Consider the following 54585-nt stretch of genomic DNA (forward strand, 5'->3'; position numbering starts at 1 on the left):
TGGTGGGCGTGATCGACGCGGCCGCCTTCGACCATCAGGAAGTAGCCCTTGCGGCTGCTGTTTTCCAGCACGTCGATGGCTTTCGCGGTCATCTCGGCGAGGCTGGGTTCCTTGCCGGCGTCGGCGCCGCGGTCTTGTTCGTATTCCATGTGCGAGCGTTCGAACAGGCCGAGCAGGTGGCGGGTGCGGCGCGGGTCGATCGCATCGAACTGGGCCTTGTTCCACACGTACGACGAGCCCGGGCGCGCGGCCCATTCGGTCGGCAGGTTGCGGCCGTCCTTGCGGCGGCCGGCGGCGCCGGCGTCTTCCGGGTCGCTCACGGTGGCCGGCAGGAAGTAGCTGCGGCCGCCGCCGAGTGCGACTTCCAGGCCGTCGCCGTAGGGGAATTCGATCAACTGGCGGGCGATGTCCTTGCAACCGTTGGCCTTGGCTTCGGCGGTCAGTTCGGCGTCGCTTTCCCAGTCGCGGTTCGGCGTGTGCGAGTAGGTCGCGGCCGGGGTGGCGTGGGTGATGCGCGCGGTGCTGACGATGCCGGTGGCCAGGCCGAGCGCTTCGGACAGTTCCAGCATGCTGACCACGCCCTGGCCGCGCGCGGAGGCGCAATCGCCGTACTTGGCTTTCTGGGTGACGCTGAGCACGCCCTGGTTGGTCTTGATGCCGGTGACCATCGCGGTCATGGTCGGCGCCGAGTCCGGGGTCTGGCCGTCGACCGAGTAGGTCTTGGACAGGCTCACGTACGGCAGGCGTTCGAACGACAGCGAATTCTCTTCGCCGCTGCCGCCCTTGAGCTGGCCTTCGCGGATGCGCGCGGCGGCGACGGTGGAAATGCCCATGCCGTCGCCGACGAACAGGATGACGTTCTTGGCCTTGCCCGGGCTGGGGCGCAGGTTGGCGCCGTCGCGCGCGGTCTGCGCGCCTTCCTCGAACCAGCGCTGCGCGCTCTCGGCGCGCGGCGGGGCCTTGCGCGCGGCTTGTTTGGGCGCGGCGAAGGCGTCGGTGGACAGCAGGGGCAGGGCGACGAGCGCGGTGAGGACGGCCGCGCCTAGGACGGTGGCGGCGAAAGAATGCGGAATCTGGCGCATGCGGGGCTCGGGTAAATCAGGGGAGGCTGCACTGTGCCGAACCTGCATTGCATGCAAATGACGCGCTGGCCCGGAGCGGCCGGAAAGCGGGCCCGGGTCGCGTTTGCGGGTGTTCGCCGATGATCGGAGCGGCTGTTCAGCTAGCACGTCACCGGCGCTTTCGCCGGAATGGGTACGCTGTCGCTATTATCTGCAGGTTCCGGCAGGAACACTGGCGCATTGCCAGACACGGCTTGGAAGCCCCGCGCCGCTGACGGCACGACGGGACGACACAGCAGTCCATGGATTCGAATCGGGAGGTTGCGTGAAACTTGTTCACAGTCTGAGTGCGTTGGCGTTGTGCGCCGTCATGGCCGCATGCAATTCCGGTAATGCGGCGTCCGAAGCCGCCGCGGCCACGTCCGCGCCCGCGCCGGCCGAGGCCGCGCCTGCACCCGCGCCCGACGCGAATGCGCAAGCCGCCGCGATGCCTGCCGCCGCGCCGAGCGCCGCGCCTGCGGCCGCGGATTCGGCGACGATCGTCAAGAACACCGAAGCGGCCGTCAGCAAGGGCATGGCCTATGCCGATTTCCGCAAAGCGGTGTTGGCGCAGGGTTGGCAGCCGCTGGTCGATGCGCAGTGCCGCGCGAACGTGATCGGCGGCAATTACGAAAAGGTGTGCGCGAGGAATCCGGCGCGTTGCCAGATATGCGATGACGTGCCCGAGTTGAACGCCTGCAGCGGCGACGCTCACTGCCTGATGCAGTTCACTCATGCCGGTGTCGAGGGCGCGCTGAAGGTAACAGGCTACGGCGAGATCAAGGATTGGAACGTGTCGGGCAAGGATTCGGGCCTGCAGGTGTCGGGTTGGGAAGTCGGCAAGGTTGAGGCGGCCGACTGAACAGGCCGATAAGGCGTCGTTCTCGTTTGAGCGTCGTCGTGACCGCGGTTTGGACGAAATGAAACACGGCGACGATCGTTGCGGTCGTCGTACCACGGATGGGGCGGCTATCTGGCCCCGATGCACTACCGGCTGCGATCCTGGTGGAACGCAGCCGGCGGCGGCCGGGAGGCTCGGGAAGAATCCTCCGCGGCGCGTCGTTCACTCAATGACAGGAAAGGGAGATTCTCATGAGCCACAATCCGCTGCTTGAACTGATGTACCGCGGTGAATCCGGCGCGGCCGGTTACAACGCGTACAACCGCGGCACTTACATCGGCGCGGACGGCAAGGAGCACATCCGCGGCCCCAATGGTCCGATCGATTTTTCGCAGTTGACCGTCGGCCAGCTGATGGACCGCCAGGCATTGCCCAACGGCAACCCCGATCGCGTTTTCGCGGTCGGCAAGTACCAGATCATTCCCGACACCATGAGCGACTCGATCAGCGCACTGGGTATCGATCGCAATGCCCGCTTCACGCCGGAGTTGCAGGACAAGTTGTTCTCCGAATACCTGATCGTCGACAAGCGCCCCGAAGTCGCCGCCTACATCACCGGCAAGCCCGGCGCGACCCTGGCCGAGGCGCAGCACGGCCTGTCCAAGGAATGGGCGAGCTTCGGCGATCCCAACAAGAACGGCGCCAGCCATTACGGCGGCGCGAACCACGCCAGCATCACCCTGCAGCAGTCGGCCGACGCGCTCAACCAGATGCGCACCGAGTACAAGGCCAACATCGACAAGGGCATGAAGCCGGACGACGCGTGGAAGGCGACCATCAGCGACGATCCGAACCGCACCTTGCCCGCGTCGATCACCAGCCCGGGTTCGTCGCAGCGCGCGCCGCGCGATGCGATGGCCGACGGCGTGCTCAAGCTCGACGAGCGCGGCCCGGCGGTGACCTCGTTGCAGGAGCAGTTGAACAAGGCCGGTTTCCGCGATGCGCAGGGCAACGAGCTCAAGCCCGACGGCCACTACGGCAAGCACACCAAGGAAGCGGTCGAAGCGTTCCAGCGCGCCAATAATCTGGAAGTCGACGGCAAGGCCGGTCCCAAGACCCTGGAAGCGCTGAAGAACGCGCAGCCGGCCGGGCCGCAGACCGAGAAGCCGGCCGAGAAGCCCGGCGAGGTGCAACTGTCCAATCCGGCGCATCCCGACCACGCGATGTACAAGCAGGCCGTCGCCGGTCTGGAGAAGCTCGGACCGCAGGCCGGGTTCAAGGACCACGCCGCGCTCGAGCGCGCGGCCGGAACGATGACCTACGAAGCGCGGGTCAGCGGCATGACCAAGATCGACCACGTCGTGCCCAACGCCAGCGGCACCGGTCTGTTCGCGGTGCAGGGCGAACTGCGCGATCCGGCCAGCCAGCGCGTGGTGGTGGACAAGGCGCAGGCCAGCAGCCAGAGCATCGAGCAGTCGACCCAGCAGCTCAAGCAGGACGCGCCGACGCAGAACCAGACGCAGGAACCGGCGCCGGAACGTCAGCAGCCCAAGACGATGATGGCCTGAGCCCATCGCGATCGCGGTCCGCCCCATGCGTGGGGCGGACCGTTGTGGCTTCGTCCGCGCCGTACAGCGCGTCCTCTACAAGGACCGCCGCGCGAATTCACGACAAGTCGCGTAACCGTCCGTCGCCACGCGGTGCATCCGCGGGGGCTGTTTTCGTATCGCGTCTTCGCCGACTTCCATCTGATCGCGCGTTCGCTCGCCATGCAGCGCATCGAGGCGAAAATTCCGGCGCCGTTGCGAATGCGCGCGGTTAGCCGCGACCGTGGTCCCGCGGCTCGTAAGGCCCGGCATATCGCCGTTTTTCGAAAGGATCCGTTCATGCATGTGGCCATGCTCGAAGACATGCTCGCCGTGGTCAGCACCCGCATCGGCGTGGCGGTCTACGACTTCGATTTCGAGCTGTATTTCCGTTGCCGCCATCCGATCTTCTTCGACGACGGCACGCCGTGCGTGTTGCGGGTCGGCGCGGTCGAGGATTATCAAGCGCAGTACCTGGAACTGCGCGACTGGGGTTTGCGGCCGGTCAACACGCCCGAACAGCACGAACGCGCCAGCGAATTGGCGGTGTGGTATCCGCTGCTGATCGACATGACCCCGCGTACGCGGATATTCGAGTCGCTGCCCGACGCGGCGCGGATCGAACGCGAATTCGATTGGCCGATCTTCCTCAAGGGTTCGCGCCAGACCAGCAAGCACAACGCCAAGCTGTCGGTGATCGGCGATCGCGAACACTACGCATGGGCCAGCGAACAGTACCGTCGCGATCCGGTCCTGCATTGGCAGCAGCCGGTGGTGCGCGAGTTCGTTCCGTTGCAGTCGGTGGCCGGCGGCATCGCCGGCAAGGTGCCGGCGTCGATGGAGTTCCGCAGTTTCTGGTGGCAGGGTGCGTGCGTGGGCTGGGGCCGCTATTGGTATCAGGCGCAGCAGTACGCCTGCGACGATATCGACGACGGCTTGGCGCTGGCCGCCGAAGCGGCGCGCAGGCTGCAGGTACCGTTTCTGGTGATCGATATCGCCAAGACCGTTGACGGGCGCTGGATCGTAATCGAGTGCAACGACGCACAGGAATCCGGTTATGCCGCGGCCGCGCCGCGCGCGATCTGGTCGACGATCATCGAGTCCGTCCGTGCGGGAGCGGCGTGATCCATCGCCCGTGCATCGCGCTGGGATGCATCGCCGCGGCTTGCCTGAGCGGTTGCGGCGCATTCGATTCGCGGGTGGAGTGGGCGTACGGGCCTTACGAGGTGCTGTGGATCGACGAGCCGGCCGATGCGCATCTGGCCTATCGCATGACGACGACCGCCAGCACGCCGGTCGTGAGTGCTTGCGTGTCCGCCGTCGAGCGTTTCGTGATCTTGCCCAAGCGAAGCTACCAACCGATCGCCGATACGGCTTCGATTGTCATCGGGCCGTTGTCTGCCGCACAGTACGCGCAGGTGTCGTCGCGGCTGGCATTTCCGATGCCGACGCCGGTGAGGGTGCCGAATATCTGCAATGGTGCGTCGCGGTTATACGGCGGCCCCTGGCGAATCGATCCCGACCCGCACGGTTTTGAACAACCGATTTCCAACCAACTGAGTTCAAACGACGCGACCCGCGATCGCTTGAACTCATCCCATCCGACCCGAACCCGACCGAATTCGCCATGACCGACACCGCCCGCCCGCACCACATGAAAGCCAAATACATGCTGGCGAGCAGCGCGCTGCAGGACCCGGTCTGGTTCGTCAACACCTTCGCCGCCGACAGCGGCGAGGAAGCCTTGCGCAAGTATTGGCGTTTGCTCGGCGAGGACATGCCGGCCGAGGATCGGGTCGAGGGCGAAGGCCTGCAGGTCGATCGCGTCCGCCTGGGCGCCGAGGGCCCGAAGCTGCTCGTGCTGACCCTGCCGGCGCCGCGCAAGCGCAACGAGGCCTATTACCTGGCCGCTGCCTTGTTGCCGGGAAAGCTGCGGTTCTTCTGCCTGGAATCCTCGCTGTCGGCGGCCGATGGTTCGGCGACGACCGTGCTCGCCGAACTCGCGCCGGAGGGCCGCTACAACTGGGGGCCGGGCAGCGCCGCGGACGTCCGCGATTTCGTCGAGTCGCTGGGCGCGCTGCTGAGCGACGCCGATGCGCGGCCGTTGTCGTTCGTCGAGATGCAGTTGGCCTGAGCCGCGCCGCGTCAGCGGCTGGCGGTCTGAGCCAACGCGCGCGAGCCGGCCAGGATGATCCGGATCATCGTGCTCATTTCCTCGATCAGTTCCGGATCGCGCGCGCGCGGCATGTCCATCGCGCTGGCGCCCATCGCGAACACCAGGCGGGTGATGGAGCGCGCGACCACGGCCGGTTCGTACAGCGGCATCTGGTCCTGCGCGGCCAGCCGGATCAGGTCGACGCGCAGTTCTTCCTCGAAGAACGACAGTTCGCGGTCGACCGCGCGCTTGAACGCGTCCGAGCCAACCGTGCCTTCGCGCAACAACACGTGCAGCAGTTTGTCGTCGGCGCGTAACTGTTCCATGAAAGCCTCGAGCGAGCTGCGCACGATGCTGCGCCGGGTCGCGGCGCGATGGCGCGCCTCGCCGACGATCTTGCGCAGCGACTGCCCGGCCAGATCGATCAGCGCGACCGCGAGTTCGTCGGTGTCGCGGAACTGGCGGTAGAAGCTGTTGGGCGCGATGCCGGCTTCGCGCGCCACCTCGCGCAGGCTCAGGCTCGACACGCTGCGGTGCGGGCCGATCAGCTTGAGCGCGGCGGCGATCAGGTCTTCACGCGAGATCGTCGCCTTGCGGCCCGGGTGGATGTCGACGTCGATGTCGGTGATGCGTTGGCTCACGAGTGGCTGGCGCTAAGACGGGCAGCGCACATCATACTCCCGTCGCAGTATTAATATACGGTTGTGCACACATCTGTGCGGATACGTGTATAGTGCCCCCCATGAACGCTGCCCTTCATCCCGCCGGCCACCGTCCGCGCAGCCGCCTGCGACGCCTGATCGCGCCGCTGGTCGTTCCGCAAGTCTTTGATTTCTGGGCCTCGCGCCTGCATCCGACCTGGAGCTGGGAGCGTCCGCTCGCGCGCATCGTCGGCCGCAGCGAGGCTTCGGCCGATGCGGTGACCCTGTTGCTGGCGCCGAACCGCAACTGGGCCGGCCGCCGCCACGAGCCGGCCCGCGCCGGCCAGCACCTGATGATCGGCGCCCGTATCGACGGCGCGCTGGTGTCGCGCAGCTACAGCCTGTCCGACGCCGGGCGCGCCGACGGCCGCATCGCGATCACGGTCAAGGCGATCGAGGGCGGCAAGCTCAGCCGCCATCTGCACCGCGATGCGCGCGTCGGCGATGTGCTCGAACTCGGCCCGGCGTTCGGCGAGATGACCTTGCCCGCGCGCGTCGACGGCCGCTGGTTGTTCGTCGCCGCCGGCAGCGGCATCACCCCGTTGATGGCGATGACCCGGCAACTCGCCGCGCAGGGCATGCCGGCGCCGCTGACCTTGCTGTACTGGGCGCGTCGTTGCGAAGAACTGTGCTTCGTCGAGGAATTGCGCGCGCTCGCCGCGGCGCATCCGAATTTCCGCGTGTGTTTCCTGCTCACGCGGCAAGAGCCGCGCGCCGCCGACGAAGACGCCGGCCGCATCGACGCCTCGTTGCTGGATGCGCACGTCGACGATCTCGCCGCGCGTCAGGTCTATGCCTGCGGCCCCGGTGGTTTCGTCGCCAGTGCGCGCGGTCTGATCGAAGCACGCGCGCAGGCGTTCGCGGCCGAGGCGTTCACGCCGCCGCCGCGCGCGGTCGAAGACAGCGGCACGGTCGCGGTCACCCTCGCGCGCAGCGGCCGCACCCTGGAACTGGCGCGCGGCGAATCGCTGCTCACCGCGCTGGAAGCGCAGGGCCTGAAGTTGAATTCCGGCTGCCGCATGGGCCTGTGCAACACCTGCTCCTGCGGAAAATCCTCGGGCGCCACCCGTCATCTGCATACCGGCGACGTGCATGCCGAACCGGTGTCTTCGCTGCGTCTGTGCGTGAACAGCGCGACCAGCGACCTCGTCCTCGACCTGTGATCCGCTCATGACCGCATCCAAACGCAATCGCGCGCTGACCCCGACCGAACTCGACCGCTTCGGCGCCGAACTCGATGCGCTGCGCGCGCGCACCGTTGCCCAGATCGGCCGGGTCGATGCCGACTACATCCGCCGCGTGGTCGCGGTGGTGCGCTACACCGGTTTGCTCGGCCGCTTGCTGCTGATGGTCGGCGCGATCGGCGGCGCGTTCGTGTCGTGGCTGTTCTGGCCCGGCGTGATCCTCGGCACCGCGCTGCTGGCGCTGTCGAAGATCCTGGAGAACATGGAAGTCGGCCACAACGTCATGCACGGCCAGTACGACTGGATGCGCGATCCGCATCTGGACGGCAAGACCTACGAATGGGACATCGTCGCCACCGGCGACAACTGGCGCAAGACCCACAACTACATGCACCACACCTGGACCAACGTGCGCGGCATGGACGACGACATCGGCTACGGCCTGCTGCGTCTGTTCCCGGAACAGCGCTGGCGTCCGTTCTATCTGCTGCAGCCGTTCATCGCGGTGGTGTTCGCGCTGCTGTTCGAGTGGGGCGTGGCGATCCAGGAACTGCGCATCGGCCGCTGGCTCACCGGCAAGACCAAGCATCGCGCGATGTGGCGCAAGTTCGTGCCGGTCGGTCGCAAGATGGGCAAGCAGATGCTCAAGGACTACGTGCTGTTTCCCGCGTTGGCCGGCCCGTTCTTCCTGCCGGTGCTGCTCGGCAACGTCGTCGCCAACGTGATCCGCAACCTGTGGACCTACACGGTGATCTTCTGCGGCCACTTCACCGCCGACGCGGAAGTGTTCCCGAAGGAATCGGTGCGCAACGAATCGCGCGGGCATTGGTATCTGCGCCAGCTGCGCGGTTCGGCCAACCTCAGCGGCGGCAAGTGGATGGACCTGATGACCGGCAACCTCAGTCATCAGATCGAGCATCACTTTTATCCCGATCTGCCGGCGCGTCGTTATGCGGCGTTGGCGGTGGAGGTTCGCGAAATTTGCGGGCGTTATGGTCAGCATTACGACACCGGCTCGCTGCCGCGGCAGTTCGGCCAGGTGATGTGGCGGATCGTGCGTCATGCGTGGCCGAGCCGGCCGCGTGCGCGCCGGCCGCTGGTGCGGGCTGAGGCGGTTGAAGCGCAGGGTTGATGGGGTCTGGTTCCTGCGGCGAGAGCGGTAGCTTCAACAGCAACAGCAACAGCAACAGCTCAAATCCCCCGCGTCCGCTGCGCGGACGCCGCCCCCTTTTTCTAAAGGGGGCAACGGCAAAAGCTGCATCCCCTTGAGTGATCGCGTTTTTCGACGCGCACCGATCCACCCGTTGGATTCCCCCCTTTGAAAAAGGGGGGCTAGGGGGGATTTGCTCTTGCTCCGCCGCTCTAACATCGATCAAGGCGAATCCCAAGCGCCGCGCATCAAGCCGCCCGCTTGAACCCCAACGCCTCTTCCAACCCGATCTCACCCGCGAACCCACCCGCGCTGACCGCAGCCGTCTGCTGCTCGATCGCATGCGCGAAGATCACCGCCGGATCGGCTTCCAGCTTGTCGTACAGGCGTTGTAGATTCGGGTAGTCGCGGCGGTCGACCACGTCGTGGTACTTGGTCCAGCGCGCGATTCCGATGAAGTAGGCATCGGCCAGGGTGCGATGCTCGCCGAGCAGCCACGGCCGGTCGCCCAGCATGCGTTCGAGTTGCGCGTGCGCGCGCTCGACCTTGCCGCGGCCGTACGCGGTCAACGCGAGCTTCTCGTGCTCGTCGCTCTCGTGTTCGAGCAGATGCCACAGCGGCGCGAACGCATTGAAGAAGGTGGTGTTGAGGAAGGCGAGCATGCGGTTGAGTTCGTCGAACTCGTGCGTGCCCTGAGCGAAGGCGATGCCACTGGCGATGGCCTGCGCGCCGATGTGATTGAGGATCGCCAGGCTTTCGGCCAGCACGTCGCCGCGCGCGGTCAGCAGGGCCGGGGTTTCGCCGACCGGATTGATCGCGCGGTAGGCCGCGGTGTGGATCATCTGCGGCATGTCGACCCGCACCAGCCGGTAGGGCAGGCCGGACCATTCCAGCGCGACGATGGAGCCGAACGAGCAGCCGGACGGGACGCCGTAGTAGAGGATCGGGGACATCGGAATTCCTTGAGTGATGAGGGTTGGAAGCGGCGGGGCCGGGCGAGACGAAGCTCGCGTGCAGGTCCGCCGCCTGCGTGCCGATCACTGTAGGTATGTGGACTTGCTCCGGGTAGTCAGCAAAAAGTGGACGCAAAGTCTGCCTGTGTGTACTTTGCGGCGATGCTCAACCTCAACGATCTGGTCCTGTTCGCCGCCGCGGTCGAGCACGGCGGTTTCGCTGCGGCCTCGCGCCGGCTCGACGTGCCCAAGTCCACGCTGAGCAAACGCGTGGCCGCGCTCGAGGACGATCTGGGCGTGCGCCTGATCCATCGCACCTCGCGCAGCTTCACCCTCACCGACACCGGCCGCGATTTCTACGAACACGCGCGCGCCGCGCTGATCGAAACCGAAGCGGCCGAGAACAGCGTGCGCCGCCGTGTCGCCGAGCCCAGCGGCAAGGTCCGGATCAGCTGCGGCGTGCCGACCGCGCAGGACTATCTGGCCGAACATCTGCCGGTGCTGGCTCGTCGGTATCCGCGCATGCACGTGCAGGTCGATGTCAGCGATCGCCGGGTCGATCTGGTCCAGGAGGGCTACGACATCGCGGTGCGCAGCCATTTCGCGCCGTTGCCGGATTCGGGACTGATCCAGCGACAGGCCCTGGTCGAGGACATCGTGCTGGTGGCCGCGCCGGTGTACCTGGCCGAACACGGTCTGCCGAGCGGGCCGCTGGAACTGAGCGAGCACGATGCCTTGCTGACCGGTCAGGCCGGCGGCGAAGCCTGGCATCTGACCCGGACCGACGGCGCGCAGATCCAGATCGAGCCGCGCGCGCGCATGACCGCGAACGAAGGCCGGGTGTTGCGCGCAGGCGCCGTGGCCGGCCTGGGCATCACCGTGCTGCCCGAACGCATGTGCCGCGCCGAGCTGAGCAACGGCCAACTGCTGCGCGTGCTGCCCGATTGGACCGCCGGCCGCGTGACCACGACCTTGCTGGTGCCGCATCGGCGCGGCCAGTTGCCGAGCGTGCGCGTGACGGTGGAGTTTCTGCTCGACAGCCTCGCGCTTCCCTGAGCTACGTCGCGCGCGTTTCAACCGGCTTCGAATGTTTCAGCCGGCGTCGTCGATCGCGCCCTCGGTAACGATCAGCAGCACCGTGCTGGCCGAAACCAGTCCATGCAGTTCGCGCCGCGCGCTATCGTCGGCCGCATGCAGCAAACCGGCCACGCCGGCTGCGCCCGATGATGTGCTGCGCGGGCCGCTGCATTGCGACAGTTCGCGTGGCGCACGTCGCAAGGCCGGCTCATCGACACTCAGTGCCTGCGCGCGATGCCACAGCAACAAGGCCAGGGCCGAAGCGGAGGCGAGTCCGCACGACAGCATCCGCGCCGAGGTGTCCAGGTCGCCGTCGATCTGCACCGGCTTGCCTTGCGCCAACGCGCGCGCCACGCAGGGCGCGGCGTCGGGTTCGACCACGATCAACCGCTGCGGCGCCTGCGCCTGTGCATGCAGGCCATCGGCGAGCGCGGCGGCCAGCCCGCCGACCCCGGCCTGCACGAACAGATGGCTGACGCTGGTCGCCGCGCACGCGCGCAACTGCGGCGCGAGTTCGCGCGCGATCAGTCCGTAGCCGGCCATCACGTCGACCACCGCCGGATCGGTGGCGTCGTCGCTGGTGTCGGCGATCAACAAGCCATCGCCGCGCGCCGCTACCGCGCGCGCGGCGAGGACCGCGTCGTCGTAGCTGCCGTCCACCATCACCACCTCGCCGCCAAGCGCTTGGATGCGTGCCGCGCGCACCGCCCCGACCGCCGTGGGCAGGAACACCGTCGCGGCGACGCCTGCGTGTCGCGCCGCCGCGGCCACCGCCAAGCCGTGGTTGCCGTCGCTAGCGCAGACCAGACGCAGCGGCGAGGGCCATGCGCGGCAACGATGGCGAAGTTGATCGAGCGACTGCGCGCCGGTGATCCGCGTCAATCCGCGCAAGCCGGCGACCATGCCGCCGAGCGCCTTGAAATTGCCCAGCGGTCGTTCGTTCTCGGCCTTGGCCAGCACGCGCGCGACGCCTGCGCGACGCGCGAGCGCGGGCAGTTCGATCAATCGCGTCGGTCGGTAGTCCGGCCACAGCCGGGTCGGGTCGCTCAGCCAGTGTTCGCTCATGCCGCCAGTGTGGGCGGCGGCGCGCGCCGGTCGGCGGCGAAATCGGCGGCGTGGCGCGGGAATTCGGCGCGCTTGCGCTTGCAGTCGGCCCGCGTACTCGCGCGCGCTTGTGCGCGCGGTTCAGTCGTCCTCGTCGAGCGACACCGGAATGGTCAGTCCGCGCTTGACCAGACTCAGCGCGACATTGGTGGTGAAGCGGCGGATATTCGGATTCTCGCCGACCATGCGGATCATCAGCGCGTCGAAGTCCTCGGTGTCCGGCGCAGTCACCACCAGCACGAAATCGGCCTCGCCGGTGACGTAGAACACCTGCTGTACCTGGTCCTGCGCGCCCAGCCAGCGGCGCAGTTGCGCGAGCAGTTCCGGGCGTTCGCGCTCGACCTGCAGCGAGACGACGAAGAAGGTCGGTTTGCCGACCTGCCTGGGATCGACCACCGCGGTTTCGCGCACGATCACCCCGGCCTCGCGCATGCGTCGCAGCCGGCGCTGGATCGCCGAGGGCGACAACGCGACCTGTTCGGCGAGGCGGTCGGCGGTCTGGCCGGCGTCGTGCTGCACCAGGTTCAGCAGTTGACGGTCGAATCGGTCGAGTTTCATGGCCGCATCTTAGAGCGCGAACGCGCCGGAAAACCGCATGCGCGGGTGGCGGTTCGCGGCGAAAGCGCGGGCTCGCGCCATTAACATTTTCGCCTCACCGAGAGGTCAAAGCATGCATTTTCCCGCGCTTTCGATACATATCGATCACGCCTGGCAGGACCGCATCCTGCCGGCGCTGTGCGACTACATCGCCATCGCCTGCCAATCGCCCGCGTTCGATCCCGACTGGGCCGGCAACGGCCATATGGACCGCGCGGTCGAACTGATGACGCAGTGGGCGCGCGAACAACTCGCCGACCTGGCCGGTGCCACGGTCGAGGTGCTGCGCCTGCCCGGGCGCACGCCGTTGTTGTTCATCGACGTACCCGGCGAGTCCGGCGCGCCGAGCCTGATCTACGGCCACCTGGACAAGCAACCGCCGATGCCGGGCTGGGCGCCGGGCCGCGGGGCCTGGACGCCGGTGATCGAAGGCGACCGCCTGTACGGGCGCGGCGGCGCCGACGACGGCTACGCGCTGTTCGCCGCGATCGCCGCGCTGCGCGCCCTGCGCGATCACGCACTGGCGCATCCGCGTTGCATGATCGTGATCGAGGCCAGCGAGGAGTCGGGCAGCGTCGATCTGCCGGCGTACATCGAACTGCTGGCGCCGCGGCTCGGCGAGCCGCGCCTGATCGTCGCGCTCGACGCCGGCTGCGGCAATTACGATCAGTTGTGGACCACGACCTCTCTGCGCGGGCAGGTCGCCGGAACCCTGAGCGTGCGCGTGCTCGACGAAGGCGTGCATTCGGGCGACGCGTCGGGGATCGTGCCGTCGAGTTTCCGCATCGTCCGGCAGTTGCTGTCGCGCCTGGAAGATCCGTTCAGCGGCGAAGTGATCGCCGACTTCCAGGTCGAGATTCCCGCGGCGCGGCGCGAGCAGGCCCGGTTTGCCGCGGATGCCTTGGGCGATGGGCTGGTGCGTGGTTTTCCGCTTCATGCCGACACCCGCCCGGTCACTGAGGCCCTCGACGAACTCGCGCTCAACCGCGCCTGGCGCGCGCAACTGGCGGTCACCGGCATCGATGGACTGCCGGCGGTGGCCGATGCGGCCGCGGTGATGCAGCCGCATACCGCGCTCAAGCTGAGCCTGCGCTTGCCGCCGACGCTGGACCCGCATGTCGCGTCGCAACGGTTGAAGGAACGGCTCGAAACCGACCCGCCGTATCGCAGCCAGGTCGCATTTACCATCGATTCGGTCAGCGAAGGCTGGCACGCGCCGCCGGTCGCGCGGTGGTTGGCGGACAGCCTGCAACGCGCATCGCGCGATGCGTTCGGCCGCGATGGCGCCTTGATCGGCGGCGGTGGCGGCATTCCGTTTCTGGCCATGCTCGGCGAGCGCTTTCCGCGAGCGCAGTTCGTGGTCACCGGCGTGCTCGGGCCGCACTCCAATGCGCACGGGCCGAACGAATTCCTGCATCTGCCGACCGCGCGCCGGATCACCGCGGCGCTGGCGCGGCTGCTGCACGATGCCCGCGGCGATGCCGATCCGCGATGACTCCATGTTTTGATCCCACCGCGCGCTGAGGAACCCGACCCATGCAACTGCTTTATCAAACCCACTCGCCGTACGCGCGCAAGGCGCTGGTGTTCGCGCACGAGGCCGGGCTGGCCGATCGGATCGAGGTGGTGCACCACGAAACCAGCCCGACCCTGCGCAACGACGCGGTGTACGCGCAGAATCCGCTCGGCAAGGTGCCGGTGTTGATTCGCCCCGGACAGTCGGCCTTGTTCGATTCCGACATCATCTGCGCCTTCCTCGACACCTTGCACGAGCGCGCGCCGCTGATTCCGCGCGACGGCGAAGCGCGCTGGCAGGCCTTGCGCCTGCAGGCGATCGCGCAGGGCCTGGCCGATGCCGGGATCAAGGTGCGCTGGGAAACCGTGCGCCGTCCCGAGGCCTTGCGCTACGACGCCTTGCGCGAGGCGTACACGCTCAAGCTGATCGAGAGCTACGACTGGCTGGAACGCGAACTCGATACCGACACGCCGCTGCACGTCGGCCATATTTCCATCGCCACCGCGTTGAGCTGGCTGGCGTTCCGCGAATTGCCGGATTTCCGCGAGGGCCGGCCAAAACTCAGCGCCTGGTTCGATGCGTTCGAGCGTCGCGATTCGATGCGGGCCACGCCGTTGTCGGGCGAGACCCACGATTGAGCCGCAGGCTTGGTCGACGAAACGCGCGTACTTCGACCGGCGCCCGCCTCAATCGCGGCCGTCGGCCAGCACGGTCGACGACGCCGGCGTCGAAACCGTCGGAACAGCCACTGGGGCGGTATGCGCCAACGCGCGCTCGGGCGGTCCGAACAACTGCCCGACCATCCCGAGCAGGCCGCGTGCGCGCCAGGCGTCGCCGAACATCGCGATCCATTCGTGGAAGGTCAGCTTGATCGGGTTGTGGCTGTGGATCTGGCCGATGATGCCGTACTCGCACGGCACCGCTTCGTCTTCCTCGACATAGGTGCCGAACAACTTGTCCCAGACGATCAGCACGCCGGCGTAGTTGCGGTCGATGTACTTGGCGTTGCGCGCGTGATGGACGCGATGGTGCGACGGCGTGTTGAACACTTTTTCCAGCCAGCCGAGCTTGCCGACCGCCTGGGTGTGCACGAAGAACTGAAACGCCAGATTGATCGCGACCACCGCGACGATGTGCTTGGGTTCGAAGCCGATCCAGGCCAGCGGCAGCCAGAACAGCCACATGCCGGAAATCGGATAGGTCAGGCTCTGCCGGAACGCGGTCGACAGGTTGAGCCGCTCGGAGGAGTGGTGGGTGACGTGCGAGGCCCACATCCAGCGGATGCGGTGGCTGGCGCGGTGGAACCAGTAGTAGAAGAAATCCTGCGCCAGGAACAGGCCGGCGATGGTCCAGGCCGAGGCCGGCAGTTCGAACAATTGATGCGCGTAGACCGCGTAGTACACGCCGATCACGATCAGCCAGGCGACCGCGTCGCTGGCCTGGTGCATCAACGCCAGCGCCGCGTTCGATAGGGTGTCGCGCAGGCTGTACTGATCGGGCCGACGCTTACGCCAATACCAGGCTTCCAGCGCGATCAGCAGCAGGAACACCGGCGCCAGCGCCAGCAGGATCCACTCTTCCATCAGCGCCGCTCCTCGCGCCAGGCGGTTTCCAAGATTTGCGCCATGCGTTCCAGGCAGCGGCGCATGGCCGCGCGCATGCAGCCTTGCAGCAGCGGCGCGGCCACTGGCCAGGCCAGGAACGAGGTGAGTTCGAATCGGTAGGTCCACACCACCCGGGTGATGTTCGCCGCGCGCGGATCGCCGGTGTCGGGTTCGGCATGAAAACGCCAGTCGGCCTGACCCTCGCGCGCCAGCCACGACAGCGGCGCGCGGAAGCCGTCGAGCACGTAGGCGTGGTGATGCGGCGGCTGCAGCGCGGTGATGCGTTCGCGCAGCTTGGAACCGTCGCGGTTCTCCAACGCGCGCAGGCTGCCGGGCGCGGGCGGCGACAGCGGGGTGATGCGCTTGAGCCCGGGAATCGGGCCGTAGCCTTCGAACAGGGCGGGGAAGCGTTCGTGGTCCAGCGCCAGCGCGAACACCGCCTCGGGCGCGGCGGCGATGCTGCGTTCGGCGGTGAGGGTCAGGTGCATGAGCGGAGTCTAGGAGGGCGGTGCGGGGCTGTCCACACGCGGGCGTATGTTTTGCGCGGGGGCCTGGTCGTTATGGGCGATTTGGGCTGCGATGTTGGGGATGCCCGATGCCGCCATGTGGCGTGAAACGACCGTTCGTTCCGGACCTTTTGAATAAACGATCCTGCGACTTTCAATTCACTGATCAAGATAGAAAGCCAAGAGCTTCCGCCCGCAAGCGGGCGGGTTACTTTCTTTTGTCTAAAGCAACAAAAGTCCGCCTGGATTCCCTTCGGTCAAAAGCTAACCAAGAAAAATGCTTTGTTGTGAATCAACGGCCCGCGCGTGCGTTGCTGACGCGGGCATGCGCCACACGAGACATCCTGTCTCGGTGGCGCACGGCGCACATCCATGTGCGCCGCCCTTCGGGTGTCCCTTGGCTAACGCGAATTACAAGCCTCGCAGCGCTGGTAGTGATACCTGAGGCGAAAGCCAGATGGCCTTCCTGTAGGAGCGGCGCAAGCCGCGACCGCGGGACTACAAAAACGACGCCGACTTCGAAATCGTCGCAATGGCGTGGCTAAGGTCGTTGAAGAAAATCTTGTGAGCGTCACTTTCACTCAGCTACTTGTGCATCGACGCGCGGAATGCCGATGTTGACTCGCACGACTGCTGAGAAAACCAAGAGAATCGCCGCCGCCGACCTGAAATCACCGCCCGCAATACATCCCACACCAATACGAGGCGCCGGCCGGTACTTTGATCGGCGTTATCGCTGCCCCGTCCGCGAATACCGGTGTGCCGCCCATCGGCAACCCGCAGCCTCGCCCCGACACCCTCATCAATTCACCTGGCAATCGAAGCTGAGCGTCGTGCTCTGCCCCGCGCCGAGGGTGCCGAGCGCGATGCCGGCGCTCAGGTCGGCGACGGTGAAGCTGCCCGCGGGCACGCCATTGCCGCTGATGGCTACCGCGTTGCCCGGGGGGCAAGTCAGCCCGGTGACGGGCGTATCGCGCACGATCGCGCCGGTAATTTCGCCAGGTCCGCTATTGGTTGCGACCAGCGTATAGGAGGTCGTGGCACCGGATGCCACGGTGTCGTTGGCCTGATCGATCGGTCCCGCGCCGAAGGTGTTGGTCTTGGTGATCGACAGGTCCACCACCACCAGGGTGTTGGTGTAGGTGCAGACGGTCGCCGCGGTGCTGGCGGTGATCGTCAGCGTCCGCCCGGTCGCGCCGCTGGCCAGCGGGCTGCCGCCGGTGCAGGCGAGCGCGGTGGTGTAACTGGCGGCCGTCGCGCCGCCGCCGAAGGTTTCCGCCGGCAGGGTCAGCACATCGCCCGCGAACACGGTCACGGCCGGGCCGGCGCTGTTGGTCGGCGCGGTCGCGCTGAAGGTCGGGTTGGCGCTGCCGCCGGTCGTCGTCGCGCTGGCGGTATGGCCGGCGGTGCTGTTAGCGCCCCAGACCTTGGCCAGGTTGATCTGCTGCGCGATGCGGGTGTTGGTGTAGGTGCAGACCGCCGCGTTGCCGCTGGTGATGGTCAGCGTGTTGGCGGCCTGGCCGTTGGTTCCGGACAGGGTATGGCCGCCGGTGCAGGCCAGGGTGGTGGTGTAGTTGCCCAGGCCGGTTCCGGTTTCCGCGGGCAGAGTGACGATATCGCCCAGGCGCACGCTCACCGGCGCGCCGCTGTTGGCCGCGGTCGGCGCGGTGGCGTCGAACGCCACCGTGTTGCTGTTGCCGCCGGTGGTGGCGCCGATCGTCAGGGTGTCGCCGGTTCTGCTGTTGGCGGCCCAGGCCTTGGCCAGTTGCAGGGTGGCCAGGCGGGTATTGGTGTAGGTGCAGACGATGTTGGTATCGGTCGCGGCGATGGCGATGCCGTCGTTGGGATCGGTGTCGGCGGCGCCGGTGCAGGCCAGGGCCGGGGCGTAGTTGCCGGCGTTAGTGGCGGCCAGGGTCTCGGCCAGGACGATGGTCTCGCCCGCGAACACGTTGACCGGCGTCGGATCGGTTTCGAGTTCGCCCACGGCGTCGGCGTTGCTGTTGAGCGTGTCGATCACGCTGCCGGCGCGCGAGGCGGTGATGACGGCGTCGTCGCCGACGATCGCGCCGGTCCATTGCTTGCGCAGCGTCAGGGTCTGCGAGGTCAGGGTGACCGGGTGGTCCTCGACTTCGCCGCTGCTCGCCAGGCCGGTCGGATTGGCCACCTCGGCGGCGGCCGAGGCGATGCGGAAACGCGCGAAACTGGCGCCCGGGCTCAGCCCGGCGGCCGCCGGCATCGTCCAGCTCACCGTGGCGGTGGTGCCGTTGCAGGTCGCGGAGGCGGATGTTTCGCCGGCGTCGGTGAAATCGCCGTCGCGGTTGAAATCGATGAAGCCGCGCACGAAGGCGCCGTTGCCGGCGCAAGGCACCGACAGGGTATGGCTGGCGCCCGGCGACAGCGCGATGTTCGCCATCGCGCCGAAGGCGTCTTCGTCGTCGGTGGCGGTCGGGGTGGTGAAGTTGCCGTCGTCGCCGTTCGCCGCGGCGCCGGCCAGGCTGATGTTCTCGATGTCCACGCGCGCGCCCAGGCGCACCGCCGGCTGGTTCAGCGTGGCCAGGGTCATGGTGGTGTAGGTGGTGTTGCCAGTCGGCAGGTTGCCGCCGTTCCAGGTGAAGTTCGGCAAGTGTTGCGGCTCGCCGTAACTCAGCGGCGCATCGCTGCGGTCGGCGACGAATACCAGCACGCCCAAGGCCATCGCGGAGCGCCCGCCGCCGCGCAGGGTGAGGGTCGCGCTGGTGGCGCCTTCCATGAACGCGACCGCCATGGGACCGGCCGCGCACAGCGGGGCGCTGCCGTTGAGGGTCAGCGTGTTTCCGGTGATGTTGGCGGTGGCGTTGGTCGCGCAGCCGGCGGAGCGGAAGCGGTCGATGATGCGCCAACTGGTTGCGGTCGGTGCGTTGGCGGAAATCGATTCGTTCTGACCAGGCGGAATGTTGCCGGACTGTTCCCCATCGGCGACCACCAGGCCTTCCAGCGGGAAGTTGTTGCCGCCCAGCGTGGCCGCGCAGGCGAACGTGGCCGTCGCCGTCCCGCCCTGGTTGAAATTCAGCAGGCCGTTGTGCAAGCCATTGGCCGTGCCGACACCGCCGATGTTGTACAAGTCGTCGAGTCCGTCGCCCTGCCACAAACCGGAGCGGTAGGTGCGGAACTCGTTGTTGTCCACCCCGGACAGCGTGCAGGTCACCACCAGCGGCTGGCCCGCCACGTTATAGGTCTGCTGGCTGGTGATGGTCTGGTTGGCGGTGCCGTTGCCGATTTCCGCGCAGTTGTCCTGGGTGGCGCCGCAGGTGCCGGTTCCCCAGCGAAACCAGATGATGTTGTTGCGGTAGGCGCCCGTGCCGCCGGTCGCGAACTGCGCCTGCGCGGGTGGCGGCAGCGCCAGCCAGAACAGCGCCAGCGCCAGCGCCCACGGCCGAAATCCGGTCGGACGCGACGGCGGACGAAGCGCGTTTCGTCGCGGTTGAGGGGGCGCTACGGCGGTGGTGCTGGTCATCTGCTCTCCAAGACTGCGGCTTCGCCACGGACGATCGAGAAAAGTGAATGCTCCGGGGTGCGGGAGCGTCGGTTTGAAGCGCGCCGATATCGGCCATCCATTGCGTGTACCTGTCGCGGCGACGGGCGTCGTATCGATGCAATCAATGCGCGTAATGCTGCGCGATCGTGTCGCTCAATCGTCTTCGCTGTCGCGAGTCCGGTCACGGTGGCGCACGCGGTATCGCACTAACGCCGGGAACGCCGACACGCATCAGGACAACGGGCGCGACGCGGCGTGCATGCCCGGGATGTGGCACGAAAGGTCTTGTTTTCAAGCATTTGCGCAGCCCGGGTGCATGGGCCGCTCAACGTGAACATCGGTCCCCCCCGGGCGATGATTGAACACGCTCATGCTAGCGTTCTCGCCAGCGCACTGCATTCCCCAAAATAAGCGCTTGAAAAGTGCCGTAATGCACTTTCAGTGCGAGAGCCACCGTTGCACCAACGGCGGCACGGTTTTCACCGCGGTGCCGTGCAGAAAACGGTAATGACGCGGCACCTGTTGCAGCTCGGGCGAGACGAATACGCGCTCGGCGCCCAGCGGCGCGCAATCGACCAGGCCCGCGGCCGGATACACGGTCAACGAGGTGCCGATCGCGAGCACCTTCGCGGCGGTCGCGAAATGCGCTTCGGCCTCGTCCATATGACGCACGGCCTCGCCGAACCAGACCACGTCCGGGCGCAACTGGCTGCCGCGCTCGCACAGATCGCCGATCTCGATGGTCGCGCCCTTGAGCGTGTAGATGCGCGGCGGAGTCAGCCCGGTGCTGCGCGACTTGAGGATTTCGCCGTGCACATGCAGCACGTTCGAAGAACCGGCGCGCTCGTGCAGGTCGTCGATGTTCTGGGTGATCACCACGACCTCATAGCGCTCTTCCAAACGGGCGATGGCCTCGTGCGCGGCGTTGGGGCGCGCGGCCAGCACGCCGCGGCGGCGCTCGTTGTAGAAGCGCAGCACGGTGGCCGGATCGCGCTGCCAGCCCTGCGGCGAGGCCACGTCCTCCAGGCGATGCTCGTGCCATAACCCGCCCATGTCGCGGAAGGTCTTCAGGCCGCTTTCGGCGCTGACGCCTGCGCCGGTGAATACGACGATTTTGTCTTTCATGCGGGGAACTCGGTATCGGGAAGCAGGCGGCGCGACAGCAGATCGTTTTCGCCGAAGACGACATGGGCGATCGTCGTCGCGGCGGCGAGCTCACGCAGCGGCGACGGCAACTCCGACAGCCGGATCGGAGCGAGCGGCACGGCGAGCAATTCGTAAGCGTAGCCGCCATCGTCCGCGGCGATCTGACTCCAGTCGTAGGCGAACAGGCCGCGCTGAGCGCAGCTTATCCAATCCTCGACGTTACCGGCGTGCGCAATCAGCCGATAAGCGCCGCGGATCGGCAAGCCATCCACGCCGGCCTCGACCCCGTCCACAGTGGCCCGTGCCGAGCGCGGAGTCGGGCCGGATCCGGCGGTGGTGAACGCGGCGACCCGGCCGATCGCGTCGCAGGCCAGCCATCGCCAGTCGGTGTACCGATCGCCATCGGCTTGGTTCATAAGCCTGCCGAACGATTGCGGCTTTCAACCATAGCGCCATCGGCGGCATCTGTTGAGGGCGGATTGCGATCGGCGGTATGAGGTCTGGCCCATGCCGGCGGTGTCCGCGTGTTTATCATCGGCTCGCAAGCATCGGGAGAGTTGAATGATCGTTCATGCGCTGGCGCTAAGCCTCGGACTTGCATCGCTGTCGGCCGCCGCGGTGGCGGCCCCTGCGGCGGCCGGAAGTTATCTGATTACCGACGTCACCGTGATCCCGGTCGATACCGATGAGGTGCTGCGCGATCGCACGGTGCTGATCCGCGACGGCAAGATCGCGCGGATCGCCGCGCAGGGCGCGCGGACGCAGGTCGAGGGCGCGACAGTGGTCGACGGGCGCGGCAAGTTTTTGATTCCCGGGTTCGTCGACGCGCATGTCCACATCGCCACCGAAGGCGCGATCCGCGACAGCAAGGATCCGGCGATGGCCGCGCTCGACCTGGGTCGCGATCATGCCTACGACCGGCAGGTGATGCTGTCGTTCCTCAAGGCCGGGGTCACCGGAGCGGCCAACCTCGGCGGCAGCGCGGGCAGCGACGAGGATCTGCTGTGGTTGCGCGGGCAGATCGACGAAGGCCGCATCGACGGCCCGCGGCTGTACGTGGGCAAGCGCATCAACGGGCCGCGCGCGGCGGTCGCGATCAAGCCCGAGTCGACGGTGCCGGCGTCCAGGTTTGAGGCGCCGTACACCGCCGCCGACGGCATCGCCGCGGTGCGCCGCGCACGCGAACGCGGCTACGATTTCATCAAGCCGTATCAGTTCCTCAATCGCGAGACCTATCAGGCGGTGGTCGAGGAATCCAGGCGTCAGGGCTTCATCACCACCGGCCATCTGCCCGAGCTGGGTTGCGCGAGTTGCGCCGATCGCGCGTTCGCGTTCGCCCATCCCATGACCAACATCGCCCACAGCGAGGAACTGGCGCGTCTCGCCCGCGTCGGCAGCGATCTGTCGCCCAAGGACATCGAGGCGCTGGCGCGGGCGGTCGAGGCCAGCGGCGCTTCGGTGACGCCGACCCTGATCACGCTGAAAACCATCGTCGGCATGTATGTGCAGCGCGAAGTGCCGTCGGTGCCCGGCGACTGGATCAAACTCGTCGACCCGATCACCCGCCTGGACTGGACGCCGCCGGCCAATCGCTACCTGGGCCAGGCGTTCCGCGATCAGGACGGCGCCGACACGTTCTCGGCCGGTTACGACTTCGCCCGGGTGCTCACGCGCGAGCTGTACAAGCGCGGGGTGAGGCTGGCCGTCGGCACCGATGCGGCCTTGCCCGGGCTCGCGTTCGGCGTGTCGGTGCAGCAGGAAATGATCGAACTGCGCGAGGTCGGATTGCGCCCGCTCGACGTGCTGCGCGCGGCCTCGATCAACGCCCATCGTTTGTTCGATCCGGATGCCGGCAGCGGCGCGGTGCGCGAAGGCGAGCGCGCGAATCTGGTCCTGCTCGATGCCGATCCGCTGGCCGATATCCAGAACGTGTCGAAGATCGCCGGTGTGTTCGCGCAGGGGCGCTGGTTGCCGATGGCCGAGATCGATCGTCGTCTGAACGAAGGTCGGGCGTTCGAGCGCGGCTTGAGCGAGCAGATCGATCGGATCAAGAGCGCGCGGATCAAGAGCGCGCGACACCCGGCGCATTGAGCGCCGCTCAGTTCGCGAACGCGCTCAATGCCTGATGGATATCGCAGGCGTAGATGCGATCGTCCCGGTGCAGGTACAGGGTGTCGCCGCGTCCGCGAACGAGCTCGGCCCGGAGCGGTTCGCCGTGCTCATCGATCAGCTCGAACGCCGCCGCGACCGATGCGCTCGGACCGTCGTCCAGTCGCAACAGCGTGAAGGTATGGCGCGCGTCGTAACCGCCTGCGAACAACGTGTGATCGCGATACACGGCGAACGCATGCGCGCCGTACACCGGTACGTTCCAGTGGCGCACGATGCGATGGTCGCGCACCTGCACCAGCGGGAAGTCGGTGTAGTAGCAGGTCCATGCCTCGTTGTGGCTGGCGACGTTGAGCGCATAGCAATCGGCCATGAGGTCCAGCGGCGCTTCGGGCTGGTAACGGAACACAGGCGTGCCTTGCCGGTCACAGGCGACCAGGCCATGCGCGGACAGAGGATGGTCGCCAAACACGCCTTCATCGAAGTAGCCGGTCCAGATCTCGCCGCGTGCGGTCGTCTGCACATGCTCGATGGCATCGCCCAGCGCGATTTCGTCCAGCAACCGGCCGCTTTTCGAATAGACGCGGCCGTTGAGATCGCTGTCGCCGCCGCGCTGGTTGGAGCGCGCGCACACCAGCAGCAGATCCTCGCCGAGCGGTTGCAGGGCGTGGATGTTGTACGGCTCGTTGTCGATGGTCAGGTCCAGCAATCGCGCGCCATCCAGCCAGGCCTGCGCGCGGTAGCGCTGCGGCGTCGCGGGTCGGGCCTTGGCGAAACTCGCGCCCTTTTCTTCGCGTCGATAATCCAGCGTCTTGAGCGCATGCAGCAGGTACACCGCGCGATCGGGACCGATATCGAAGGCGACCAGTTCGCCTTCGCTCGGTTCCAGGCTCAGGATCGGCCACAGTTGCAGGGTCTTCATGACGGGCTTGCGCGGGGTTCCATGCTAAGCGCGGATGGTAGCGCGGTTCGTTCGGATTCGCGGTGGACCTGCGCCACCGCGCCGACGAAGCATCGACCTGAGCAACCGACGTAACCCGATACGGCTTAACCGCCCGCGCGATCCGCCGGGGCGATGTCATGCACAACCTTCGCCCTTCCACGCTCGCGCCGGATCCGCAACCCCTGCCACACCATCAAGCCCAGATACGCCACGAACACGCCGCCGATCAACTGCGCCAGTTGCGGGTCGTCCGGGCCGCTGGCCCAGGGGCGGCCTTCGGGCACGCGGGTCAGGGTTTCGGTGAAACCCGGGATCATGTGGAAGAACAGGGTGAGGGTGTAACTGATGGCGGCGATGTAATGGGAAATGCGACCGAACAGCTTGCGCCGCTCGGCCAGCCACGCGACCGCCAGCACCAGCAAGGTGACGATGCCGAGCACATGCGGCTTGCCGAAGCCGCCGTGATGGAAGATGAAGAAACCGGTGATGCAGGTGGCCACGGTCATCCAGACGTACAACTGTCCGCTGCGCGAGGCCATCGCGATTTCGTAGTGGCGCGCGATCGCGACGAAGCCGGCGGCGACCGCGATCAGGCCGAGCAGGGTGTGGAACATGCCGAACGCTGTGATACCGAACATGCCTGGGCTCCTGGGAATGCCTGGGAGAAAACCGCGCTCGCGCAAGCGAGCGCGGCGGTGTGTGTCAGCGCGATGGTTTCACGATTGCAGGAACGCCAGCAGGTCGGCGTTGAGCCGGTCCTTGTGGGTGTCGGTCAGGCCATGCGGCGCGCCGGTATAGACGATGAGCTTGCTGCCGGCGATCAGTCTGGCCGAGGCGCGGCCGGCGGCGTCGATCGGTACCACCTGATCGTCGTCGCCGTGCACGATCAGCGTGGGCACGTCGAATTTTTTCAGGTCTTCGCTGAAGTCGGTGGCCGAGAACGCGGCGATCGAGTCGTAGGTGTTCTTGTGGCCGCCGGCCATGCCCTGCAGCCAGAACCAATCGATCGCGCCTTGCGACGGGGTGGCGCCGGGCCGGTTGTAGCCGAAGAACGGGCCGGCGGCGAGGTCCTGATACAACTGCGAACGGTCGGCGAGCGAACCGGCGCGCAGGCCGTCGAACACCTCGATCGGCAGGCCGCCGGGATTGGCCGGAGTTTTCAGCATCAGCGGCGGCACCGCCGAAATCAGTCCGGCCTTGCGAACCCGCGCGGTGCCGTGGCGGCCGATGTAACGCGCGACTTCGCCGCCGCCGGTGGAGAAGCCGAACAAGGCTGCGTCGGTGACATCCAGATGTTCGAGCAATTCGGCCAGGTCGTCGGCGTAGTGATCCATGTCGTTGCCGTCCCAGGGCTGGCTGGAACGGCCGTGGCCGCGACGGTCGTGGGCGATGCAGCGATAGCCGTTGCCGGCGAGGAAGAACATCTGCGCTTCCCAACTGTCGGCGCTCAGCGGCCAGCCGTGGCAGAACACCACGATCGGGCCGCTGCCCCAGTCCTTGTAGTACAGGTCGACGCCGGCGCGGGTGGTGAAGGTGCTCATGAGGACTCCGTGGTGGGGGGCGAGTGAGGGGAGCGGACGCAGCGAAGGGCTGGTCGCGCGGCGCCGTCCTGGCGGAATGCGGAAGCGGAGGGCGCGGCGATCGCATGCGGATATCGGCGCCCTGAACGAAGCCCACGTAGAACCCGGCCGGCGCAGGACAGCGCCATGTCGGATGAGTGATGGGCGTCGCGTTTGTCGGCGCGCGATGGCGCGCATCGCCGTCGTTGCGCCGCGGCCCGCTGCCGTCGTGGTCGCCTGCGCGCGGTCATGCGGGGTAAGGTGCAGTTCCGGGTTCTGGTTTCGTCAGGCGGTCGCAAGCATGAGCCTCAAGCGCGATGCCGTACTTCCGATCGCCCCGCCGGGCGCCGAGCCGATCGTCACCGAGCGCCTGCGGCTGGTGCCGGCCACGCTCGCGCTGGCCCGCGCCGAACTCGAAGACCGTGCTGCGTTCGCCGCCTTGCTCGATGCGCATATTCCCGAAGCGTGGCCGCCCCAGACCGTGGCCGAGGCGCTGCCGTTGTTCGCGCTGTGGCTGCAGGCCGCGCCTGCCTGCGGCGGCTGGTTCAGTTGGTATGCGCTGGCGCGGCAAGAGCACGGCGCGGCGGTGCTGGTCGCCAGCGGCGGTTTCATCGGTCCGCCGCTCGACGGCGAGGTCGCGGTCGGCTATGCGGTGTTGCCGCAGTTCGAAGGCCGCGGCTACGCCTCGGAAATGGCCGGCGCGCTGGTCGAATGGGCGCTGGCGCAGCCGCGGGTGGAGCGGGTGATCGCCGAAACCGAATGGGCCAATCCGGCCTCGGTGCGGGTGCTGAGCAAACTCGGCTTCGTGCGCAGCGGCAGCGCGAAAGCGGCCGAAGGGCTGCGTTTCGAGCGCAGGCGCGATGCGGCCGGTTGAGGCATCGCGTTCGATGTATTCACGATCGCGCACGCGGATCGCGCGACCTGGGCCGGCATCTTTGCCGATAATCGATGCAACCCACTCGCGGGCGATCCCATGAACTACCACGCGTTGCTGATCGATCTCGATGGTGTGCTGCGCCGCTGGCCCGAGCGCGACGCGGCGATCGAAGCCGCCCACGACCTGCCGCGCGGCAGTCTGCGCGCGACCGCGTTCGCGCCGGAGCTGTTGGCGCAGGTGGTGACCGGGCGCATCGACGACGGGCAATGGCGCGAGCAGATCGCAGCCCGTCTGCGCGTGGCGCATCCGCGCGCGCAGGTGGACGACGCGGTGCGGCAATGGTCGCTGTCGTGCGGCGAAGTCGATGCGCCGGTGCTGGGCTTGCTCGAAGCTTGCCGGCCGGGTCTGCGTCGCATCCTGGTCAGCAACGCGACCTCGCGTCTGCCGCGCGATCTGGAGGCGCTGGGGTTGTCGCGGCATTTCGACGCGGTGGTCAATTCCAGCGAGGTCGGCGCGGCCAAGCCCGATGCGGCGCTGTTTCAGGCCGCGTTCGATCGCGCCGACGCCGCGCCGCAGCGCCTGCTGTTCGTCGACGACGACGCGCGCAACGTGGCCGCGGCGGCCGCGCTCGGGGTCAACGCGCATCATTACCGCGGTGTCGCGTCGATGCGGCAATGGCTGGACGAAGCCGGCGCGCTGGACGGATAACGTCGCGCTGGACGAAGGGCTTAGTCGGTCGTGGCGCCGCGGGCGAAGCGTTCGCGGTAATCGCGCGGGCTCAGCCCGAGTTTGCGGCGGAAATGATGGCGCATGGTGATCGCGCTGCCGAAGCCGGTCTGCGCGGCGATCCGATCGATCGACGCGGCGGTGGTTTCGAGCAGTTCGCGCGCGCGTTCGACCCGCGCCTGGATCAGCCAGTCGCCCGGGGTCGTGCCGGTGGCGGCCTTGAAGCGGCGCATGAAGCTGCGTTCGCTCATCGACGCCATGCGCGCCAGTTCCGCCATCGGCAGCGGTTCGGTCAGGCGTCGGCGCAAGGCATCGAGCAGCGGCGCGAGCGCGCCGCGTTCGCTGGATTCGACCGGACGATCGATGTATTGCGCCTGGCCGCCGTCGCGATGCGGCGGAACCACCAGGCGGCGGGCGACATGGTTGGCGATCTTCGCGCCGCGGTCGCGGCGCACCAGATGCAGGCACAGGTCCAGGCCGGCGGCGCTGCCGGCGGAGGTGAGCAGGCGGCCTTCGTCGATGTACAGCGCGTCGGGATTGACCTCGATGCGCGGATAGCGCTCGCGCAAGGCATCGGCATAGCGCCAGTGGGTGGTGGCGCGGCGGCCGTCGAGCAGCCCGGTCGCGGCGAGCACGAACGCGCCCGAACAGACCGACAGCAAGCGCGCGCCGCGCGCGTACGCCTCGCGCAGCGCCGCGACGATGCGCGGCGGCACCGGCGTGTCGAGCGAGGCCCAGCCCGGAACGATCACGGTGCCGGCGCGCACCAGCCGGTCCAGGCCGGCGTCGGCCGACAGCTTCAACCCGTATTGGCCGCGCAAGGGCCGGCGCTGCGCGGCGCAGGTTTCGAAGCGGTACCAGTCGCGGCCGAGTTCGGGCCGCGGCAATCCGAACACTTCGGCCACGCACGAGAATTCGAACGCGCACAGGCCGTCGTAGACCAGCACGGCGACCCGCGGATTGATCGGACCGATGCCGTCGGGCGCGATTTTCGACTTAGGCATGATTTGATCGATGGATGGCATTGCCGCCAATGGTGGACCGCCGCGCGGCGACCGACAATGGCCATACCTTCCCGCACCCCGGAGTCCGCCATGGCCAACGCCGTCACCGCGATCCCCGCCGCCACGCCCGCCCAGGCGCTGGCGCATTTCCAGGCCCAGTTCGCGTTCGAAACCGACTGCTGGGACACCTGCGAGGCGCTGCAGTCGGGCGAGCCCGGCTTCGTGCTGGTCGATACGCGCAGCCCGCAGTTGTTCGCGCGCGGCCATATCGCCGGCGCGATCAACCTGCCGCATCGCAAGATCATCGCGTCGCGCATGAGCGCGTATCCGCCGCATACCTTGTTCGTGACCTACTGCGCCGGCCCGCATTGCAACGGCGCCGCACGCGGCGCCTTGCGCCTGGCCGAACTGGGTTATCCGGTGAAGTTGATGGCCGGCGGCATCACCGGCTGGCTGGACGAGGGCTTCGAGTTGAAGCGTTCGGCGCAAGGCGCGGTGGCTTGAGTCCGAGCCTTTGCTGAGTTGGCGCGTATTGCATGACGAGGCGATACCCGCGTCGGTCGCGCGCATCGCCATGTCACGGTCGCCGGCATCGGATCGTCATCCACACGACAGTGCAACGAACGCGCGCGGATTGAATGTCGCGCCGTCGTGCGCACTTCGTTTACCTCACCTGCAAGGATCGACGATGAACGCTGCTACCCCAAAACCCGTGTTCGCACTCAGCAATCCGGCCGGCCTGTACGATCCGGCGCCCAATGGTTATTCCCACTTGGCCTTGATCGAGCCCGGCGCGCGTTGGATCGTCGTCGCCGGGCAGGGCGGCGAGACCGCCGACGGCGCGCTCGATCCCGATTTCCGCCAGCAAGTGCGTCAGGCCATGCGCAATCTGCTGACCGCATTGGAGGCCGGCGGCGCGCGCGGCGAGGACGTGGTCAAGCTGACCGTGCTGATCGTCGATCACAGTCACGAACGCCTGCGCGTATTCGGCGAAGAATTGGCCGCGGCCTTCGGCGCCGATCATCGGCCGGCCTGCACCCTGATTCCGGTGCCGCGCCTGGCCCTGGACGGCATGTTGTTCGAGATCGAGGCGATCGCGGCCGTAGCCGCATAAGTCGACCGCTGGAAGCGCTTGCAGCGCGATAAGTCGGCTGCTTACGACGGCGTCGGACGCGCTACAATGCGCTCGTGGCCGCACCGGACTCGCATTCTGCGACCGGTCCCGCCGCGCTCCCCCTTCCGATTGTCGCCGCGCGGCCCGAGCCGCGTGGCGCCGACGGCTGGGCGCGGGCCCGCATGACCAGGAGAATCCTATGAGCACCGATCACCGCCTGCTGATCCGCGCCGCGGCTTTCGCCGCCGAGCGTCACCGCCACCAACGCCGCCTCGACCAGGCCGCCTCGCCCTACATCAACCATCCCATCGCCCTGGCCGACGTGCTCGCCAACGAAGGCGGCGTCGACGATACCGTCGCGCTGTGCGCGGCCTTGCTGCACGACACGATCGAAGACACCGACACCAGCGCGGACGAACTGGAAGCGATATTCGGCGCCCGCATCGCCGCGGTGGTGCTGGAGGTCAGCGACGACAAGGCCCTGCCCAAGGCCGAACGCAAACGCTTGCAGATCGAACACGCCGCGCATGCCTCGCGCGAGGCGCAGTTGGTCAAGCTCGCCGACAAGATCTGCAACCTGCGCGATTTGCTCGCCGCGCCGCCGCCGAACTGGTCGCGCCAGCGCAAGCAGGATTACTTCGATTGGTCGGCGCGGGTGATCGACGGCGTTCGCGGCGTGCACCCACGGCTGGAAGCGCTGTTCGACTCGGTGTATGCGCGCGCGGTGGAGCTGGCCGACAACGCAGCGGCCTGAGCGGCTGCTGATGTCGGGATCGGTCGCGGCTAGACTGAGCGCTCCCCATCGTCCGTGCCTGTCATGTCCGCCATCTCCGCGTCCGCCGATCCTTCTTCGCTGCAATTGTCTCCGATCGTCGCCGGCGCCTGGCGTATGGCCGAATGGGGCTTCGATGTCGGCCAGCGCCTGCAATGGATCAACGAGGCGCTGGCGTTGGGCATCGACAGTTTCGATCACGCCGATATCTACGGCGATTACCGGGTCGAGGCGCTGTTCGGCGAAGCCCTCGCGGCCGAGCCGGGTCTGCGCGATCGCCTCCGCCTCGTCAGCAAATGCGGGATCAAGCTGACTTCGGCGCAGCGGCCCGATCACCGTATCAAGTCGTACGACACCTCGGCCGAGCATGTGCGGGCTTCGGTCGAGAATTCGCTGCGCGCCCTGCGCACCGATCGGCTTGATCTGTTGCTGATCCATCGACCCGATCTGTTGATGGACGCCGACGCGCTGGCGCTGACCTTCGAACAGCTCAAGGCGGCCGGCAAGGTGCTGCATGTGGGGGTGTCGAATCACACGCCGTCGCAGTTGCAGTTGTTGCATGCGCGGCATCGGCTGGCCACGCATCAGATCGAATTGTCGCCGCTGCATTTGCCGGCGCTCGACGACGGTACGCTCGATCAGTGTCAGTTGCTCGGGATGCGGCCGATGATCTGGTCGCCGCTTGGCGGTGGGCGCTTGTTCGCCGGTGGTGACGCTCATGCGGCGCGGGTGCGCGATTGTCTGGTTGCGGTCGGCGAGCGGCACGGTGGGGTGTCGGTGGCGACGGTGGCTTATGCCTGGTTGTTGCGGCATCCGTCGCGGCCTTGGCCGATTACCGGCAGTGGGCGTGTGCAGGGGTTGCGGGAGGCGGTGGCGGCGTTGTCGGTTCGGCTTAGTGCTGAGGAGTGGTATGAGATTTGGCAGGCCGGGGCGCACAGAGAGGTAGCTTGAGGGCCGGGATTATGGATTCGGGATTCGGGATTGGTGAAACGGTTCGCGGCGTGTGTACTGGCGCGGGCTCTTTTCATCACTAAGTCTTTCATCTGAAGCTTGAGCAGACGGGGACGATTTTGTGCGTGCTCATGAACAGGTCTGTTGATTCTGCCTTTGGTTTCTTGAGCTTCAGAGCTTTTAAAGCTTTCAGCAGGATCAAAAGCTTCCGCCACTAAAGCGACGGGTCACTTTCTTTTGTCAAAAGCGACAAAAGTTCGTCTGGATTCCCTTCGGTCAAAAGGTAACCAAAGAAAAACGCTTTTCTTCGAGTCAAGAGCCCGCAAGTACGGGGCTTCCGCGGGCGTGCGCCACACGAGACATCCTGTCTCGGTGGCGCACGGCGCACATCCATGTGCGCCGCCCTTCGGGTGTGCTTTTGCTAACGCGAGTTACAGGCTTCGCAGCGCTGGTGAATCAACCTGGCATCGTGGATTGATGCTGGGATAGCGTCTCGGCCTCAGCGTGACACGACACGTTGTGAAGCGACACTGGCTAAGTTCGGCCATTGATATCGTGCTGTGTTGCCGGTCGTGCCCGCGCCTTCGCCACGCTGGAGGGCGGGGCGAAGGTCTGGACGGGCGATGCGGTGTTTACTTGATCTCGACCACGGACTCGAAGCCGCCGAAGATCATTCGCTTGCCGTCGAACGGCATCGGCGGGTTGTCGGGGTTGGACGGGTCCATGCGCGGGTCTTCCATCATTTTCTTCATGCCGGCGTCGCGGGTGGCCTTGTCGGGCCACTCGATCCAGGAGAACACCACCACTTCGTCGTCGGTGGCCTGCACGGACTTGCGGAAGTCGGTGAGTTTGCCGTCCGGCACATCGTCGCCCCAGGCTTCGATGACGCGCAGCGCGCCGAGTTCGATGAAGATCGGATCGAACTGGCGGGCGTAGTCGATGAATTTCTGCTTGTTGGCCGCGGGTACGGCGATCACGAAACCGTCGATGTAGGACATGGAAATCTCCTGGTGGGAACACGGAACGAATAGGGCGGCGGTGCGCAACGGCACCGGTGAACTGCCCGCCTCATTGGAACGACGAACCGAAGGCGCGGGAATCGACATCGCGGTCGAAATGATTTTCGCCTGTTCAGGAAACGCTGCCTAGAGCCGATCCCGGCGTTCGCATCGGCGCCGCGGCCGGCAACGCCCGGTCCGGCGCGGCGCGAAGAACGGTCACGGCTTGAGCATGCAGCGCTGGTAGCGCTGGTTGACGCGATCGGCGAACCAGGCGGTGGTCAGCTTGCGGGTGATCTTGGGGCTTTCCAGCGCGATGCCGGGCACCAGCGCGCGCGGCAGCGGTCCGCGCGTTTCGGCCAAAGCGAACACGCGCGTGTACAGATCGGTCTCACTGAAGTCGAGCCGGTCGCCGCGGCCGAGCGCGCGCCGGATCGCGGCATCGTCCATGCCCAACCGCGCGCCCAGCGCGCGCACCGCGATCTCGGTCTTGCCCGGCGCCTTCATCGGCGCGCCGGGCGACAGCAGGTCGCCGTCCAGCGCCAGCGCGATGCCGGACGCCTTGCTCACCGCGTTCTGGAACGCCGCGTTGCGGCTGGCGTACCAGCCGGCGTTGTAGTCGGCGAACCGGTGCAACTTGCGGGTGTAGGGCGTGGCGTAGCCGAGCAGGTGGGCGATGCCGAAATACAGGCCGCCGCGTCGGGTGAACACTTCCTCGCGGATCGAACCGCTCACGGGATACGGATAGTCGCGCGCGTTCGCCTTGGCGAAGTCGATGCTCACCTGCATCGCGCCGCCGGTCTGCACCGGGTTCATGCCGGCGAACAAACGACTGCCCAGCGGCACGCGGCCGATGATGTCCTCGTAGAGCTCGCTCAGTTCGCGTTCGCTGCGCACCGATTCCAGACGTTGCGCGTAACTGCGCCCATCCGGGGATTTGATCTGCAGCGCGGCGGTCACCATGAACTTGGGGATGTGCTTCGCCGCGGCGCGGCGGTCGATCTCTTCGCGCGCGATCCGCGCCAGCCCGTCCACGCGGGGATCGGCCCGGTAGCCGGACTCCTGCTCGATCACCGCCAGCACCGCGCACAGGTTTTCGCTGGACGGATCGATCCGCTGCGCGGCGAGCGCGGCCTGGATGTCGGCCGCCCAGCCGTCTCGATCCGCGGTGGAGGCGGGGATCTTGCGCGCCAGTTCGGCGCGCACGTCCGCGGACTGGCGTCCTTCCTGGCTGGGCTGGCTCGCGCAGCCCGCCAACAGCGCGGCGAGCAGCGCGAAGCTTGCGAGGCGTCCTCGTCCCGAGGTCGAACCGGCGGCAGCGGGCAGAGATCGGGGCACGGAGTTCGCCAAGCCTGGGAAGGACGCACGCAGGATACGGGCGGCTCGATGGCGCGGCCAGCATGGCCGCGCGATAGCGTTCAGCCGCGCGCGTGGGATGCGCGGCGGCTCGACGGCCACGCATCGATCACAGATCGCCGACCTGTTTTTGCACCTCCTCGGGGAAATCCTCCATGCCCATCACCTGGCGAACTTCTATGGTTTCGTTTTCCGATGCCGGGCAACGCCTGGCCCACTCGATCGCCTCCTCGCGCGAGGCGACGTCGAGCATCCAATAGCCGCCGAGCACTTCCTTGGCTTCCGGGAACGGTCCGTCGACCACGCGCGGCGGCCGGCCCTTGGGAAAACTGATCCGCGCGCCCATCGACGGCGGATGCAGGCCGTCGAGCGCAAGCAGCACGCCGGCCTCCTGCAGCGCGTGGTTATAGGCGGTCATCGCCTCGATCTGTTCGAGGCTCGGCAGGGTGCCGGGCGCGGCCGATTCGTAGCCCTGGGGAATCATCAGCATCATGAAGCGCATGGGGTGTCTCCGGTGGTGTAGCGGGTGGGTAGTCGCGGCCTGTCGTTGGCGCTAAGCCATGCTGCAATGCCGCGTTCTTGTAAGCACGACGAACCGGTCGCGGCCGGATCGACATCCGCGGCGAAGTTTTTTTCGCGCGCGCGGCGGGTCCGCGCCGCGCAGCTGAATCGGGTCTGTCTCGGCCGCGCCATCGTGCGAGCGGACATGACAATTCGCTGTTTACCATCGCGCCTTCATCGACCGAAGGCGAGGGCGGGCATGAGCGATTCCAGGACGAAGCGCGGGCGTGTGTCGCCGCCGTTGTGGGCGTTGCTGTCGTTGGCGGCAGTGCCGGCGTTCGCGGCCCCGCCGCCCGCGCCCAAGCCCGACCCGGCCCTGGACGTGTATGCCGCGCCCGCGCAGCGGGTCGACATCGGCAAGGGCCGTCATCTCAATCTGCGCTGCAGCGGCCAGGGCGAGCCGACCGTGATACTGGAAGCGGGGTTCGCCGCCGATTCGTTGGCCTGGGCCAGATCGCAACCGGCGATCGCCGAACACAATCGCGTCTGCGCTTACGACCGCGCCGGCATGGGGTATAGCGATGCCGGCCCGTTGCCGCGCGATCTCGAAGCCGATGTCGCCGACCTGCGCGCGCTGATCGACGCGGCCGATATCGACACGCCGGTGATCCTGGCCGGCCATTCCTACGGCAGTGTGGTCGTGCGGCGCTTCGACACGCTGTATCCGAAATGGGTGTCGGCGCTGATCCTGATCGACCCGCCGGCGCAGAACGTCGGCGAATTCTCGCCGGCCTACGCCAAGGCCGAGGCCGAAGTCGCGCCGAAGATGCTGGCGATGTACCGCGCCTGCGAACAGGGCGCGAAGGACGGCAAGCTCGCGACGAGCACGCCGCCGCCGGCGCTGCGCAACTGCCTGCGCGGCGCGAATCCGAACTACAGCGATGGCTTGAACGCGGCCATTCGCGGCTGGCGGTCGCAGCCCGCGTTCTGGGAAAGCATGATCTCCGCTTCGCAACAGCGCGCCGTGCTGTACGCCGGCGCGGTGGCCAAGAGCGAGCGTCACGACGGCAAGCCGTTGATCGTGCTCAGCGCCGACCGTCCGTATCAGGGCATCGCGCCCGACGATCTCAAGGCGCTGACCGCGGCGCGCGAGCAGACCCATCTGGCGCTGATGGCGAGTTCGCGCACCGGCAAGCGGGTGGTGATCGAGAACAGCGGCCACGATATTCCCAACGATCAGCCCGCCGCGACCGCGATCGCGGTGTTCGAGGCGATGCAGATGCGCAAGCGCGGCAAGGATCAGGCCGCGCGCGGATCGTTGTAGCGGATCGGCGTTCGCGCGTTGCGTTGTGCTCCATGTCGCGCCGGCCGTCGCGCGCTTGCGGCGCGCGCGGCGAACGCCGATAGTCGCAGCGTCCATTCCAAGGCAGGTGCGGACCATGCGGGCGAAGACTGTGTCCACGACCGTGGCGGCGTCGGCGCTGCTGGCCGCATCGGCGCCTGCCTGGGCGTCGAACTACGACGGCATGCTGGCGCTGTTCTTCGCCTTCTACCTGGTGGCGCCGTGGAGCGCGCTGCAACTCGTGGTGTTCGCGTTGCTGGCGTTGTTCGATCGCTACCGCTCGCGCAAACTCGCGCTGTGGCATAGCGCGATCGCCGCGGCCGGACCGATCGTCGGCCTGTTCGTGGCCCTGATCGACTACCGCGATCCCGAGTTTCTGTGGCTGGCGATCGGCGTCAACGCGCTGCTGCTCGCGCTGGCGTTCCTGCCGATGGGCATGCACGCGATCCATCGCCACCGCGCCGCGCGCCGGGCCGGGGCGGTGGACGCATCCGCGCCGCCTTGATCGAATGCGCGACACTGCGTTGCGTCGGCGGACTTTGATTGCGCGTTTGCGCTCACACTTCCTTATCGCACCGGGCGGGAACATCAGCGGCTTCGCCGCGGCGGAATCCTCCGCTGGTTCGGCCCATCGAACAGCAATCGCTACTGGAGAAAACATGGAACTTGGCATGGTCGGTCTCGGCCGCATGGGCGCCAACATGGCCGAACGCCTGGTCCGCGGCGGCCACACCGTCGGCGGTTACGATCCCGGTCCGGCCGCGCGCGAGCAGGCCGCCGCGCGCGGCATCGCGCCGGCGACCTCGTTGGCCGAACTGGTCGCCGCGTTGCCCGCGCCGCGCGCGGTCTGGCTGATGGTGCCGGCCGGGCAGGTCGTCGACGCGACCCTCGCCGAACTGCTGCCGCTGCTGTCGCCCGGCGATACCGTGATCGACGGCGGCAATTCGAATTACAAGGACACGATGCGGCGCGCGGCCGAACTGGCCGGGCACGGCCTGCACTATGTCGATTCGGGCACCAGCGGCGGCGTGTGGGGGCTGAAGGAAGGCTACAGCCTGATGATCGGCGGCGACGAGGCCGCGGTCGAACGGCTGCGGCCGATCTTCGAAACCCTCGCGCCCGCGGCCGATCGCGGCTGGGGCCGGGTCGGTCCGAGCGGCGCCGGCCATTTCACCAAGATGGTCCACAACGGCATCGAGTACGGCTTGATGCAGGCCTACGCGGAAGGCTTCGCGATCATGGGGCACAAGGCCGATTTCGGCCTGGACCTGCACCAGATCGCGGAAATCTGGCGCCACGGCAGCGTGGTGCGTTCGTGGCTGCTGGACTTGAGTTCGGACGCGCTGGGCAAGAACCCGAGCCTGGACGGCATCGCGCCCTATGTCGAAGACTCCGGCGAAGGCCGCTGGACCGTGGCCGAGGCGATCGACCTCAACGTATCGGCGCCGGTGATCACCGCGTCGTTGCTGGAGCGCTTGCGCTCGCGCGATAAGGATTCGTTCGCCGACAAACTGCTGGCGGCGATGCGCAACGAATTCGGCGGGCATGCGATTCGCAAGGAATGAACGCAGGACGGCGTGATGCCGGCGCGGGAATGCCATGGCGGCCGGGGCCGCCTGGTTTCGATGACAGCGTTGGCGCGGCTTCGCCAGGACCGCGCTGTGTGGATTGAGCGGGTTCGCTGTCGACGCCGGATCGGCGTATTTCGAAACGCGCCGCTTCGAAACGCGCCGCTTCGAAAAGCGCCGGATCTGAAGTCCATCCCGCAACGACCTCGCTGATTTTGCCGGCCTGCGCGGGCCGGCCCGCGTCCGCGCCGGCCCGCAGCGTTATGCTCGCCTGCGCCGCATCCGGCGGCACTCAGGGCTTGCGCGCATGTCGACCTCATCGCCGCCTTCGGCAACCGCGAGCGGTCCCGCACCGGTATCGCTCGCATCCGGCCAGACCGATCCGGACCGCGCCGGCCTGACCCGCCTGGGCCTGCCGCGCCTGGACATGATCGACCGCTTGCGCGGCTTGGTGATCGCGCTGATGGTGCTCGATCACGTACGCGACTATTTCCATCGCCAGGCGTTCGCGTTCAACCCCACCGATCTCGACCAGACCACGCCGCTGCTGTTCGCGACGCGCTGGGTCACGCATCTGTGCGCGCCCAGTTTCGTGTTCCTCGCCGGCGTGTCGATCTTCCTGCAGGGCATCGGTGGCAAGTCCCGTTCCGAGTTGTCGCGGTTCCTGCTCGCGCGCGGCAGCTGGCTGATCGTGCTGGAGTTGACCGTGATCGTGTTCGGTTTCCAGTTTCTGTGGCCGTTCCTGTTCCTGCAGGTGATCTGGGCGATCGGCGCGGGCATGATCGCGATGGCGGCGTTGCTGTGGTTGCCGCGGCCGCTGGTGCTCGCGCTCGGCATCGCGATCGTCGCCGGGCATGGCGCGTTGGGCGGCTTCGACCCGGCGCGACTCGGCGCGCTGGCGCCGGCGTGGACCTTGTTGATGCGGCCCGGCGTGCTGCCGGGCATCGAGGGTTTCGTCGCCTATCCGGCCCTGCCCTGGATCGGTCTGATGCTGTTGGGTTACGGGATCGGCCCTTTGTTCGTGATGCCTCACGCGCGCCGCACTCGGGCACTCGCCGCGCTGGCCGTGGCGATGCTGGTCGCGTTCGCGCTGCTGCGTCTGGCCGCGATCGGCGATCCCTCGCCGTGGCGACGCATGGCCGATCCCGTGTTCGATGCGCTGTCCTTCCTCAACGTATCCAAGTACCCGCCGTCGTTGCAGTACGCGCTGGCGACGCTCGGCGTGTCGCTGCTGCTGATGCTGGCGCTGGAGCGACTGCGCGGGCCGTTGCGCGAGGTTTTGCTCGCTTACGGTCGCACGCCGTTGTTCACCTATCTGCTGCATATCTACGTGGTGCATGCGGCGGCCCTGGCGATCGGCGTGGCCAGCGGCATTCCGGCCGCGGTGTTCGTGGGCATCCTGAGCCATCCGCGCGAGGTGTTCGAATCGGGTTGGGGCATGAGCTTGCCGGCGGTGTTCGCGGTCTGGTTGGCGATACTGGCATTGCTGTATCCGTTCTCGCGCTGGTTCGCGCGGCTCAAGCAGCGACGCCGCGACCGCTGGTTGAGCTACCTGTGACCTAGGGCCTTAGACCTTGGTCGATCTGCGAAGCAGCGCAAGCCAGGTTCACACGCGCGGTCACGGCCGCTCAGGTACGCGCCGAGGCTGGCGCGCTAGCCTGGGTTGCGTTCGTTGCCCGGCATGCGCGGCGACGCGACGCACTCCTTCGCCGCCACACCGGATCGGTTTTTCTTTCGTCCATCGTCGAAACGCAGCGCGCGCGGCGCGTCGGCGGACGCTGGAGTGCGCGGCGCCGTCCCGCTTCGTTCCCCACTTCGGAGACGTCCCATGACCACCGTCACCTCCCCCTCGCGCCGGCCGCCGCTGCGGCGCTGTCTGCAATTGCTCGCCCTGGTCGCCGCGACCGCGGCCGGTACCGCGATCGCCGCGCCGAACTATCCGTTCGGCAGCCATCGCCAGGCCTACGTCAGCGGCACCTTGAGCCCGAGCGTCGGCCGCGCCTCGGCCGATCAATCCACCGCGTCGTTCTACGGCACCTGGAAACAGCGCTATCTCAAGCCGGCGTGCCGGTCCGGCGAGTACCGGATCAAGGCCGATACCGGCGATGCCTATGTGGTTTCCGAAGGTCAGGGCTACGGCATGCTGATCACGGTGATGATGGCCGGCAACGACCCGCAGGCGCAGACCTATTTCGATGGCCTGCACCGCTACAACCGCGGCCATCCCAGCAGCAACGACGCCGATCTGCTGGCCTGGGCGCAGGACGTCAACTGCAACAACGTGGCCGGCGCGAGTTCGGCCACCGACGGCGATCTCGATATCGCCTACGCGTTGCTGCTGGCCGATCTGCAGTGGGGCTCGGGCGGCGCGATCAACTACGCCAGCGAGGCGCGCAAGGTGATCGCGGCGATCCGCCGCAGCAACGTGCATCCGACCAGCAAGCTGGTCAACCTGGGCGACTGGGTCGACAGCAGTTCGCCGGGCTACTACAACGCCACCCGCAGTTCGGACTGGATGCTCGGCCACTTCCGCGCGTTCGGCGCCAAGCTCGGCGACAGCTACTGGACCGGCGTGCTCGACGCCCAGCAGAACCTGATCGCCCGCATGCAGAGCACCTACGCGCCCAACACCGGCCTGCTGCCCGACTTCATCGTCAACACCAACACCACGCCCAAGCCGGCGTCGGCGGGCTTCCTCGAAGGCGACCACGACGGCCACTATTCGTGGAACGCGGGCCGGGTGCCGTGGCGGATCGGCATCGACGCGGCGGTCAGCGGCGACACCCGCTCGCGCACCGCGGCGCGCAAGCTCAGTGTGTGGATTCGCGGCAAGGCGGGGAACAATCCAAACAACGTCAAGGCCGGCTACAAGCTCGACGGCACGGTGATCGACAACTACAACGAAGTGTTCTTCACCGCGCCGTTCGCGGTCGCGGCGACCGTCGATCCCAACGCGCAGGCCTGGCTCGACAAGCTGTGGACCTACATGGCCAGCGGCGCGCCGGGCGATTACTACGGCGACAGCGTCAAGCTGCTGTCGATGCTGGCGGTGTCCAACAACTGGCTCAAGCCCTGAGTCCGGCCGCGGGCGGCGCTCCGGCGCCGCCCGCATCGGCCTGGCCGGATGGGGCAGGGGACCGTCCGTTACCGTGCGTTTGTGTTGCGGTGCATCACGAAACAAACGAATTTTGCAAACCGTTCGTGCCGATTTAGGTCAAAAGTCGGTGGAGTGTGTCTCGGGTCTCCATTAGGATCGAATCGCCGGCACGGTTGGGGCCGTCGGCGTAGTGGATCCATGGAGTGCCGCGAGGCGCCGGCCGGCGTCTCGCCTGCGGCCGTGCGGCCGCCACCAACGAGGCAAACGGACATGCGCGCCATCCTGCTGAGCTTGCTGTTGCTCACCGCTATCGCCCCCGCCATCGGCCAGACCCTGCCGGGCGAACCCTTCGACGTCCAGACCGTCCTGGACGAACAGACGCAGATCAATAAGGACATCGACGCCGGCACCGGGCCGTACGCCCAGCTCGACGATATCTCGATGCAGGAACTGCGCGAGCGCCAGCGCAAGCTGGTGGCGATGCTCGAAGGCCATCGGTACGACGATCTCAATGAAGCGCAGCGCACCCGCGCGCGCACCCACATGGTCTTCATCAAGTACCTCGGCAAGACCGACGAGGATCAACTGATCTGCGTGCGCAAGCGCACCACCGGCAGCAACCGGGTCGAGCGGGTCTGCAAGCTGGTCGCGCAGTTGCGCGATGAAAGCAAGAACAGCAAGGACCAGGCCATGCAGATGCTGCAGAACCGGACGATCACCCCTTGCGGTCCGGGCGGTTGCTGAGCGGCTCGCATCGCCGCGGCGCGGCGGAGCCAGTCTCCGCCGCGCCATCGTCGGCGTGCGCGCCCCGCCAGGGACGCGGATTCGTCCTTTCGTTCCAGCCCGTTTCCAAGTCACGATCGAGAGCCACCGCCATGGGTAAGATTTTTCTAGGCGTGGTATTGACGGCGTTGTGCGCCGCCACCGCCAGCTTCACCGCGCCGCCGGCAACGCCGTTCGACGCACAGGCCGTGCTCGAGCAGCAAAAGGCCATCCGCGCCGACATCGACGCCGGCAAGGGCGTCTACGGCCAGTTGAACCCGGCCACCCGCCAGGAAGTGCGCGAGCGTCAGGACAAGCTGGGCACGCTGCTGCACAACCGCCGCTACGAGGACCTCAGCCCGGCCGAGCAGGATCAGGCGCGGCTTGATCTGGCCTGGATCGAATACGCCGGCAAGACCGACGACGACCGTCTGGTCTGCGAACGCGTGCGCACCATCGGCAGCAACCGGGTCGAACGCGTGTGCAAGACCGTGGCCCAGCGCCGCGACGACAAGAAAAACAGCAAGGACAACGTCGATCGCGCGTTGCACAATCGCAACCTCAGTAGCTGCAAACCCGATGCATTGACCTGCATCTGATGCGTTGTACAGCGCGCGGGCGGAGCCCGTGCGTTGCCCGCACGACCCGGACGTTCATGACCGGCCGGGTTATGCGTCGTAAGCGTGGAGCACTGATGCTCCCGCTCGTTTTCAATCCAGGACCGAGAGCCATTGCCATGCGTAAGATTTTTCTGTCCGTCGTCTTGACGGCTTTGTGCGCCACCGCCACCGCGTTCGCCGCTCCTCCGGCGACGCCGTTCGACGCACAGGCCGTGCTCGAACAACAAAAGACCATCCGCGCCGACATCGATGCCGGCAAGGGCGCCTACGGCAAATTGAACCCGGCCACTCGCCAGGAAGTACGCGAGCGCCAGGACAAGCTCAGCAAGCTGCTGGAAAACCGCCGCTACGAAGACCTCAGCCAGGCCGAGCAGGATCAGGCGCGGGTCGACATGGCCTGGATCGAATACGCCGGCAAGACCGACGACGACCGTCTGGTCTGCGAACGCGTGCGCACCGTCGGCAGCAACCGGGTCGAGCGCATCTGCAAGACCGTGGCCCAGCGCCGCGAAGAGAAGAAAAGCAACAAGGACAACGCCGATCGGGCGCTGCAGAACCGCAATCTGTCGCCGTGCGGCCCGGATGGCTGCAGCTGATCGGCACCGATCGCCGCGCGAGGCTTCGGCCCGCGCGGCGATCGACCGGTTTCAGGCGCGCGTCGCAAGGCGCGCGACCTCGGCCGGCCCGGCCTGAGCGACGGCCGGCGTATCAATCGCAGCAGCGGCACGGCAGGCCGTTGCCCGGGCTCCAGCCCGGCAGTCCGCCGCAGCGGTCCTGGCATACCTTGTAATTGCACAGCGCTTTGTCCGGCGGCGCCGACGAAGCGGCCTGCACGCCGAACCCGAACCCGAAAGCGGCCAGCGCGAACGCGGCCAGATAGCCGATCGTCCTGGATTTCATGGGTGATCCTCCTGCCGTGGCGATTGAGCCGGCGAACCGAACAAGGGCGCTGATCGCGCGCGCCGGAGCGCGGGCGGACGCTCGCGCCGCGGCCACTGTAGGCCGCGGATCGGGCGCGAACTGTCCAATGCATCACCAAAGGACGTGGGGGTGACAGTTGTAAGGGGTTGCCCATCACGCGAGGTTTCGGCGCGTGATCCGGCAGGGCGGAGCCCGCGGTTTTCGTCGGGTTGCTCGAACACGATGATGTCCGGCCTTCGTCGCTACCGAACGCAAAGCGTCGGTCTTGAAGGGATGGGCGCGAGATCGCGCGGCCTCGAGTTTTTGTGGAAACGCTTCCAAGCCAGATGCTTTGCGACCGATGCGCATCGAAATCTGACAATCCGCGGATTTGCCCAAGCTCGCCCCATCGCGCGATCATCGCCGCACCCCCCGCCGCACGAGTGTCGCCCGTGACCTTCGCACTGCACCGCTCGCTGCGCGCCGCCGCGCTGTCGTCGATTCTGTTCGCGGCCGCTTGCGCCTCGGTTCCGCCGCACAATCCGCTCGCGCAGTGGCATCCCTCGCCGAACTACAACCAGCGGCGCGCGCAATTGATCGTGCTGCATCACACCCAGCAGGACAGCGTCGAGCGCTCGCTGCAGACTTTGCGCACGCGCAATTCGCAAGGGCAGGTCAGCGCGCACTATCTGATCGGCGACGACGGCCATATCTATCAACTGGTCGCCGACGACCAGCGCGCCTGGCATGCCGGCGCCGGCCGCTGGGGCGATATTTCCGACCTCAATTCGGCGTCGATCGGGATCGAACTCGACAACGACGGCACCGAGCCGTTCTCCGACGCGCAGATCGACAGCCTGATCCGCCTGCTCGCCGATCTCACCAAGCGGCTGAGCATTCCGCCGTACCTGGTCGTCGCGCACGGCGATATCGCGCCGACCCGCAAGACCGATCCGAGCGTGTTGTTTCCGTGGCAGCGATTGGCGCAGGCCGGTTATGGCCTGTGGCCGCGCGCGCCGCTGAGCGCGCCGCCGCCGGGTTTCGATGCCTGGGCGGCCTTGCGCCTGATCGGCTACGACCTGCGCGAGCCCGGCGCCGCGCTGGCGTCCTTCCACCGCCACTTCCGCGGCAACGAGGCGCGCGAGTGGCAGGCGGGCGATGCGGAGATCCTGTACGACCTGCAACGGCAATTGCTGGCGCTGCCCGAGGGAGCGCCGACGCCGTTGCCGGCGCCGGCGCTGCGTTGAGGCGGTCGCCGGCCGATCCGCTGCGATCGGGATTCGAATCGCCCGCGCCGCGAGTGATCTCGCGATCGATCCGCCGTATTGCAGCCGAACCCGGATCGAACTCAAGCCGCGGCGATCGCCTCGATCTCCACCAGCCAGCCCGGATTGACCAGGCCGACCACCTGCACCCGCGTGCGCGCCACCCGCTGCGGTTGCTCGGGCGTGCCGAACCAGCGGGCGTACGCGCGCGAAAAGCCCTCGTTGTCCATGCGTCCGCCGAGCGCCGGATCGCCGACCACGTACACCCGCAACTGCACCAGATCGCCCATCTCCAGCCCCAGGCGCCGCAAGCTGCGCTCGAGTTCGCGCAGACAACCGTCGGTCTGCGCATGGGTATCGCCGAACGCGGCGATGCTGTCGGCCGGCGCATTGCGATCGATCACCGGCGGCGTATGCCCGCTGAGCAACAACAGCGGCCGACCGGCCGGCACCGTCGCGCCGACCAGGAACGGTAGCGCGCCGCCGCTGGCCAGCAGACGATCGCCCGATTGCGGCCCTTGCGCATGATCGCCGTGGTCGAAGTCGTGACGCCGCACCGGTTCGCGGGTGGCGCGCTCGAAACCGTTCATGCGGCCACCTCGTACGGCGTGTTGGCGCGCGCATCGCGCAAGGCCAGCGCCCACCAGCTCAGGCGCGACAGCAGCGTCGTCATCGCCTTATGCGCGGCCTGCGGTTCGCGCAGTTCGCCGTCGGGGCCGAACTGGCGCCAGGCGTGCGCGAGGGTGACGCAGTCGCGCAGGGTGACCGCGTGCAACTCGCCGTACACCTGACGCAGTTGCTCGATCGCGCGCAAGCCGCCGGAACTGGCGCCGTAGCTCACGAACGCGACCGGCTTGGCCTGCCACGGTTCGTAGCAGGCATCGATCAAGGCCTTCAGCGGCGCCGGGTAACCGTGGTTGTACTCGGGCGTCACCACCACGAACGCATCGACGGCGTGCAGGCGTTGCCGCAATGATTGCAGCCGCGCTTCGTCCTGGCGGCCGATGCGGCCCGACAGCGGCCAGTCCACCGGGTCGATGACTTCGACCTCGAAACCGCCATGACGCAGGATGCGGCGTTTGGCCCAGTCGGCGACCACGTCGCAGAAACGGCCCTCGCGGGCGCTGCCGTAAATCAGCGCCAGACGGAGATTGGGGGTCATGCAGGCATTCCACGGGAAGGGGGATGCGTGCAGGCTAAAACCTCAATCTAAGTTCAGGTCAAGCGAGTGGCTCAGGCCGGGCCATCGATGAACGAATCAGCCCACCTCGGGCTTGCGCCGCAGCTTATAGATCACCGCGCCGATCGCCAGCGCGACCGCGGCGGCGATCAGGTTGGCGGTGCTCGCGCTGACCAGCAGCCCGAGCGACAACACGATCGCGGCGATCGGAATCAGCGGCCCGCCGGGCAGATGCAGCGCGCCTTCGCGGCCGTGATGGCGCTTCTGCAGTACCAGCACCGACACCGCGGTGCCGATGTAGGTGCACAGCCGCGCGACCACCGACAGCAGCGCCAGTTGCTGGAACGAGCCGGTCAGCGCCAGCGCCAGCGCGATCACGCCGATGAACAGCACCGCGCGCGCCGGGGTGTGGAAGCGCGGATGGATCGCGCTGAGCGCGCGCGGGCCGTAGCCGTCCTTCGACAACGCCAGCAGATAGCGCGGCCCCATCATCACCGTGTTGCTGTTGGTGCCCAGGATCGAGATCGCCGCGCCGATGGTCAGCACCAGCGCCAGCCCGGTGCCGCTGAAACGCGCGGCGGCTTCGGCCAAGGGACTGGACGATGTCGCGATGCCGGGCAGCGTCCCGAGCGCGACCAACTGCACGGTGAAGTAGATGATCGTGACCAATACGATCATGGTCAGCAGCGCGAACGGTACGTCGCGGCGCGGGTTGCGGTATTCGCCGGCGGCGGCGGGCAGGTTCTCGAAACCGGCATAGGCGAACAACAACAGCAGCGCGGCTTCGCCGAGGTTGTGCACCGGGAACGGTGCATCGGTATGCAGCAGGCTCGGGTCGAAGTAGAACGCGCCGATCGCCACGAACAACACCAGCGGCACCAGCTTGCCGATCGCCAGGGCGACGCCGGCGCGCGCGGCGGTGCGCACGCCGACCACGTTGATCAGCACCAGCAGCGCCAGCGAGCCGGCGACCACGAACACCCGCGCCGGTCCGGCCTTGGCCGCGGGCCAGAACAGCGCCACCGCTTCGGCCAGGCCGTTGCTCAGCGAGGCGGCGGTGGAGATGCGGGTCAGCAGCAGCATCCAGCCGACCTCGAATCCGGCGAACGGCCCGAACGCCTCGCGCGCATACAGATAGCCGCCGCCGGGCTGATCGAAGTAGCTGGCGGCCTGCGCGTAGCACAGCACCAGCAGCGCGACCGCGAAGCCCGCCAGCAGCACCGCCCACAGACTGGCCGGCCCGAGCAGCAGCGCGGCGGCGGCCGGCAGCAGGTAGATGCCGCTGCCGATCACGTCGTTGATCGACAGGCCGACGATCTGCCAGCGGCTGACCGCGCGCACGGTGCCGGGCGTTTCGCTGGTGGTGGACGGGGACGGGACGGACGCGCGCGTCGTCGGCTGGCTCGGCGGCTGGCTCAAAAGGTGATTCCCCTCGCTCGGTGGCGTGCGGCGTTGGCTGCGCCGGTCTGCCTGCACCTTAGAGGGTGTGGGCGGCGGGTTTCAATGTGCGTTGAGCAAAGTGCGCATGCGCGGACGCTTGCCGGTTGCCGGTTGCCGGTTGCCGGTTGCCGCCTTGCCGGGACGACCCTCGCGAATGAGGCAACGGCGTTCGGGTCTGTTTCAAGCGCCGGCGAATCCGGTGAGCGGGCGGGAAGGGGGCGGTGGCGCGCGGGGCACTGTGGCTGGCCTGGTTCGAACGGGTCCCGCCTGCCGGCTTCAGCGCCTGAACACGTCCTGCGCAATCGTGAACGCCGAACCGCGGTCCCTGACCTGTGGCGCTGGCGCCGGACCCGCGCGCGCCTAGAATCGCGCCCCATGAGCCTGCGTTCGCCCCCTCGCATCGCGCGCCTCGTCGTGGCCGTGCTGCTGCTCGGCCTGACGGCCGGCGCGCAGGCGCGCACCGTGTACCGCTGCGTGCGCGACGGCACGGTCAGCCTGGCGACCGCGCCGGAGCCCGGTTCGCGCTGCACCGCGCGCGAGATCGACGACAACGCGGTCAAGCTGCCCAATCTGTGGGGCGAGATGGGCGTGATCAACGGCAACCTCTACGAGCGCCAGCAGGACGGCAAGACCGTCTACAGCACGCGCAAGCTGCCCGGTTCGGTGCGGGTGATGGGCTTCACCGTCGAGACCCCGCCGGGCGAGCCGGCGCATCCGGGCCTGGGCACGGTCGGCAAGCCGCAACTGGACAAATTCCCCAAGCAGTTCAGCAGCGCCGCCAAGGCCAACGGCATCGACGATGCATGGCTGCGCGCGATCGCGCATGCCGAAAGCGGCTTCAACGAGAAAGCGGTGTCGAGCAAGGGCGCGCAAGGCGTGATGCAGCTGATGCCGGACACCGCCAAGGAATACGGCGTGGTCGATCCGTTTTCCTCGGCCGAATCGATCAATGCCGGCGCGCGTCATCTCAAGTCGCTGATGCGCCGCTACAACAACGACCTGATGCTGGTCGCCGCGGCCTACAACGCCGGCATCGGCACGGTCACCCGCTATGGCGGCGTACCGCCGTATCGCGAAACCCAGGAATACATCGCCAAGGTGCAGGCGCTGCATCAGCGTTATCAGTTGGCGATGGGGACGCGGAAGCCGGTGTTGAAGGCGGCGCAGTGAAGCGTTCAGAGGAACGAGTTGAGAGGAGTGAGGAACGAGTAAGAGCGCGACGCGGGAACGAGTTGAGAGCAGCAAGTAATTAGCAGGCGAAAGGCGAAGCATGAAAAAAGCGGGCCGAAGCCCGCTTTTCCCGACGAAGACCGCAGATGCGAGTCAGCTGCCTCTACTCACTCCTCACTCCTGTGCACTCATTTCTCAGATAGGCGTGAGCCGCAACAACCGCGCATTGGTCCCATCCTCCAACAACCACACATCGCCGTTGGGGCCTTGTTCGACTTCACGAATGCGCTTGCCCATCGGATAACGCTCGGCCTCGGCCGCGGTGTTGCCGTTGAAGCGCACCCGCACCAAGGCCTGCGAGGCCAGGCCGCCGATCAGGCCGCTGCCGTTCCAGGCCGGGAAGCGCGTTCCCGAATAGATCACGAAACCGGCCGGCGCGATCACCGGGGTCCACCACGCTTCGGGCGCGTTGAGGTCCGGGCGGGTGCTGTGGCGCGGGATCGGCGTGCCGTCGTAGTGATCGCCCTGCGACACCAGCGGCCAACCGTAGTTGGAGCCGCGCTCGATCAGGTTGAGTTCGTCGCCGCCCTTCGGGCCCATCTCGTGGATCCACAGCTTGCTCTGCGCGTCGAAGGCGATGCCGAGCAGGTTGCGGTGGCCGTACGACCACACCGTCGCGGCGACGCCGCCGCGGCTGTAGAACGGATTGTCGGTCGGCACGGTGCCGTCGTCGTTGAGCCGGATCACCTTGCCCAGCGGCGAATTCAGATCCTGCGCCGGGTCGAACTTCTGCCGTTCGCTGGAGGTGATCCACAGCTTGCGGTCTGGTCCGAACGCGAGGCGATGACCATAGTGATTGCTGCCGCTGAGCTTCGGCTGACGCCACAGCACCTGCAGGTTGCTCAGCGAGCCGCCGCTGCTGGTGAGGGTGAGCTTGGCGCGCGCGACGGTCGCGCCGGCGGTGCCGCTGACGCTGCCTCTCTCGGCGTAGCTGATGTAGATCAGGCCATTGGTCGCGTACTGCGGATGCAAGACCACATCGCCGAAGCCGCCCTGACCGCCGTAGGCCACCGCCGGTACGCCGGTGATCGTCTGCGCGCTGCCGCCGATGGTCAGCACCTTGAGCACGCCGCGTTTTTCGGTAACCAGCAACCGGCCGTTGGGCAGGAAGGTCATCGCCCAGGGTTCGTTGAAGCGCGCGACTTCGGTCGCGGTGAACGGATTGGCCTTGACCGCCTGGGCGTCGGCGGCGTCGTTGTCCTGCGCGGCGGTGTCGGGCCTGGCCGCGGCCGGCGCGGCGAACGCGGCCAGCAGCACGGTGGAGCACACGATGGAGAGCGTCGAACGTGTCATCTGCGTTTCTCCGGAAATCGATGGCGTGGGGTTGAGGCCGGCCGAGAGTGCCATCGAAGCCGCAGCGGTCTTGCGACCGGTTCTGCAGTTCGCGGCGCAGGCGTCGACGCTGCCGCGATTCGCAACCGCGATCACGCGGGCAATGGGGTGTTCGCGCTAGGAAATCGTAAGCGCGCCGTGCACGGAACACGACGCAGTTCTCACGATCGCGCGCATGCGTTTCGCGCGGCGCGATGCAGCATGGATGCGTTTGTGCCGGTTGCGTATGCACAGTCGCACGAGCGGCACACGATCTGCTTATCGCGCCGCGTGGGTCCGGCCGCTTCCGGCCGTCGCGGCTTTAAGCCATCGCGTCTCAAGCCATCGCGCTGAGCGCATCGAACGGCAGCACGTCCACGTCGGTGGTGTTGGCGAGCACCCGCGCCTCGGCCTGTGCGAGCAGATCGCGATCGCCGTCGATGATCACCAGGATGCGGCCTTGCTGGATCAAGCCATCGAACTTGCGCCGGATCGGATCGGGCAGGGCCGACCCCATCAACGCCGAGGCCCAGCATCCGACCAGGCCGCCGGCCACCGTCGCGGCCGCGGCGCCGGCGAGGGTCAGGCCGATCGGCGCGATCACCACCGCGGTCAGCCCGGCGAGCAGACCGGCAACGCTGCCATAGCCCGCGCCGCGCACAGCCGCCGGCATCAGGTCGGTGTCGGCTTCCTTGCGCTCGTTGGGGATCGAAGTCAGTTCGATATCCGAACGCGCGATCAGCAGAATATCGCGGTCGTCCACGCCGGCTTCGCGCGCCGCGTCCATCGTGGCCTGCGCGGTGACGAGATCGGGCGTGCTGAATACGTGGCGGGTTTTCATTACGGTCCTCCCGGGCGCTCGCGAGCGGACAGCGAGCGCCGCCTGACCGCGTCGGCGAACGACGCGGATTGCACCGGACCGGGCCGGCCTGACGGCCCGATCCCTGCGGCGAGCATGGGCCGGATCGGGTTAGTCGGTGGTGATGGGTGCTGTTGGATTGGGACGTCGTGGCCGGTGTTGCGTTGCCGCAGAAGTGCGGGGCCGGCCGCGGCATGGCGTGAGAAACGTCACTGGACGCCCGCGCGTCGCGCCACCATGCTTTGCCCGTTCCCGATGCCCCCATGAGGCGCGCGATGTTGCCCAGTGTCGAAGTCGATTGTCCCTACTGCGGCGAGCCGATCGAATTGATCGTCGACGATTCCGCCGGCGATCAGCGTTACATCGAAGACTGCCAGGTGTGCTGCCGGCCGATCGTGGTCGCGGTCAGCGTCGACGACGACGGTGAGCCGCGGGTCGATGTCTATGCCGAGGACGAGGCGTGAGCCACGCAGTTGTCCGCATCGACACTGTGCGACGTTCCGCCGCGTCCGTCGCGGCGATAGCCACGCGCCGGACGAGACCGCATCGACCGTGACGCCGCCCGCAGCGCGCGGATCAACCCGCATCCGTCCCGACCGTCCCGAACGGCTCGACACGCGCGAACTCAATCGCGCATTGCTGGCGCGGCAATCGCTGCTGGAACGCAGCGCGGCCTCGCCGCTGGCGATGATCGAACAACTGGTCGGCTTGCAGGCGCAGGCGCCGAATCCGCCGTACCTCGGCCTGTGGACGCGGCTGCGCGAGTTCGCGCTCGACGATCTGACCCAGGCCATGCGCGCGCGCCGGATCGTGCGCGCGACGATGATGCGCGGCACCTTGCATCTGGTCAGCGCCGACGACTACCGCGCGCTGCGCCCGGTGCTGCAGCCGGTGCTGCAGCGACTGTCCTTGCAAACCGCGCATGCCAAGGCCTTGCGCAGCCTGGAGCTGGACGAATTGCGCGAAGCCGGCATCGACGCGCTGCGCGCCGGTCCGCTCAGCGCGACCGCGCTCGGCGAGGCCCTGCGGGCGCGCTGGCCGTCGCACGACACCGCCGAGTTGGCGAAGCTGGTGCGCAGCATCGAACTGCTGGTGCATGTGCCGCCGGCCGGCGTGTGGGATTCGCATCAGGCCGCGACCTTCGCCGTCGCCCACACTTGGCTGGGCGCGCCGATCGCGGAGGCGGCCGACGAAGACGCCGCCGATGCGATGCTGCTGCGCTATCTGGCCGCGTTCGGTCCGGCCAGCGCGCGCGACGCGAGCGCATGGTCGGGCCTGACCGGCACGCGCGAGCGCCTGCAACGCCTGCGTCCGCGCCTGCGCGTGTTTATCGACGAGACCGGCACCGAATTGTTCGATCTGCCCGATGCGCCCAGGCCCGCGCCCGACACGGTGGCGCCGGTGCGTTTGTTGCCGGAGTTCGACAACGTGTTGCTGGCGCATCGCGACCGCTCCCGCATCTTCGACGAGACCTTGCGCGCGGCGATCTTCAGCCGCAACGGCCTGGTCGCCGCGACGGTGTTGATCGACGGCTTCGTCGCCGGGGTGTGGAAGCTGCAGCGCGAAGGCGATACCGCGACGATCACCATTGAGACGTTCAAGCGGCCGCGGCCCGCGGATCGCACCGCTCTGCAACACGAGGCCGAATGCTGTTTGGGAGTCGCGGCGCCCGGGTATTCGCGGCATGAGGTGCGTTTGTCCGTGCTCGGTGCCTAATGGTCGAGCCGCGGGCTTGGGTGTACGACGCGTCGTCTGAATGCATGCGCTGGAGCCGGCGGCCGGCCGTGTCGCGTCGGTCGGAAGCGTCGGGGCGGAGCCCTCGCTCGCGATAACAACGGCAAGCGCCGGCCGGCGCTGCTGGCGCACGACGGGCGTTGTGCGAAGCGCTTCGGGTTTGGCGATCTGGTCGCGGATCGCCGCGATTGCTCACTTCGAATCGTCCGGTCCATCCGCCGGACTCGAGCCGATCACCTCGTTGACCGCTCGATTCGTAAAGGTTGTGTTCCGTTCAGGCAGATCTCCCGTGCGAGGCGCTCGCGGAATTTCGCCGCATGTCACGTTTTACCGCGTTTTCGACCCGCGCCGCGGCGTCGTCCTAATGCCTGCGCCGCGCCGTGTGGTTAAGCGAACGTAGCTTTAACACCCGCGTCCGCGGTTTTGTTCAGACGCGCGGCGGCAAGGTTGGGGCCGTGCGGTAAGCGCCCTGCGCAACAAGCGACGCCGATCGACGGCTCGCACCGCGCAGCACAGCACACTCATTCCAGGAGACACGACTCATGAACTTCACCAACCGCAAGTCGCTGATCGGTACGTTGGCTCTGGTTGCTTCGCTGTCCGCCCCGATGGCGTTCGCGCAAACCGCCGAACAAGCGCCGCCGACCGAAGCGGCGACTCCGGCCAGCGCCGCCCAGGATGCGGGCGCGGCGACCGACGCGCAGGCCACCGCGGCCGCGCCGCAGAAGAAGAGCTGGTCCGACGTCGACGGCGACAAGGACGGCAATCTGAGCAAGACCGAAGCCGCCGCCGTGCCGGCGCTGGGTCAGGTGTTCGATCAGGCCGATTCCGACGCAAATGGTTCGCTGACGCCGGACGAGTACAAGAATTACGTCGCCAAGGTCCAGTCCAGCGGCGGCAGCAAGAAGGGCGGCTGATTCCGGCCGCGCCCTTGGGGTGTAGGTTGTACCTGCGTTGTGGGGAGGGCGGCTTCGGCCGCCCTCTTTTTTGTCTGCGCCGCCAGCGGTGTTGTCGGCAGGGCTGACCATGTGTGCGTGCGATTCGTTTGGGCGATTGCCTTTTGCGGCAAGGGCAAAAGCAAAAGCGAGTCCCCCTGGTCCGCCTTTTGCAAAGGGGAGAGCCCGGCGCGGAGTGACGCTAGCAGGTGCGGTGTCGTTGGTCGGTGGGCGGCAGGCGGTTCCAGTGCCAACTCGACAACCGCTGCAATGCGCGCGGGCGCATAATGCCGCCCATGAACTCCCGTACCCCCGTGGCGGATTCGCGTATCCGCATGATCGGTTTCGATGCCGACGACACCCTCTGGCGCAGTCAGGACTACTTCGATCAGGCCCAACTCGATTTCGAACGCATCGTCGGCGGGTATGTCGACCTGCGCGATGCGCGCTTGCACGAGCGCCTGTACGAGATCGAGAAACGCAACATCGGCATCTTCGGCTATGGCGTCAAGGGCATGGTGCTGTCGATGATCGAGGCCGCGGTCGAGATCACCGGCGAACGCATCAGCGCCGCCGATCTGCACCGCATCGTCGAACTGGGCAAGGACCTGCTGCGGCATCCAGTGGAAATGCTGCCCGGCATCCCGGAGGCGGTGGCGCGGATCGCCGCCGAGTTCGAGGTGGTGCTGATCACCAAGGGCGATCTGTTCCATCAGGAAGCCAAGGTCCGGCAGTGCGGCCTGGCCGACCTGTTCCAGCGCATCGAGATCGTCAGCGAGAAAGACACCCAGACCTATGCGCGGCTGCTGCGCGTGTTCGATCTGCCGGCCCAGCGTTTCGTGATGATCGGCAATTCGCTGCGCTCGGACATCGCGCCGGTGCTCGCGCTCGGCGGCTGGGGCATCCACATCCCGTACCACACCACCTGGGCGCACGAAAACGAGGCCGAGATCGCCGCCGACGCGCCGCGGTTGCGCCGGGTCGACCAGGCCGCCGACCTGCCGCAGGCGGTACGCGAGCTGGCGCGGGTCGCGGCGGCCTGACCCGAGAGGAATCGGCTGGCGCGGGTCGCGTACCCGCGCCCGGCCACGGCAACGCCGGCTGAGCGGCTTCGGCGTGGGTCCGAATCATTAAAAACCGGTTCACTGTCGCGGGCTCACAGTCGCAGCGTGCCTGCCGACGATGCAGGCTTCTCAGGAGACCGACATGATTGCCCTGTCCCGCTGGCTTGCCCCCGTCGTACTCGCCCTGGGTTTGGGCGCGGTGGCGATGGTGCCGGCGCCGGCCCGCGCCGATGATCAGCTGGCCCGCGTGATCGTCGACATCGCCGACGTCATCGTGCGCAACAACACCCCGTACTACCGTTACGGCAATTACGGCTACGCCGACCGGCTGATCGTGGTCAACGACCGCTGGGGCCGCCCGACCTATTACCGCAACGTCCCGCGTTACGTCGGCTATCGCCCGGCCCCGCCGCCGCGCTATTACGGCTACAACAACGGTTACAACAACAATCGCTATTACGACCGCGACTGCAATCGCCACGGCAAGTGCCGGGTGACTTATTACGACCCGCGCCGCGACCGTCGCGACGATTACCGTCACTACAACCGCTACGGTCGCGACGACCATCGTGGTCGCCACGACAACGGCCGCTGGCGCGGTCGTCACGACGATTGATCGCTGACCGCTCAGCGGCATGTGTTACGGACGGCGCCCAAGGGCGCCGTCTGCGCTTGCGGCGGGCCGCGGGCCGGGGCGCCGCACCGGCAGCGCCGGATGACGTGATCGCCCGCTCGCTTATGCGGCGCCGGGTGATAGCCTGCCGCTTCCCGGCGCCGTGGTACGGCGTCTCCCGATTCCATCACGAACGTTCCGCCCCGAGGTCCGCCATGCGTTCCATCGCCGCATCCGCCGTCCCGTCCGTCCGTCGACCGCGCCGCATGATCCTGGCCGCCGTGTTGCTGGCCGCGATCGCCTTGCCGGGCGCCGCCTCGGCGCGCGACACCATCACCTGCAAACTCAAGTTCTCCATGTCGGGCTGGTCGGTGTTCTACAAGACCTCGTCCGGCCGCGGCACCATCAGCTGCAGCAACGGCCAGAGCGCGTCGGTGAAGATCAGCGCCAAGGGCGGCGGCCTGACCGTGGGCAAGTCGCGCATCGATCACGGCACCGGCGAATTCGCCGGCGTCCACACCCTCAACGACACCCTGGGCAGTTACGCCACCGCCGAAGCCCACGCCGGCGCGTCCAAGTCGAGCAAGGCCCAGGTCATGACCAAAGGCGATGTGTCGCTGGCGCTGGCCGGTACTGGTCAGGGCTGGGACCTCGGCGTGGCGTTCGGCAAGTTCACCATTTCGCGATGAGGCAACCCCGGCGCGGACGCGGCCTGATCGCCGCGATCGCCGCCGTCGTGGTAACGGCCACGCGCGTTATCGACGTGGCTGCCGAATGAATAGCGATGCGCGCCGCGCTTTGATCCGGACCGGCCGGTCCCAACGTTCTAGACGACCCGCAGCGCGACTCGCGCCGGACCGTCCCAGGAGCCCGCCATGACCGACAAGCTCAAGACCCGTTTCTTCGCCTTGGCCGCGTCGGTCGCCGCGCTGCTCGGCACGCCGGCGCAGGCGCAGGACCTGCCGGCGGGATGGGACCCGCGCAGCGGCGATGTCTGGGTGGACGCGTGGCTCGGCGATAT

The 54585-nt window shown here is 67.5% G+C and carries 58 protein-coding genes (2 of these 58 cut by a window edge); 35 read left to right on the forward strand and 23 right to left on the reverse strand.

Going from position 1 to position 54585, the window contains the following annotated elements; all coding sequences use genetic code 11:
• A protein-coding gene (locus tag AC3A4T_RS10435; protein WP_487675331.1) for an alkaline phosphatase family protein crosses the window boundary here: on the reverse strand, window positions 1–1082 show its 5' portion. The gene continues 583 nt to the left of window position 1, outside the view; only the first 1082 of its 1665 coding nucleotides appear in the window; its start codon is at window positions 1080–1082; its stop codon lies beyond the left edge, outside the window.
• Window positions 1083–1386: 304 nt separating this feature from the next.
• Here AC3A4T_RS10435 and AC3A4T_RS10440 point away from each other — a divergent pair, with 304 nt between their 5' ends.
• The 5 genes from AC3A4T_RS10440 to AC3A4T_RS10460 all read left to right on the forward strand — a co-directional run bounded on the left by AC3A4T_RS10440 (window position 1387) and on the right by AC3A4T_RS10460 (window position 5661).
• Complete coding sequence (locus AC3A4T_RS10440) at window positions 1387–1962, forward strand: hypothetical protein (protein WP_487675332.1); 576 nt, start codon at window positions 1387–1389, stop codon at window positions 1960–1962.
• A gap of 230 nt (window positions 1963–2192) precedes the next feature.
• Entirely contained in the window at window positions 2193–3509 is a 1317-nt protein-coding gene (locus tag AC3A4T_RS10445) for an XVIPCD domain-containing protein (RefSeq protein WP_487675333.1), read from the forward strand.
• A 318-nt stretch (window positions 3510–3827) separates the two neighbouring features.
• Window positions 3828–4652, forward strand: a complete 825-nt coding sequence (locus tag AC3A4T_RS10450; protein WP_487675334.1) for an ATP-grasp domain-containing protein — start codon at window positions 3828–3830, stop codon at window positions 4650–4652.
• Window positions 4649–5158, forward strand: coding sequence for a hypothetical protein (locus tag AC3A4T_RS10455; RefSeq protein WP_487675335.1), 510 nt, complete (start codon window positions 4649–4651; stop codon window positions 5156–5158). Before AC3A4T_RS10450 ends, AC3A4T_RS10455 begins: the two co-directional genes overlap by 4 nt.
• Window positions 5155–5661 carry a hypothetical protein gene (locus AC3A4T_RS10460; protein WP_487675336.1) on the forward strand — a complete coding sequence of 169 codons (507 nt, stop codon included), beginning with the start codon at window positions 5155–5157 and terminating at the stop codon, window positions 5659–5661. Before AC3A4T_RS10455 ends, AC3A4T_RS10460 begins: the two co-directional genes overlap by 4 nt.
• Before the next feature lie 11 nt (window positions 5662–5672).
• Here the strand turns inward: AC3A4T_RS10460 and fabR are convergent, their stop codons facing one another.
• Window positions 5673–6311: an HTH-type transcriptional repressor FabR gene (gene fabR / locus AC3A4T_RS10465; protein WP_487675592.1), complete on the reverse strand. Its 639-nt coding sequence runs from the start codon at window positions 6309–6311 to the stop codon at window positions 5673–5675.
• 113 nt (window positions 6312–6424) lie between these two features.
• On the opposite strand from fabR, the gene AC3A4T_RS10470 reads away from it, so the two are divergent.
• Together AC3A4T_RS10470 and AC3A4T_RS10475 are read left to right on the forward strand one after the other, a co-directional pair.
• On the forward strand, window positions 6425–7546 hold the full coding sequence (locus AC3A4T_RS10470; RefSeq protein ID WP_487675337.1) for a ferredoxin reductase: 1122 nt from the start codon (window positions 6425–6427) through the stop codon (window positions 7544–7546).
• Between the two features lie 7 nt (window positions 7547–7553).
• Window positions 7554–8699, forward strand: coding sequence for a fatty acid desaturase family protein (locus AC3A4T_RS10475; RefSeq protein WP_487675338.1), 1146 nt, complete (start codon window positions 7554–7556; stop codon window positions 8697–8699).
• A gap of 266 nt (window positions 8700–8965) precedes the next feature.
• On the opposite strand, the gene AC3A4T_RS10480 is transcribed toward AC3A4T_RS10475, so the two are convergent.
• On the reverse strand, window positions 8966–9670 hold the full coding sequence (locus AC3A4T_RS10480; RefSeq protein WP_487675339.1) for a glutathione S-transferase family protein: 705 nt from the start codon (window positions 9668–9670) through the stop codon (window positions 8966–8968).
• A gap of 126 nt (window positions 9671–9796) precedes the next feature.
• Between AC3A4T_RS10480 and AC3A4T_RS10485 the strand changes: the two genes are divergently transcribed.
• Window positions 9797–10726, forward strand: a complete 930-nt coding sequence (locus AC3A4T_RS10485; protein ID WP_487675340.1) for a LysR substrate-binding domain-containing protein — start codon at window positions 9797–9799, stop codon at window positions 10724–10726.
• 36 nt (window positions 10727–10762) lie between these two features.
• Here the strand turns inward: AC3A4T_RS10485 and AC3A4T_RS10490 are convergent, their stop codons facing one another.
• Together AC3A4T_RS10490 and AC3A4T_RS10495 are read right to left on the reverse strand one after the other, a co-directional pair.
• On the reverse strand, window positions 10763–11812 hold the full coding sequence (locus tag AC3A4T_RS10490; protein ID WP_487675341.1) for a pyridoxal-phosphate dependent enzyme: 1050 nt from the start codon (window positions 11810–11812) through the stop codon (window positions 10763–10765).
• A 120-nt stretch (window positions 11813–11932) separates the two neighbouring features.
• Complete coding sequence (locus AC3A4T_RS10495; RefSeq protein ID WP_487675342.1) at window positions 11933–12409, reverse strand: Lrp/AsnC family transcriptional regulator; 477 nt, start codon at window positions 12407–12409, stop codon at window positions 11933–11935.
• A gap of 112 nt (window positions 12410–12521) precedes the next feature.
• Between AC3A4T_RS10495 and AC3A4T_RS10500 the strand changes: the two genes are divergently transcribed.
• Together AC3A4T_RS10500 and AC3A4T_RS10505 are read left to right on the forward strand one after the other, a co-directional pair.
• On the forward strand, window positions 12522–13943 hold the full coding sequence (locus tag AC3A4T_RS10500; protein WP_487675343.1) for a M20/M25/M40 family metallo-hydrolase: 1422 nt from the start codon (window positions 12522–12524) through the stop codon (window positions 13941–13943).
• A gap of 41 nt (window positions 13944–13984) precedes the next feature.
• Complete coding sequence (locus AC3A4T_RS10505) at window positions 13985–14602, forward strand: glutathione S-transferase family protein (RefSeq protein WP_487675344.1); 618 nt, start codon at window positions 13985–13987, stop codon at window positions 14600–14602.
• 48 nt (window positions 14603–14650) lie between these two features.
• Here the strand turns inward: AC3A4T_RS10505 and AC3A4T_RS10510 are convergent, their stop codons facing one another.
• The 5 genes from AC3A4T_RS10510 to AC3A4T_RS10530 all read right to left on the reverse strand — a co-directional run bounded on the left by AC3A4T_RS10510 (window position 14651) and on the right by AC3A4T_RS10530 (window position 21150).
• Window positions 14651–15547, reverse strand: a complete 897-nt coding sequence (locus AC3A4T_RS10510) for a sterol desaturase family protein (protein ID WP_487675345.1) — start codon at window positions 15545–15547, stop codon at window positions 14651–14653.
• A complete protein-coding gene (locus AC3A4T_RS10515) occupies window positions 15547–16056 on the reverse strand; it encodes an SRPBCC family protein (RefSeq protein WP_487675346.1) in 510 nt (169 codons plus the stop codon). Before AC3A4T_RS10515 ends, AC3A4T_RS10510 begins: the two co-directional genes overlap by 1 nt.
• An 820-nt stretch (window positions 16057–16876) precedes the next feature.
• Complete coding sequence (locus tag AC3A4T_RS10520; protein ID WP_487675347.1) at window positions 16877–19567, reverse strand: CshA/CshB family fibrillar adhesin-related protein; 2691 nt, start codon at window positions 19565–19567, stop codon at window positions 16877–16879.
• 459 nt (window positions 19568–20026) lie between these two features.
• Window positions 20027–20713 (reverse strand): SIR2 family NAD-dependent protein deacylase, encoded by a 687-nt coding sequence (locus AC3A4T_RS10525; RefSeq protein ID WP_487675348.1) that lies wholly within the window; start codon window positions 20711–20713, stop codon window positions 20027–20029.
• On the reverse strand, window positions 20710–21150 hold the full coding sequence (locus AC3A4T_RS10530; RefSeq protein WP_487675349.1) for a hypothetical protein: 441 nt from the start codon (window positions 21148–21150) through the stop codon (window positions 20710–20712). The genes AC3A4T_RS10525 and AC3A4T_RS10530 overlap by 4 nt, the downstream gene beginning before the upstream one ends.
• Window positions 21151–21295: 145 nt before the next feature.
• Between AC3A4T_RS10530 and AC3A4T_RS10535 the strand changes: the two genes are divergently transcribed.
• Complete coding sequence (locus AC3A4T_RS10535) at window positions 21296–22825, forward strand: amidohydrolase family protein (RefSeq protein WP_487675350.1); 1530 nt, start codon at window positions 21296–21298, stop codon at window positions 22823–22825.
• Between the two features lie 7 nt (window positions 22826–22832).
• Here AC3A4T_RS10535 and AC3A4T_RS10540 read toward each other — a convergent pair whose 3' ends face one another.
• From AC3A4T_RS10540 to AC3A4T_RS10550, 3 genes are all read right to left on the reverse strand, one after another.
• Window positions 22833–23765, reverse strand: coding sequence for a hypothetical protein (locus tag AC3A4T_RS10540; RefSeq protein WP_487675351.1), 933 nt, complete (start codon window positions 23763–23765; stop codon window positions 22833–22835).
• A 125-nt stretch (window positions 23766–23890) separates the two neighbouring features.
• Window positions 23891–24424, reverse strand: coding sequence for a hypothetical protein (locus tag AC3A4T_RS10545; protein WP_487675352.1), 534 nt, complete (start codon window positions 24422–24424; stop codon window positions 23891–23893).
• Window positions 24425–24502: 78 nt separating this feature from the next.
• Complete coding sequence (locus AC3A4T_RS10550) at window positions 24503–25327, reverse strand: alpha/beta fold hydrolase (RefSeq protein ID WP_487675353.1); 825 nt, start codon at window positions 25325–25327, stop codon at window positions 24503–24505.
• 319 nt (window positions 25328–25646) lie between these two features.
• Between AC3A4T_RS10550 and AC3A4T_RS10555 the strand changes: the two genes are divergently transcribed.
• Window positions 25647–26219, forward strand: coding sequence for a GNAT family N-acetyltransferase (locus tag AC3A4T_RS10555; protein ID WP_487675354.1), 573 nt, complete (start codon window positions 25647–25649; stop codon window positions 26217–26219).
• Window positions 26220–26318: 99 nt separating this feature from the next.
• Complete coding sequence (locus AC3A4T_RS10560) at window positions 26319–26930, forward strand: HAD-IA family hydrolase (protein WP_487675355.1); 612 nt, start codon at window positions 26319–26321, stop codon at window positions 26928–26930.
• A gap of 20 nt (window positions 26931–26950) precedes the next feature.
• On the opposite strand, the gene ftrA is transcribed toward AC3A4T_RS10560, so the two are convergent.
• Window positions 26951–27952 carry a transcriptional regulator FtrA gene (gene ftrA / locus AC3A4T_RS10565; RefSeq protein WP_487675356.1) on the reverse strand — a complete coding sequence of 334 codons (1002 nt, stop codon included), beginning with the start codon at window positions 27950–27952 and terminating at the stop codon, window positions 26951–26953.
• A gap of 90 nt (window positions 27953–28042) precedes the next feature.
• Here ftrA and AC3A4T_RS10570 point away from each other — a divergent pair, with 90 nt between their 5' ends.
• The 4 genes from AC3A4T_RS10570 (at window position 28043) to AC3A4T_RS10585 (ending at window position 30789) form a co-directional block, all read left to right on the forward strand.
• A complete protein-coding gene (locus AC3A4T_RS10570) occupies window positions 28043–28456 on the forward strand; it encodes a rhodanese-like domain-containing protein (RefSeq protein ID WP_487675357.1) in 414 nt (137 codons plus the stop codon).
• A gap of 184 nt (window positions 28457–28640) precedes the next feature.
• Window positions 28641–29066 carry a RidA family protein gene (locus AC3A4T_RS10575; protein ID WP_487675358.1) on the forward strand — a complete coding sequence of 142 codons (426 nt, stop codon included), beginning with the start codon at window positions 28641–28643 and terminating at the stop codon, window positions 29064–29066.
• Window positions 29067–29265: 199 nt separating this feature from the next.
• A complete protein-coding gene (locus AC3A4T_RS10580; protein ID WP_487675359.1) occupies window positions 29266–29820 on the forward strand; it encodes an HD domain-containing protein in 555 nt (184 codons plus the stop codon).
• 63 nt (window positions 29821–29883) lie between these two features.
• Complete coding sequence (locus tag AC3A4T_RS10585) at window positions 29884–30789, forward strand: aldo/keto reductase (RefSeq protein WP_487675360.1); 906 nt, start codon at window positions 29884–29886, stop codon at window positions 30787–30789.
• 632 nt (window positions 30790–31421) lie between these two features.
• Here the strand turns inward: AC3A4T_RS10585 and AC3A4T_RS10590 are convergent.
• A complete protein-coding gene (locus tag AC3A4T_RS10590) occupies window positions 31422–31787 on the reverse strand; it encodes a DUF1428 domain-containing protein (RefSeq protein ID WP_487675361.1) in 366 nt (121 codons plus the stop codon).
• On the opposite strand from AC3A4T_RS10590, the gene AC3A4T_RS10595 reads away from it, so the two are divergent.
• Complete coding sequence (locus AC3A4T_RS10595) at window positions 31786–31938, forward strand: hypothetical protein (protein ID WP_487675362.1); 153 nt, start codon at window positions 31786–31788, stop codon at window positions 31936–31938. The genes AC3A4T_RS10590 and AC3A4T_RS10595 overlap by 2 nt on opposite strands.
• 68 nt (window positions 31939–32006) lie before the next feature.
• On the opposite strand, the gene AC3A4T_RS10600 is transcribed toward AC3A4T_RS10595, so the two are convergent.
• On the reverse strand, window positions 32007–33059 hold the full coding sequence (locus tag AC3A4T_RS10600) for a DUF1615 domain-containing protein (protein WP_487675593.1): 1053 nt from the start codon (window positions 33057–33059) through the stop codon (window positions 32007–32009).
• Window positions 33060–33252: 193 nt separating this feature from the next.
• Complete coding sequence (locus AC3A4T_RS10605) at window positions 33253–33645, reverse strand: YciI family protein (protein ID WP_487675363.1); 393 nt, start codon at window positions 33643–33645, stop codon at window positions 33253–33255.
• Between the two features lie 258 nt (window positions 33646–33903).
• On the opposite strand from AC3A4T_RS10605, the gene AC3A4T_RS10610 reads away from it, so the two are divergent.
• The 8 genes from AC3A4T_RS10610 to AC3A4T_RS10645 all read left to right on the forward strand — a co-directional run bounded on the left by AC3A4T_RS10610 (window position 33904) and on the right by AC3A4T_RS10645 (window position 41629).
• Window positions 33904–34968, forward strand: coding sequence for an alpha/beta fold hydrolase (locus AC3A4T_RS10610; RefSeq protein WP_487675364.1), 1065 nt, complete (start codon window positions 33904–33906; stop codon window positions 34966–34968).
• Between the two features lie 115 nt (window positions 34969–35083).
• Window positions 35084–35491, forward strand: coding sequence for a hypothetical protein (locus tag AC3A4T_RS10615; RefSeq protein ID WP_487675365.1), 408 nt, complete (start codon window positions 35084–35086; stop codon window positions 35489–35491).
• 154 nt (window positions 35492–35645) lie between these two features.
• Window positions 35646–36551: a phosphogluconate dehydrogenase (NAD(+)-dependent, decarboxylating) gene (gnd, locus tag AC3A4T_RS10620; protein WP_487675366.1), complete on the forward strand. Its 906-nt coding sequence runs from the start codon at window positions 35646–35648 to the stop codon at window positions 36549–36551.
• A gap of 310 nt (window positions 36552–36861) precedes the next feature.
• Window positions 36862–38112, forward strand: coding sequence for an acetyltransferase domain-containing protein (locus tag AC3A4T_RS10625; RefSeq protein ID WP_487675367.1), 1251 nt, complete (start codon window positions 36862–36864; stop codon window positions 38110–38112).
• A 270-nt stretch (window positions 38113–38382) separates the two neighbouring features.
• Window positions 38383–39630, forward strand: coding sequence for a family 8 glycosyl hydrolase (locus AC3A4T_RS10630; protein ID WP_487675368.1), 1248 nt, complete (start codon window positions 38383–38385; stop codon window positions 39628–39630).
• 291 nt (window positions 39631–39921) lie between these two features.
• Window positions 39922–40395: a hypothetical protein gene (locus AC3A4T_RS10635; protein WP_487675369.1), complete on the forward strand. Its 474-nt coding sequence runs from the start codon at window positions 39922–39924 to the stop codon at window positions 40393–40395.
• Window positions 40396–40526: 131 nt separating this feature from the next.
• Window positions 40527–41012, forward strand: a complete 486-nt coding sequence (locus AC3A4T_RS10640) for a hypothetical protein (RefSeq protein WP_487675370.1) — start codon at window positions 40527–40529, stop codon at window positions 41010–41012.
• A gap of 137 nt (window positions 41013–41149) precedes the next feature.
• A complete protein-coding gene (locus AC3A4T_RS10645) occupies window positions 41150–41629 on the forward strand; it encodes a hypothetical protein (protein ID WP_487675371.1) in 480 nt (159 codons plus the stop codon).
• A gap of 112 nt (window positions 41630–41741) precedes the next feature.
• Here AC3A4T_RS10645 and AC3A4T_RS10650 read toward each other — a convergent pair whose 3' ends face one another.
• Complete coding sequence (locus tag AC3A4T_RS10650) at window positions 41742–41933, reverse strand: hypothetical protein (RefSeq protein WP_487675372.1); 192 nt, start codon at window positions 41931–41933, stop codon at window positions 41742–41744.
• Window positions 41934–42376: 443 nt separating this feature from the next.
• On the opposite strand from AC3A4T_RS10650, the gene AC3A4T_RS10655 reads away from it, so the two are divergent.
• Window positions 42377–43180, forward strand: coding sequence for an N-acetylmuramoyl-L-alanine amidase (locus tag AC3A4T_RS10655; RefSeq protein WP_487675373.1), 804 nt, complete (start codon window positions 42377–42379; stop codon window positions 43178–43180).
• A 101-nt stretch (window positions 43181–43281) separates the two neighbouring features.
• Here AC3A4T_RS10655 and AC3A4T_RS10660 read toward each other — a convergent pair whose 3' ends face one another.
• The 3 genes from AC3A4T_RS10660 to AC3A4T_RS10670 form a co-directional block, all read right to left on the reverse strand.
• Entirely contained in the window at window positions 43282–43788 is a 507-nt protein-coding gene (locus AC3A4T_RS10660) for a RidA family protein (protein WP_487675374.1), read from the reverse strand.
• Window positions 43785–44360, reverse strand: a complete 576-nt coding sequence (locus AC3A4T_RS10665; RefSeq protein ID WP_487675375.1) for an NADPH-dependent FMN reductase — start codon at window positions 44358–44360, stop codon at window positions 43785–43787. Before AC3A4T_RS10665 ends, AC3A4T_RS10660 begins: the two co-directional genes overlap by 4 nt.
• Before the next feature lie 96 nt (window positions 44361–44456).
• Complete coding sequence (locus tag AC3A4T_RS10670; RefSeq protein ID WP_487675376.1) at window positions 44457–45797, reverse strand: APC family permease; 1341 nt, start codon at window positions 45795–45797, stop codon at window positions 44457–44459.
• Between the two features lie 396 nt (window positions 45798–46193).
• Here AC3A4T_RS10670 and AC3A4T_RS10675 point away from each other — a divergent pair, with 396 nt between their 5' ends.
• Window positions 46194–46988, forward strand: a complete 795-nt coding sequence (locus AC3A4T_RS10675) for a lytic transglycosylase domain-containing protein (RefSeq protein WP_487675377.1) — start codon at window positions 46194–46196, stop codon at window positions 46986–46988.
• A 195-nt stretch (window positions 46989–47183) separates the two neighbouring features.
• Here AC3A4T_RS10675 and AC3A4T_RS10680 read toward each other — a convergent pair whose 3' ends face one another.
• Together AC3A4T_RS10680 and AC3A4T_RS10685 are read right to left on the reverse strand one after the other, a co-directional pair.
• Window positions 47184–48341 carry a PQQ-dependent sugar dehydrogenase gene (locus tag AC3A4T_RS10680; RefSeq protein WP_487675378.1) on the reverse strand — a complete coding sequence of 386 codons (1158 nt, stop codon included), beginning with the start codon at window positions 48339–48341 and terminating at the stop codon, window positions 47184–47186.
• Window positions 48342–48696: 355 nt separating this feature from the next.
• Complete coding sequence (locus AC3A4T_RS10685) at window positions 48697–49200, reverse strand: hypothetical protein (protein WP_487675379.1); 504 nt, start codon at window positions 49198–49200, stop codon at window positions 48697–48699.
• 293 nt (window positions 49201–49493) lie between these two features.
• Here AC3A4T_RS10685 and AC3A4T_RS10690 point away from each other — a divergent pair, with 293 nt between their 5' ends.
• The 7 genes from AC3A4T_RS10690 to AC3A4T_RS10720 all read left to right on the forward strand — a co-directional run.
• Complete coding sequence (locus tag AC3A4T_RS10690) at window positions 49494–49682, forward strand: CPXCG motif-containing cysteine-rich protein (protein WP_046657918.1); 189 nt, start codon at window positions 49494–49496, stop codon at window positions 49680–49682.
• An 88-nt stretch (window positions 49683–49770) separates the two neighbouring features.
• Window positions 49771–50934 carry a winged helix DNA-binding domain-containing protein gene (locus AC3A4T_RS10695; RefSeq protein WP_487675380.1) on the forward strand — a complete coding sequence of 388 codons (1164 nt, stop codon included), beginning with the start codon at window positions 49771–49773 and terminating at the stop codon, window positions 50932–50934.
• A gap of 560 nt (window positions 50935–51494) precedes the next feature.
• Entirely contained in the window at window positions 51495–51869 is a 375-nt protein-coding gene (locus AC3A4T_RS10700) for an EF-hand domain-containing protein (RefSeq protein WP_057922565.1), read from the forward strand.
• 314 nt (window positions 51870–52183) lie between these two features.
• Window positions 52184–52930 (forward strand): HAD family hydrolase, encoded by a 747-nt coding sequence (locus AC3A4T_RS10705; protein ID WP_487675381.1) that lies wholly within the window; start codon window positions 52184–52186, stop codon window positions 52928–52930.
• A gap of 163 nt (window positions 52931–53093) precedes the next feature.
• Window positions 53094–53567: a hypothetical protein gene (locus AC3A4T_RS10710; protein WP_487675382.1), complete on the forward strand. Its 474-nt coding sequence runs from the start codon at window positions 53094–53096 to the stop codon at window positions 53565–53567.
• Between the two features lie 263 nt (window positions 53568–53830).
• Entirely contained in the window at window positions 53831–54253 is a 423-nt protein-coding gene (locus AC3A4T_RS10715; protein ID WP_487675383.1) for a hypothetical protein, read from the forward strand.
• 186 nt (window positions 54254–54439) lie between these two features.
• Window positions 54440–54585, forward strand: partial view of a hypothetical protein gene (locus AC3A4T_RS10720; protein ID WP_487675384.1) — the 5' end (the start) only. The gene runs 547 nt beyond the window's last position; only the first 146 of its 693 coding nucleotides appear in the window; the start codon lies at window positions 54440–54442; its stop codon lies off the right edge, out of view.

It is taken from the genome of Lysobacter sp. Soil_N_51, from assembly GCF_057655755.1.

Bases quoted from the DNA above. Each gene is read 5' to 3' on its own strand.
- AC3A4T_RS10445 (WP_487675333.1), top strand. From the start codon at position 2,193: ATGAGCCACAATCCGCTGCTTGAACTGATGTACCGCGGTGAATCCGGC.
- AC3A4T_RS10450 (WP_487675334.1), top strand. From the start codon at position 3,828: ATGCATGTGGCCATGCTCGAAGACATGCTCGCCGTGGTCAGCACCCGC.
- AC3A4T_RS10460 (WP_487675336.1), top strand. From the start codon at position 5,155: ATGACCGACACCGCCCGCCCGCACCACATGAAAGCCAAATACATGCTG.
- AC3A4T_RS10470 (WP_487675337.1), top strand. From the start codon at position 6,425: ATGAACGCTGCCCTTCATCCCGCCGGCCACCGTCCGCGCAGCCGCCTG.
- AC3A4T_RS10475 (WP_487675338.1), top strand. From the start codon at position 7,554: ATGACCGCATCCAAACGCAATCGCGCGCTGACCCCGACCGAACTCGAC.
- AC3A4T_RS10480 (WP_487675339.1), bottom strand. From the start codon at position 9,670: ATGTCCCCGATCCTCTACTACGGCGTCCCGTCCGGCTGCTCGTTCGGC.
- AC3A4T_RS10490 (WP_487675341.1), bottom strand. From the start codon at position 11,812: ATGAGCGAACACTGGCTGAGCGACCCGACCCGGCTGTGGCCGGACTAC.
- AC3A4T_RS10495 (WP_487675342.1), bottom strand. From the start codon at position 12,409: ATGAAACTCGACCGATTCGACCGTCAACTGCTGAACCTGGTGCAGCAC.
- AC3A4T_RS10500 (WP_487675343.1), top strand. From the start codon at position 12,522: ATGCATTTTCCCGCGCTTTCGATACATATCGATCACGCCTGGCAGGAC.
- AC3A4T_RS10505 (WP_487675344.1), top strand. From the start codon at position 13,985: ATGCAACTGCTTTATCAAACCCACTCGCCGTACGCGCGCAAGGCGCTG.
- AC3A4T_RS10510 (WP_487675345.1), bottom strand. From the start codon at position 15,547: ATGGAAGAGTGGATCCTGCTGGCGCTGGCGCCGGTGTTCCTGCTGCTG.
- AC3A4T_RS10515 (WP_487675346.1), bottom strand. From the start codon at position 16,056: ATGCACCTGACCCTCACCGCCGAACGCAGCATCGCCGCCGCGCCCGAG.
- AC3A4T_RS10520 (WP_487675347.1), bottom strand. From the start codon at position 19,567: ATGACCAGCACCACCGCCGTAGCGCCCCCTCAACCGCGACGAAACGCG.
- AC3A4T_RS10525 (WP_487675348.1), bottom strand. From the start codon at position 20,713: ATGAAAGACAAAATCGTCGTATTCACCGGCGCAGGCGTCAGCGCCGAA.
- AC3A4T_RS10530 (WP_487675349.1), bottom strand. From the start codon at position 21,150: ATGAACCAAGCCGATGGCGATCGGTACACCGACTGGCGATGGCTGGCC.
- AC3A4T_RS10535 (WP_487675350.1), top strand. From the start codon at position 21,296: ATGATCGTTCATGCGCTGGCGCTAAGCCTCGGACTTGCATCGCTGTCG.
- AC3A4T_RS10540 (WP_487675351.1), bottom strand. From the start codon at position 23,765: ATGAAGACCCTGCAACTGTGGCCGATCCTGAGCCTGGAACCGAGCGAA.
- AC3A4T_RS10545 (WP_487675352.1), bottom strand. From the start codon at position 24,424: ATGTTCGGTATCACAGCGTTCGGCATGTTCCACACCCTGCTCGGCCTG.
- AC3A4T_RS10550 (WP_487675353.1), bottom strand. From the start codon at position 25,327: ATGAGCACCTTCACCACCCGCGCCGGCGTCGACCTGTACTACAAGGAC.
- AC3A4T_RS10555 (WP_487675354.1), top strand. From the start codon at position 25,647: ATGAGCCTCAAGCGCGATGCCGTACTTCCGATCGCCCCGCCGGGCGCC.
- AC3A4T_RS10560 (WP_487675355.1), top strand. From the start codon at position 26,319: ATGAACTACCACGCGTTGCTGATCGATCTCGATGGTGTGCTGCGCCGC.
- ftrA (WP_487675356.1), bottom strand. From the start codon at position 27,952: ATGCCTAAGTCGAAAATCGCGCCCGACGGCATCGGTCCGATCAATCCG.
- AC3A4T_RS10570 (WP_487675357.1), top strand. From the start codon at position 28,043: ATGGCCAACGCCGTCACCGCGATCCCCGCCGCCACGCCCGCCCAGGCG.
- AC3A4T_RS10575 (WP_487675358.1), top strand. From the start codon at position 28,641: ATGAACGCTGCTACCCCAAAACCCGTGTTCGCACTCAGCAATCCGGCC.
- AC3A4T_RS10580 (WP_487675359.1), top strand. From the start codon at position 29,266: ATGAGCACCGATCACCGCCTGCTGATCCGCGCCGCGGCTTTCGCCGCC.
- AC3A4T_RS10585 (WP_487675360.1), top strand. From the start codon at position 29,884: ATGTCCGCCATCTCCGCGTCCGCCGATCCTTCTTCGCTGCAATTGTCT.
- AC3A4T_RS10595 (WP_487675362.1), top strand. From the start codon at position 31,786: ATGGAAATCTCCTGGTGGGAACACGGAACGAATAGGGCGGCGGTGCGC.
- AC3A4T_RS10590 (WP_487675361.1), bottom strand. From the start codon at position 31,787: ATGTCCTACATCGACGGTTTCGTGATCGCCGTACCCGCGGCCAACAAG.
- AC3A4T_RS10605 (WP_487675363.1), bottom strand. From the start codon at position 33,645: ATGCGCTTCATGATGCTGATGATTCCCCAGGGCTACGAATCGGCCGCG.
- AC3A4T_RS10610 (WP_487675364.1), top strand. From the start codon at position 33,904: ATGAGCGATTCCAGGACGAAGCGCGGGCGTGTGTCGCCGCCGTTGTGG.
- AC3A4T_RS10615 (WP_487675365.1), top strand. From the start codon at position 35,084: ATGCGGGCGAAGACTGTGTCCACGACCGTGGCGGCGTCGGCGCTGCTG.
- gnd (WP_487675366.1), top strand. From the start codon at position 35,646: ATGGAACTTGGCATGGTCGGTCTCGGCCGCATGGGCGCCAACATGGCC.
- AC3A4T_RS10625 (WP_487675367.1), top strand. From the start codon at position 36,862: ATGTCGACCTCATCGCCGCCTTCGGCAACCGCGAGCGGTCCCGCACCG.
- AC3A4T_RS10630 (WP_487675368.1), top strand. From the start codon at position 38,383: ATGACCACCGTCACCTCCCCCTCGCGCCGGCCGCCGCTGCGGCGCTGT.
- AC3A4T_RS10635 (WP_487675369.1), top strand. From the start codon at position 39,922: ATGCGCGCCATCCTGCTGAGCTTGCTGTTGCTCACCGCTATCGCCCCC.
- AC3A4T_RS10640 (WP_487675370.1), top strand. From the start codon at position 40,527: ATGGGTAAGATTTTTCTAGGCGTGGTATTGACGGCGTTGTGCGCCGCC.
- AC3A4T_RS10645 (WP_487675371.1), top strand. From the start codon at position 41,150: ATGCGTAAGATTTTTCTGTCCGTCGTCTTGACGGCTTTGTGCGCCACC.
- AC3A4T_RS10650 (WP_487675372.1), bottom strand. From the start codon at position 41,933: ATGAAATCCAGGACGATCGGCTATCTGGCCGCGTTCGCGCTGGCCGCT.
- AC3A4T_RS10660 (WP_487675374.1), bottom strand. From the start codon at position 43,788: ATGAACGGTTTCGAGCGCGCCACCCGCGAACCGGTGCGGCGTCACGAC.
- AC3A4T_RS10665 (WP_487675375.1), bottom strand. From the start codon at position 44,360: ATGACCCCCAATCTCCGTCTGGCGCTGATTTACGGCAGCGCCCGCGAG.
- AC3A4T_RS10675 (WP_487675377.1), top strand. From the start codon at position 46,194: ATGAGCCTGCGTTCGCCCCCTCGCATCGCGCGCCTCGTCGTGGCCGTG.
- AC3A4T_RS10680 (WP_487675378.1), bottom strand. From the start codon at position 48,341: ATGACACGTTCGACGCTCTCCATCGTGTGCTCCACCGTGCTGCTGGCC.
- AC3A4T_RS10685 (WP_487675379.1), bottom strand. From the start codon at position 49,200: ATGAAAACCCGCCACGTATTCAGCACGCCCGATCTCGTCACCGCGCAG.
- AC3A4T_RS10690 (WP_046657918.1), top strand. From the start codon at position 49,494: ATGTTGCCCAGTGTCGAAGTCGATTGTCCCTACTGCGGCGAGCCGATC.
- AC3A4T_RS10700 (WP_057922565.1), top strand. From the start codon at position 51,495: ATGAACTTCACCAACCGCAAGTCGCTGATCGGTACGTTGGCTCTGGTT.
- AC3A4T_RS10705 (WP_487675381.1), top strand. From the start codon at position 52,184: ATGAACTCCCGTACCCCCGTGGCGGATTCGCGTATCCGCATGATCGGT.
- AC3A4T_RS10710 (WP_487675382.1), top strand. From the start codon at position 53,094: ATGATTGCCCTGTCCCGCTGGCTTGCCCCCGTCGTACTCGCCCTGGGT.
- AC3A4T_RS10715 (WP_487675383.1), top strand. From the start codon at position 53,831: ATGATCCTGGCCGCCGTGTTGCTGGCCGCGATCGCCTTGCCGGGCGCC.